This window comes from Pseudomonas quercus (assembly GCF_012033695.1).
Taxonomy (GTDB): domain Bacteria; phylum Pseudomonadota; class Gammaproteobacteria; order Pseudomonadales; family Pseudomonadaceae; genus Aquipseudomonas; species Aquipseudomonas quercus.
The window spans coordinates 169,899-225,945 of record NZ_JAAVJI010000001.1 but is presented as its reverse complement, the minus strand read 5'-3'; the positions used below and the strand labels follow the sequence as shown (position 1 = coordinate 225,945).

Genomic DNA, 56,047 nt, shown 5'->3' with positions numbered 1-56,047 from the left:
CGGTGGTAACAATACGAGCTACCAGCCCAGCTCGCTCGGCCTCCTCGGCCCCCATCAGGCGGCCGGTAAGGCACAGTTCCATGGCCTTGGCCTTACCGATGGCGCGGGTGAGGCGCTGGGTACCGCCCATGCCCGGGAGCACCCCCAGGTTGATTTCCGGCTGCCCAAAGCGGGCGTTGTCCGCCGCCAGAATGAAATCGCACATCATGGCCAGCTCGCAGCCGCCGCCTAACGCGTAACCCGCCACCGCAGCGATCAGGGGTTTACGGCGGGCAGCGATGCGGTCAGCTTCACGGAACAGGCCATCCACATAGATGCCTGGATACGTGAGCTCGGCCATTTCCTTGATATCCGCACCCGCGGCAAAGGCCTTTTCCGACCCAGTCAACACCACACACCCGATGCCAGGGTCTTGGTCAAAACGGTCTAGCGCCTGGTTCAACTCGTCTACCACTTGGGCATTCAAGGCATTGAGCGCCTGTGGGCGATTTAAAGTGAGCAGCCCCACACGGCCATGCACCGCCTGCACAATGGTTTCAAACTCGGACATCACATGCTCCTTTATTGAGGGTTAAGCCAGGCTTTCCACCGCCACGGCCGTGGCTTCACCACCACCAATGCAGATGGCAGCCACGCCGCGTTTCAGCCTGCGATGGCGCAGGGCTGCCACCAGCGTAACAAGAATGCGTGCGCCTGAGGCACCAATCGGGTGGCCCAAGGCGCAGGCCCCGCCCCGTACATTCACTTTTTCGTGGGGCAGCTCCAGCCGCTGCATGCACGCCAGCGCCACCACAGCGAAGGCTTCGTTGATCTCGAACAGGTCGACGTCTGCCAGCGACCACCCCGTACGTGTCATCAGGCGGTTGATGGCCCCGACCGGTGCAAGGGGAAACAACGCGGGCTCATCAGCGAAGGCCACGTGGCCTCGAATGACCGCCAGCGGCTCAAGCCCTTGCGCACGGGCGTGGCTTTGGCGCATCAGCACCAGCGCGGCAGCACCGTCAGAGATTGAACTGGCGTTGGCCGCCGTGACCGTGCCGCCTTCCCGGAAAGCCGGCTTCAAGGTAGGGATTTTCTCGGGCCTGGCCTTGGGGGGCTGCTCATCCTGGTCGACGAGCTGGGTCACCTTGCCTACCTGTACCGTCACCGGCACGGTTTCCATCGCAAACTCCCCCGCGTGCATGGCCTGCTGTGCACGCGCCAGTGAGGCCAAAGCGTAGGTATCCTGGGCCTGGCGACTGATGCCTTCGGCACTGGCACAGTCTTCGGCGAACGTGCCCATAAGACGGCCAGGCGTATAAGCGTCTTCCAAGCCGTCGAGGAACATATGGTCAAGGATGTTCCCATGCCCCATGCGGTAGCCCTGGCGTGCCTTGGCTAGCAGGTACGGCGCGTTGGACATGCTTTCCATGCCGCCGGCGACCACCGCGGTGGCGCTGCCTGCGATCAGTTGGTCGTGGCCAAGGATAACGGCCTGCATACCCGACCCACACATCTTGTTCAGCGTGGTGCAAGGCGTTGCCTTACCCAAGCCTGCGCCCAGCGCGGCCTGCCGTGCCGGTGCCTGGCCCAGGCCGGCGGACAGCACACAGCCCATCAGCACCTCGTCGACAGATTCAGGCGTTACCCCGGCTCGCTCCACGGCAGCGGCAATGGCTTCGCTACCCAGCTGAGTAGCGCTCAACCCGCTCAACACCCCTTGAAGCCCACCCATAGGGGTACGGGCAATACTAACGATCACAACCGGGTCATCATTCATCGTGTGGTACTCCTTCAGCGCGCGGCCATACGCAGCGCGCCGTCCAGGCGAATCACTTCGCCATTGAGCATGTCATTAGCGACAATCTGAAGGGCCAGAGCAGCGTACTCGGCCGGCTTGCCCAAGCGTGGTGGAAACGGCACAGCTGCGGCCAGCGACGCCCTTACGTCGTCAGTCATGCCAGCCATCATGGGCGTCTCGAACAGCCCCGGGGCAATGGTCATCACACGGATACCATGCCGTGCCAGCTCCCGTGCCGCCGGTAGCGTAAGGCTGGCCACAGCCCCTTTGGAGGCGGCGTAGGCGGCCTGGCCGATCTGCCCGTCGAAGGCCGCCACCGACGCCGTATTGATGATCACGCCCCGCCCACCATTAGCATCGGGCGTATTGTTCGCCATCGCCGCTGCAGCCAGGCGCAGCAGGTTGAAGCTGCCTATCAGGTTCACCTGTATTACTTTGGCAAATGCCTCCAGCCCATGAGGGGCGTCGCGCCCCAGTATGCGTTCGCCCAGCACGATGCCGGCACAGTTGACCAGCCCATGAACGGCCCCGAAGGCCTCCAGGGCTTTGTCCACGGCCGCCTGTGCTTGAACAGCATCCGTGATGTCCGCCGCTACATGGGGCATCCCCAGGGTGCTTGCCATCGCCGCGACAGCCGCCGCGTTCAGGTCGGCCAGTACAACCTTCCCTCCGGCTTCGACCAACGCCTGTGCAGTCGCGGCCCCCAACCCTGAGGCCGCCCCACTGACGATGAAGCTGTTGTTCCGAATATCCATGGAGCGCTCCGCCAGGTACGAGAGGCTTGATGCTCAGGCTAAACTCAGCCACGCACAATAGCCACGGCGCTCACCTGCCGTGAGCGGTTTGGCCAGTACCCTGGATCAGCGCCCGGTAGTGGCCAGGGTTGCAGCCGAACCACTGCCGGAAGGCCCGGTAAAACGAACTCTCATCGGCAAAGCCCAGCCGTTCGGCCACCTGCCCAATACTGCATCCCTCTTCCGCCAGCCAGGCCACGGCGCGCGCTTTGCGTACACTGGCCTTTACCCGTTGCAGGCTCTGCCCTTCCTGCGCAAGGCGCCGGCGCAACGTGGCTACCGACAGGCCGTAGCCGGCAGCCAACGCTGGAGCGTCTGGCCAATCAGCCGCTGCCGTAGCTTGCAAGCGCTCGCGTACGCGCTGTGCCAGCCCCCCGGTGTTTCGATACCTGACCAGCAAGTTGCCAGGTAACTGAGCGCAGAAACGGTCCAGGTCAGCGTCGGTGCGGCGTATCGGTTGATCGAGGCAGTCGGCAGAAAATACCAGCCGCGTGTGGGGTTGCCCGAAGCGCAGGTTGTCGCCGAAGAAGCGCCGGTAATCGTCGCAGCACTCAGGGGCCTGGGCTTGCAGGTCCACGGCGAGGATGGGCACCCGGCGCCCCGCCAGCCAACAGGTGAGGCCATGCACGATCATCCAGAAGGTGAAACAGGCGAACGGGCGCGCCGGTGCTGTGAACCCGCTAAAGCAAACCTGGGCCAGGTTGTGTTGCTGCTCAAGCACTGACGAAAGCCCCAGCATCAGGTGCAGGCCTTGAAGCGCCAGGGTCAGGCCTTGGGCCACGCTGCCCTGGCCCTGTGCAGCACGCCAGATAAAGGCCAGGCTGCCCACCGGCAGCGCCCGGGCACCCATGTTGAAGAACTCATCGTCGAGCCCTTCGGCCAACGCATGCCACAGTGAGGCATAGGTACTGACCGGCACCCTGGCCTGAGCGTTTCCCAGCCAGGCCATAGGGATCGCCGCCTGTGAAAGGGCCTGTGCGGCACGCGCTTCGGGGCTTGCCAGCAGTGCTTCGCGCACCAGAGCGATAGAGATGCTGTCCTTGCTCACAGGGGTATGCCTGAGCTGTAAAGCGTCCATGGTAGAGTGCGGCAGCCGGAAAGTCAGTGCTGAACCCTGAACCCGTTTCCTGGTCCTGCCTTGTATCCTCTGCCCAAGGAACGTTGCAATGCGCCTGCCCCTGATTGCCTATGCCCTCGCCGCGCTGTTCGCTTCCACTGCCCACGCGGCAGATACGCCCCCGGTCTACGGCGCCCAATTGGAAGGGTTCGAGTACCCCTACACCTTGCAGCATTACCGCTTCGAGTCTCAGGGTACGGAACTCCAGATGGGCTACATGGACGTGGCCGCCGCTGGCAAAGCCAACGGCCACACCATTGTGCTGCTGCACGGCAAAAACTTTTGCGCTGCGACCTGGGAGGCCACCATCAAGGTACTGACAGGCGCCGGTTACCGGGTCATCGCCCCAGACCAGATAGGCTTCTGTACGTCAAGCAAACCAGAGCATTACCAATACAGCTTCCAGCAACTGGCCAGCAATACCCACGCCTTGCTCAATGAACTGGGCATCAAGGACGCCGCTGTGCTGGGCCACTCCACCGGCGGCATGCTTGCCACTCGCTACGCCTTGCTGTACCCGGAAGACACCGAGCGCCTGATGCTGGTGAACCCTATCGGGCTTGAGGACTGGAAAGCACTGGGCGTGCCCTATCGCACCGTGGATGACTGGTTTGCCCGAGAAACCAGGCTGACGGCCGACAGCATCCGTGATTACGAGCGCAAGACGTATTACGGGGGCCGCTGGGCACCCGCCTACGAGCGTTGGGTAACCATGCTGGCGGGCCTAAACCAAGGCCCTGGCCATAACGTGGTGGCGTGGAACTCAGCGTTGATCTACGACATGATTTTCACCCAGCCGGTAGTCTATGAACTCGACCGCCTCAAGGTGCCGACGCTTCTGCTCATCGGCACCGCCGATACCACGGCCATCGGCAGCGACATCGCTCCCCCCGAGGTCAAGGCCAAGCTCGGGCACTATGACGTGCTGGGCAAACAAGCCAGCCAGCGCATTCCTGGGGCAACCCTGGTGGAGTTCCCAGGCTTAGGCCACGCCCCGCAAATGGAGCAGCCAGACCAGTTCCACAAGGCTATGCTGGCCTGGTTGGCCCAACCTGTTCCTGCCCTTGTCGATAACCAGGAGTAACCCGTGAGCGAACTGCGCATTGCAGTACTGGATGACTGGCAACGTGTGGCCCAAGGGGTGGTGGACTGGAGCCCCTTGGCGGCGGTAGGCCAAGTGGTGTTTGTCCACGATTACCCTGCCGATGCAGACACCCTGGCTGAACGGCTGGCGCCCTATGGGGTGATCTGTGTGATGCGTGAGCGCACGCTGTTCAATGCCGAGCTCATTCGCCGCCTGCCAAACCTCAAACTGCTGGTAACCGGAGGCATGCGCAACGCGGCCATCGACCTCAAGGCAGCAGCAGCGCAAGGCATTACAGTGTGTGGCGGAGACAGCTACCGTCAGGCGGCACCGGAGCTGACCTGGGCGCTGCTCATGGCACTTAGTCGCAACCTGGTGCAGGAGGCGCAGTCCGTGCGCACGGGCGGGTGGCAGACAAGCCTGGGCAGCGACTTGCACGGCAAAACGCTAGGCCTGCTGGGCCTTGGCAGCATAGGTGGCACCGTGGCCGGCTATGCCAAAGCCTTTGGCATGCGGGTGATCGCCTGGAGCGAAAACCTCACGGAGGAACGCGCGCAGGCGGTGGGTGTGCAGCGGGTCAGTAAGCAAGCCTTGTTTGAACAGGCCGATGCCGTAAGTATCCACCTGGTGCTTGGCGACCGTACCCGCCGCCTGGTCGATGCTCAGGCCTTGGCCTGGATGAAGCCAGGCGCGCTGCTCATTAACACGTCACGCGGGCCTATCGTGGATGAGCAAGCCCTGATCGCGGCGCTTGAAGCCGAACGCCTGGGCGGTGCAGCGCTGGATGTGTTCGATCAGGAGCCTTTGCCTGCCGACCACCCGTTCCGTCGGCTGCCTAACGTGCTGGCAACGCCCCATATCGGCTACGTCACCGAAAACAACTACAGGGCCTTCTTCACGGCCATGATCGAAGACATCATCGCCTGGCACAACGGCGACCCGGTACGGGTACTGAGCGCGAACTAGACATCGCCTAAGCGGCTTAACGTTGTTCGCTTGGCTGGCCAGGTGTCGAAGCGGGCGCGGGAAAGCGCTGCCCATTGCCGACACCTCCATTCTCCAGTGTGGGCGGCCGACCTTGGGAGGCCTCTGGGCGGGCCGGGTTGTTGGGTACTGTGCCCTGCCGGCTATTGGGGTTGATGCGCCGTATAGGGCTGCCCATCGGGTTGGCGTTGACCCCAGGCCGGGTTTGAGGCTGGCCTGGCGGTTGTACCGGTGCAGCATAAAGGGCTGGCACCACCAATACCCACGTCAAGGCGGCCAAGGTCAAGCGTGCACGTTTCATGTAGCTTCCTCGAATGGGTCGAACGCAGGGGCATTTGCCAAGGTCGCAGTAGCACTGTTTACGGAGGTGGCCATGAAAGCCCTACTGCTGTCACTGCTGTGTCTGAGCCTTGGTGCCTGCGCCTTGTTCCCGCCCAGGGACCCATTGGTCGTGCAGGTGGCAGGTATCAACCCTGCCACCGGCGCAGACCTCGAATGGCGCCTGCTGGTACAGCTGCGCGTCCAGAACCCAAACCGCGACCCCATCGATTATTCCGGGGTAGCCCTTGCACTGCAGGTGAACGGCCAGCCTCTGGCCAGCGGCGTCAGCCCGGCCCAAGGCACGCTGGCCGGGTATAGTGAAGCCTTGATAAGCGTACCGGTCACGGTGTCCGCTTTTTCCGTGCTGCGCCAGGCGGTTGGGCTGGCCAGCCTTCAGGTAGGGGAAGGTATGCCTTACCGAGTGGATGGCAAGCTGGATACACCTGGGTGGTCAGGCGCTGTGCGCTTTACCGACAGCGGTAAGCTGGACACGCGTCTGTTGTCGCCGCAAGGGCCGAAGCCCTGAACCTAGCGGGCCGCACTCATCAGTTTGTTGACTTCGGTGCGTACGAGGCTGGCATAGTCGGGTGGTGACATCTGGTCGAGTTCCGAGCGCACCCACTCTGCCCACTTTCCTTTACGGCGAGGTTTTTCACCAATCAGCCGTGCAGCCTCGGCCTTTGCACGGCCCAGGTTGGCTTTCCAGTTTTCAAAATGGCGAGCCTTTTCTGTCTCGATGGCCAAACGTTCATCGAATGACTTGTTGGCAAGATTCAAACTCATGCACCCTACCTCCTGGGATTGTTCGAAGCCGCGTAGTCTACACCCCTCTGCAACTTTCAGGGCTGCAGGCAATCCGATTGACCACAGCCGCAAACGAGGAAGCCGCCATGGCCCGTAAACCTTCTAACCCTTTGATGGATGAGCAAATCATGGACCAGGCGTTCAGTGAACTGGCGGCCTTGGTGAATGAATCCGAAGCCTTGCTTGAAGGCCGTTCCGGTTACCCGCGTGGCCGTGCAGCACGCCGACAACTGGACCAGGCAATGCAACAGGCCGCGGTACTGGTGCGCCAGCTAGGCGAGCGTGCGGCGCCTGCGCTGCAAGGTACAGAAGCCTATGTCAGGGCCAACCCGCTCAAAGCGCTGGGCATTGCCACAGCCGTGGGTGCCATGGCGGCGATGCTGATCAACCGCCGCGGCTGACCCTTTCACGCCCCCTGCTTACTGCGCCCATGCCTGCAACTGCGCCAGGCAGCCGGGCGCAAGCGTAATGCCCTCGCGCAGGGCTGCTTGCCGTTGGCGGTGGCGCCGATCACCGGCCAGGCGGTTTACACCCGCCTCGGTCATCTGCTGCACCAGGTCGCGTGCACGCGCTGCGAACCGGTTGCCTCCGGTTTTTGAAGGGTCGATTACGATCATCAACTGGCCCGTCCAAGGCGTTTTGGCGCCGGGGTGCTCTGCCCAGTCGAATTCGAACGAAAAATGGCCGCCGGTCAATGCAGCGGCCAGCAGTTCTACCATCATCGACAAGGCCGAACCCTTGTGCCCCCCGAATGGCAACAAGGCCCCACCGTCCAGGACCGCACGAGGGTCTTGCGTGGGCTGCCCGGAAGCGTCTACGCCGGCACCTTCCGGCAGGTCATGCCCTTCCCTGGCTGCAATCTGTACATCGCCATGGGCCAGCGCGCTGGTCGCCATGTCAAACACCAATGGCTCGCGCCCCTCACAGGGTGCTGCGAACGCAATAGGGTTGGTGCCAAAGACGGGGCGCACAGCACCGTGCGGCACCACGCAGGTCATGCTATTCACCACGCTCAAGGCTACCAGCCCCTCCTCAGCGAAAGGCTCCACGTCTGGCCATAATGCCGCGAAATGGTGGGAGTTGCGGATGGCAAGCACCGCAATGCCCGCGCTTCTAGCCTTATGAGTCAGTAGCGAGCGCGCAGCCGCCAATGCCGGCTGAGCAAAACCGTTACAGGCGTCCACTGCCACTACCCCCGGCGCCACGTCTTCTACCACCGGCACTGCGGCCGGGTTCACCCAGCCGCTTGCCAGGGTGGAGAGGTAACCCGCCATACGGAAGACGCCATGGCTCTCTGCGCCGTCGCGTTGGGCGCCAGCGCAGTTGGCAGCCAACACCGCCGCCACGGCAGGTGAGGCGCCATGCTTGCGGAAGATGGTTGCCAGCAACGACTCAAGTTCGCTGTAACTCAGGGTCTGTTCGTGCGACACGGCTTTTACCTCTGTTTACAGCGGCTTCATGTAATCCGCACGTTTAGGTTATCGGCGGACCTTGCGACGCATCACGCCATTGATGATAACGGCAACCACCGCCACCCCGATGGCCAAGTACTGAAACGTTTTCTCATCGATACGCCCCTGAACTTGCAACCAAGACAGGCCCAGCATGATGGCGACGATCACCAGAGACAGCAGTAAGGAGTATTTCAGGCGTTGCATGTTTGTCATAAGGCACTCTTGCTTGTATCCAGATACTTACCAAGTGGAAACCAACACCGGGCAATATTTCTACTGCACTGGCGTCATAGTACCGCGCCCGCTCATGCAGTGCGGGCTTTACATCAAGAGGGCTATGCAATGTTGCGTCCAATCAGCTGGCTGATTCCCGTGTTGTTGACCGCCAGCCTTAGTGGCTGCTGGTTGTTTATGCCACCAGGCGGTGGTGGTAGCGGTCATGGCGGTGGTGGTCACGGCGGTGGCCCTGACGGAGGCGGCCCTGGCTTCACACAGCCTCGTTGAAGGGTGTTACCCCACAGTTCCAGAACAATCTATTCCCGCTTACTACGCCATCCGTTGGAGTGCAGGCTCAGTGGCCCACTCTAAGGAGGGCCCTCTCCATGCGTACTTCTCTTCTCACTGCAGTATTGTTTGCAAGCGTTGCGGCACCTGCAGCGGCGCTGTCTGTTCACACCTTGACCGAGACCGAACTACGGGAGGCCAGTGCACGCCTGGCTGACCGCGCGGGCAGTTCACAATGGCAGCAACTGTGGTCCAGAACCCGTGCAGCGGGGCATTTCGAACCCACGGGTCGTCAGCCACGGTTCACCTTGCCCATGCGAGAGATACCCACAGCGGTGCGCCACACCCTCGTGGACCCTCATCAGGTGCAGGTAAAAGGGCAGACACGTGTGCACTTGCGTAGGGACTTTTCCCCTCAGGTCACAGGGACGGCAGATGGCCAAGTACTGACGGCGGTGTGCCTTACCATTGAATGGCGAGGTGCCCCAGACAGTACACGAAATGCCCGCCTTGAAGATGCGGGGCTTACCTTCGTCGGCCTGCACAGCACCCAACCCTGCGAATAAACATCTTCCTACGCAGCCAATGCTTGTTTCTGACACAGCGCGGAGCGCTTTCATGTGCATTGGGCGTACATCCTGACGCTGCGGGAGCTCAGGGGGCGTGCGCAAAATGCATCACGCCACAGGGCACTCACGGATCCCTTTGAAAGGACTTCATCATGGATACTGCTGAATTAAACCAGGTTGATACCACACGTCTACCGCTCTCTCTGCGCGCCTTGATCGACTGTGTGGGGGTGGAACATGCCTACCGCTTGACGCAGCTGTACGGTGGCCGGCCGCGCTACATTCCAAAAAACCCTGAACGCTCGGCCCTGGCCAACCTATTGCCGCCAGCCGCCCTTGCGGCCTTGACGGCGCGCTTTGCCGGGACCTCCCTAGAGATCCCCAAGGCTGACCATTTCGAACGCCAACTACGTGATCGTCGTATCGCGGAAGAAAGTACCCAGGGATGGTCACGTGCCGAACTGGCAAACCGCTACGGATTGAGCCTGCGGCAGATCGGCAACATCCGGCGCAGCCAGAGTGCAATGCCTGCGTAGGCCTTCCTTCTTTAACCTAGGCGTGAAGAGCCGCACTGTAGCCGTGCGGCCATAGGTCGCTACCTCTATTCATGGAAAGGAAATCCATAATGTCTACGATCGACAACGGGCTGATAGGCTCGGTAATCAACGCTTTGCCTCTGGACCGTATGATTGCAGGCCCACTGCAAGCCATGATCCAGGCTCAGACGGCCGCCAGTAAATCCTATGCGGACTTCCTCCTGGGCGTATGCATCAAGGATGGCAAGGCCGTAGCGGTCAAGTTCGACTACGACGAAACGATCACTGACGAAAACGGCACCTATAAAGGGACCGTTGCCAAGTCGATGCAGATACCGCTGCTGGCAGCGGTTACTCACCCCAATATCGCCATCAGCGAGGGTACGGTCGAGTTCGAGCTGACCATTAGCCAAGCAGCGGAAGAAGCCACCGAGACGCAGAAAGGTGGCGAAATGGCCGCTTCGCTAGGCTGGGGGCCGTTCAAAATGGCTGTTAAAGGCCAGATGAGTCACAAGAGCACACAAACGCGCAAGACGGATACGCGCGCCCGCTATGCGTTCAACACCAAAGTAGTTCGCCTGGACCCGCCTGAAGCCTTGATGAGGGTAATGGATGCCTTGACCGAAGCCGCAGCAAAGCCAGTTCGCCTGGGTACGTCGGCCCTTAACAGCGAGGAATCCAAGTATGGCAATACCGCCCTGGCGCTCCAGACTACCGAAGCCGAGAAAAACGCCGTATAGCGCAGGTAAATGACACGGCACTATAACGCCGCAGCCATTCTGCGTGATTTGGTAACGCCGCTACTGCGGCGTTACTCCTTGCCAAGGAGACTCCCTGATGGGATTGTTTTCCAGAAAAGAACCCATGGTCTCCAGCGACCTGCGCGACATTACCCGGGGCCTGCATGAGGCCGCCAGCAGTGCCAACTCCCTCATAGCTCAGCAGTACATCAAACTCTTTGATCAATTCTTCGACTACGACCCAGACGACCTCGGAACCCCTATGCGGGCCAAGATGGTAGAAGTCGCCCTGGATGCCCAGCATTACATGCAGGTACCGTTGATTACGCTAGTCGCACCCCGTGGCCTGGCCTTGGAAACGATGAATGTCGACCTGTCCGTCAAGGTCACCGGAACCGAAGCCGAGGCGGTCACCCATGCCTTGGAAAACGGCGAACTCAATTCCGAACGCTTCTATGTGACCCTGGGCGGGTTGCGCCGGGACCCGGCCCAGCGCAACCCCGATGAAGTACAGATCAGCCTGACCTTCAAAGCGTGTGATCCACCAGAGGCCGTGCAGCGACTGCTGGAGGAATATACCCAGCTCATCACCCCCCTGCGCAGATCAGCCCCCCAGGCCGCACCTTTGCCTGATGAGGCACAGGATGTAGAACATTCAGGGGATTAGAAATCCTTCTTGTAAAACAGGTCCAGTGAACTGGCCACGCCGCTGGCCGCTTCAAGGTATAACTGACGTGTAAGTGCATAGCGCAGTGCTACTGTACTGGCCGGTTCAAACACCCCTACGCCATAGCGCAGGGTCAATCGGTCAGTAAGGTTTCCGCTAGCCACCACACTGGTTGCATTGCCACTGCCTTGCGTATCCAGTTGGAAATCCTGGATGCCCAGGTTTTTTGCCAGCGTTCCTGCAGTAGACGCACTGCCCATCAGGCCTAGGCCAAGCGCGGCTTGGGCCAGTACATTATTGTCCCCACCGTCACTGTTGAGTGGGCGGCCAAGGATCAGCCAGGACAAGGCTTGCTCCTGGCTCATGGCAGGCTCGGCGAACACCTCGCTGGAGGGCTGCTGGACACTGCCACTCAAACGAATACCCGCCGTCACATCGTCCGTTTGGCGAACGGCTTCCACGTCCAAGTAGGGCTGGTCTACAGGTCCCGTAAAGAAAAGGCGTGCCCGGCGTATGGTGAGGCGTTGCCCGTACGCACGATAACGACCGTTACGCAGCTCCAAAGCACCTCGCGTGTCCAAGTCGTTGCCGATATGCAACCGCCCGGCGATGTCGGCCTGCAAGCCGAAGCCGCTGAACGCCAGCTTCTCTTCCCCTACGATCACATTGATGTCCATGGCCATGCCGGCCTGAACGGAGGCAGGTGCCTCACGCCCTACCACGATCGTGTCCTGAGATACTTTGACCGTAGAGGGCGGGAGCTGGCGTACCGTCACGGTACCCTTGGGAATGTTCACATCGCCGCTGACAGCCAGCTTCTGGTTCGCCATGACCAGCCGAAGGTCTGCACCTGCCTCCACTTGGGCATAAGGCGGCACATCCACCGGTAGCCGGCTGGCACGTACGCCCATGTCCAGGCGCAAGGCATCGCTCCAGTCCAGCTCGCCCGTAATGGTGCCCTGCCCCTGTGCACCACTGCGCCAGCCGCCCTTTAACTCCAGGTGGTCACCCCCCATACGCGCCTGAAGGTTCAAGGCCTCAATGCTTAGGGGCAGGCCAGGGCCCGATATCTGGCCATTGGCCAAGTTGAACAGGCCGTCCACACGGGGCGCCTGCAACGTGCCACCCAGTTGCCCATCACCGTCGAGGTGGCCTGCGACCTGGTCTGCCTGTTCAATCATAGGTTGCAATATTGCCAGGTCCAGGCCATTGAGATGGAAGCTCCCGCTCAGCGCCTTTTGTGGGCCAAAGGGGTCTACGCTGGCCTTCACATGCAGCTGCCCCAGCCTGCGACCCTCAAAATCAAGGACGTTGCCTACGTTGCGAGGCGTGATGTTGCTGACCAGCCGAAGCGTATCGTAGGGGAACCGTAACCGCTGTGTGCCCTGCTGGGCTGACAGCGTTCCGCCGCTGATATCGACAACCAGCTGGCCTTGGGGGCCAGCCTTGCCCATGTCCAGTTTCACGTCAGCATTGGCGCTGCCCTCCCAGCTCAGGGTGTCGGGCAACCAAGGCTGCAGGCTGGCCATGGGGAAATCCTTGAGGTGCAGGCGAATGCGTGGTTCAGGGGCCAGTTGCTGATTATCGGCACACAGGCTTGCAGGCCCTGAGCGCCAGCAATGGGCACCCACCGTCACCGTACCGTCTGCCAGGCGCTGCAGCAAGGCAGGCGACTGCAGCACCCAGGCTTGGCCATGGCTGGCCACCCGGCTGCTACCTAATTGCCCTTTCCATGCCCCATCAAGCCAACTACCTGCTGCGGTCAGCGCTAGCACCAGCTCAGGCCCCTCCAAGTGAGCTTGAAGCGAATGCCGTTTGGCATCCCCGTTGCCTTTGAGCGACAACGTCCCAAGGTTGGTCGCACCGGCACTTAGCCCTGTGCCCGTAAGGTTCAAGGCACCCTGCTGCTGGCCGTCAAGCTGGGCATCCAGCGACAAGCCACGAATGTGGTTCTCCTGCCAGGCCAACTGTTGCCCTTGCAACACCAGTTTGCCCAGGGGCCGTACAAGGCTGCCGGCCAGGTTCAGTTGGCCTTTGACGGCGCCTGCCAGGCCAGGCCAAAGCTGATCCAGGCGAGGTGCGGCGATGGCAAGCGTGCCCTCCAGGCGCTCACCGCTACGACCGGAGCCGGTCAGGTGATTCAGCCCCATGCTCACGTCCACGCCCGCTACCTGCCATTGGCTACCCTTGCCATTCACAGTGCCTTTGGCATTGGCAGGCTGCCCGCGCAACTGGCCGGTGAGCCCAAACTGGGCAGCCAGGTCGAGTACGTCGTTTTGCCAGCGGCCTTCACTCGTGAGGGTGCCGCCTAGCTTCCCAGGCATGGCGGCCACCCAATACGCAGGGTTCAGGTTGGAAAGGTTAAGGTTCGCGCCCCAGGATACACCCTCGGCGAACCCAAGCTTGAGCTGCCCCGCCAGCTGGCCTTGCCCCGCCATCAACTGCAACTGCGGTAACACCACGTGCTGCATGTCCCCACTGAACGGTGTTGTCAGCGTGAACGGCCCGGCAGGCCCCTGGAAGTCACCGGCCAGGTTGCCCAAATAGTTGCCGTGCCCATAGCGCACCATAGCCTTGACAGTGCGAGCGCTGACCGGGGGCGGCGAAGGCTGGGGGTAAAGGCTCGCCCAAGGGAAGTCGAGCCAGTCCAGGTTGGCCTCGGCCGCTAGCCCGTCCGCCCACGTGGCGTTACCTGTGATCTGCACGCGGTGGGTGGCGTCCTGAGCCAGGCTCAGCTCGTCCACCCTGGCATGTTCTGCACTGACGTTGCCTTTAAGTAGCAGCGTCACCACGCCTTGTTCGCCCGGTAGATGTGCATCGCCCTGGACGGCATACCCATCCTTGAGATTGCCTTTAGCCTTCAGCGCAATCTGTTGAAGCGTGAGGGTGGCAGGCAAGGACTGGTCGGCCGTGAAACGTTCGGAGGTCACAGACACCTGCGCCGGCAGATGGTCTGCCAGAGGCTGTACGGAAGCCGCCAGCGTAGCGTCCAGGTAACCGGTGCTTTTGGCTGCCAGTGCAAGCGTACCGGCAACCTCGCCTGTGAGCGTACCTTGCAATTGCCACGCTCGATCATCCACGGTAGGCAAAGCCAGGCTCAGCTGTGCATTCATTGGCCATTGGCCCTGGGGACGAAGGGTGCCCTCCAGGCCTAGCCGCATGTCTCCATACGTCAGTTGCAATTGGCCCAGTTGCAACCCTGCCGCGCCCCAGTCGGCCGCCAGGTTGACCTGGCTCAACAAGGGTTGCCCGGCGTAATTGACCTGGCCGATATGGACCTCGCCCAGCTCAAGGCTTACGGGCATATCCAGATCCGGCAGCTGGAATGGGCTGTTGTTATCTGGGGAGGCTGCGGGCGTGCCGGGCGCGACATTGACGTGTTCGGCCTGCAGATGATCGACACATAAGGTGAGCCGCCAAAGGCAGCCGGGTGTCCAGGTCACGCCCAGGTCGATGATTTCAGCCTTCAGCCCGTCTGCCCCCGCCCAGCTCAAGCGGTCGGCTTGCCAGTGGCCACCCAGCCGCCCTTCGAAGCCCTCGACCTCAAGGCCTGGCACCTTGCCCAGTATCCAGCGACTGCCCGCCTGGGTATTCAAAGCCGCTGTCACTACTGCTAGCAGCACCGTGAACAGGCCAATGATGGTTAACCCTCCTCCAAGGGCCCAGCGCCCGCGGCGCGTCATAGTTCAGGCCCCATGGAGAAGTGCAGGTGCACGCCCCCGTCGTCGTCCAGGCCTTGGGCTATGTCTACCCGTATAGGCCCCACAGGCGATACCCAACGTACCCCCACCCCTACCCCGGTTTTCAAACTGGGCAGGTCCAGGCTGTTGAATGAATTGCCTTGGTCGATAAAGGCTGCCATCCGCCATTTAGGCGCCACGCTGTATTGGTATTCAGCGGTTCCTGCCACCATGTAGCGGCCACCGATCTTGTCGCCATCGCTATTTTCCGGGGACAGGCTCTGGTAGTCATACCCACGCACGGTCTGGTCGCCACCGGCGAAGAAGCGCAGGGAGGGTGGAATGGCCTTGTAACCGTTCGTGGCGCTCCCGCCCACCTGCAGCCGGCCGAGGAAACGGTGTTTTTCGAACACGGTGGTCAACCCTCGCCACTGGACATTGCCGTGGAGCAGGTTGGCATCGGAGAGCATACCCTCCTTGGCCACCTGGGCATCGAATTCCAGGCGGTAGCCATGGCTGGGGTCCACTTTATTGTCACTGTGCAGGTAGCTATAGCTGATGCCGGGCATGACCAGGTTGCTCAAACCCGTGTCGTCACCCAGGCGGTACTGTTCGCGCTGCCACTTCAAGGAGATTACCCGCTGCCATCCACTGTCTAGCTGGGTATGCCATTCAGGGCCCACGGTCAGCAGCTTGCTCAGGCTGTCGGTATCGGCGATTTCTTCATACTGGTAGCCGGCGGCGTAGCGCAGCTTGTCCGTCAGGGGGGAGGCCAAGGGTACGTCATACCACAGGCCTACGTTCTGTCGAGGCGCGGACAACTCCGCCTCGGCACCGTAGCTGTGGCCCTGCGGGTTGACCCAGTGGCGTGTCCAGTTAGCCCTCAGCCGCGGGCCCACGTCAGTAGAGAACCCACCCCCCAGGCCCAGCGTGCGCGGGGCTCGGGCTGTGAGCGCCACGTTTACCGGCACCACGTGCCCCTGAGCCTTCTGAGGCGAAGCGTCCACGGCGACACCTTGGAAGTAGCCACTTGTTTGAAGGTCTCGGTTGAGCTGCGCAACCAGGTCTGCGTTGTAGGGGGCTCCTGCATGAAACGGCACCAGGCGCTGCAGCAGGCCGGGGTCTATGATCGAGTCTCCGCTGTAACGCACGTCGCCGAACCGATAACGAGGCCCGCTCTGGTATTGCAGGGCAATGTCCGCCACGCCGGCCTCGGGATCGACCCGTAGTTGCTGCTGCTCGAAGTGACCGTCGAAGAAGCCAAACCGTGAAGCCTGGGTCTGGATCAGCCGCTTGGCATCCTCATAGTGCCCGTGATTAAGCGTCGCACCGGGCGCCAAGGCATAGCTATCAGGTACTTTGAATTCAGGCAAGGCCGACGCGGGCCCTTGCACCACGATGAGAACATCTCGCAGGTGAACGGGTGTTCCTGGCTTTACCCGCACGTGGAGGGTTGGCTTCTGGCCCACCGTCACTTCGGTATCGACCTGGGCCTGATAATAACCCAGTGCTTCTGAGGCACTGTGGGCCTGGGCTTCGACGGTTCGGCGCATCTGCTGCAAGGCAGGTGCATCACGGTCCGCGACACTGCCGATATACGCCTCGATATTGGCCCGCAACGCAGCATCGGGCGGGGTCACGTCCACCTGAAGGCGGCTTTCAGCCGCGGCGTTTGCTGCCAGGCAGGCAAGTATCACACTGCCGCCTGTTCGTCCTGGATACCTCATGGGCGCGATCCTATCACGGATCCGCGTGCTGGCTTGAGCACGTCGGCTCCGTTAGCATCTGCGTTTTTCTTGCAAGGTGGTCGCGTCATGAAAATCGTCTCGTTCAATATCAATGGCCTTCGCGCGCGACCGCACCAATTGGCTGCCTTGATCGAAAAGCACCGCCCCGATGTGATCGGGCTACAAGAGACCAAGGTGGCTGACGATCAGTTTCCTGTAGAAAGCATCCGCGACCTTGGGTATCACGTTCATATCCATGGCCAGAAGGGCCACTATGGCGTAGCGCTCCTGTCGCTCAAGCCCCCGTTGGCTCTAGAGAAGGGGTTTGAAGGGGATGACGAAACCGCACAACGCCGGTTTATCCAGGGCCAGTATGAAGACCACAATGGCAACGCCATCACGGTCATGAACGGCTATTTTCCTCAAGGGGAAAGCCGTGATCACCCTACCAAGTTCCCCGCGAAGTCTAAGTTCTATGCCGACCTGCAACGGCTGCTGGAGAATCGCTACCAGCCATCGCAACCGGTAGTGGTGATGGGGGATATGAACATTTCACCCGAAGACGGCGATATAGGTATTGGTCCGGAAAACATCAAGCGCTGGTTGCGCACGGGCAAATGCAGCTTTTTGCCAGAAGAGCGTGAATGGCTTGGGCGGCTAAGGCAGTGGGGCCTGGTGGATACCTGGCGCCACCTGAACCCTGACGTCAGCGACCTCTACAGCTGGTTCGATTACCGCAGCCGTGGCTTCGAGGACGTTCCAAAACGCGGCCTGAGAATTGACCTGATACTGGCCTCCACCGGGCTATTGCCTCGTGTAAAAGGCACCGGGATCGACCATGAGTTGCGAGGCATGGACAAGCCGTCCGACCACGCCCCCATATGGCTGGAGCTAGCATAAGGGCGGATCAGCAGTCACGGCTAATACCCGCATGCCGGTGGCCGCCGGGCTGCCCTTGGTTTCAACCGGCAGGGCGATAACGCTCCAATTCATGCCGGGCGATAGCGGCACGGTGTACTTCGTCAGGGCCGTCGGCCAGGCGCAGGCTGCGCTGCATGGCATACATATAGGCCAAGGGCGTGTCACCGCCTACCCCTGCAGCGCCGTGCAGCTGGATAGCCCGGTCGATCACGCGGAGTGCAACATTAGGGGCTACTACCTTTATCTGGGCAATTTCACTGCGTGCCACCTTGTTGCCGACCGTGTCCATCATGTAGGCGGCGCGCAACGTGAGCAGGCGTGCCATATCAATTTCCACGCGCGACTCGGCAATCAGGTCGCCGTTGCCCCCCAGCATTGCCAAGGGTTTTCCAAACGCCTCACGTGAAAGGCCACGCTGGCACGCCAGCTCCAGCGCTCGCTCGGCCATGCCCAGCGAGCGCATGCAGTGGTGAATCCGGCCTGGGCCTAACCGGCCCTGGGCAATCTCGAACCCCCTTCCCGGCCCTAGTATCACGTTGTTCAGCGGCACTTTGACCTGCTCGAACAGGACTTCAGCATGCCCGTGGGGCGCATCGTCGTAACCGAATACCGACAATGGCCGGACCACCCGCAGCCCCGGCGTATCCATGGGTACGAGCACCATGGAATGCTGGCAATGACGCGGCGCACCAGGGTAAGTAAGGCCCATGAAAATGATCACGCGGCACCGAGGATCACAGGCGCCGGAGGTCCACCACTTACGTCCGTTCAATACCCAATGGCTCCCCTCCTGGATCGCGGTAGCACGCATATTGGTAGCGTCGCACGAGGCAACATCCGGCTCGCTCATGGCGAAAGCCGAACGGATGTCTCCACTCAACAGAGGCTCCAGCCACTGTCGCTTCTGCTCGGCCGTTCCGTAGCGCACCAGTACTTCCATATTGCCCGTATCGGGCGCTGAGCAATTGAAAGGCTCAGAGCCCAACACCGAGCGCCCCATCAGTTCCGCGAGCGGGGCATATTCCAGGTTGGTCAAGCCTGCCCCAAACTCGGACTTGGGAAGAAAGAGGTTCCACAACCCCTCATCACGCGCCTGGCGCTTGAGTGCCTCCATGGTCGCCGTAGGTTGCCACCGGTTACCTTGGGCCAGCTCTTGAAGAAAACAGGCCTCTGCCGGTACGACATGCGTGGCCATGAAACGCGCAACCTGCGCGCGCAGTGCTTGAACCCGAGGGGAATACGCGAAGTCCATGTAACGCTCGCCTAAAACACAACTGTTGGCCGGAGCGAATGATCCTAGGGCGCACTCGTATCATTTGGCGAGCCTATTATCCTGGTATATAAACATTCATAAGTAACATCAAGCCCATCAGGGACAACAGTGAGCCGAGCATGAACCTGAGCAAGATCGACCTGAACCTGTTCGTCGTCTTTGATGCGATCTACACCGAAGCCAACCTTACCCGCGCCGGTCAGATTGTAGGCATCACCCAACCTGCGGTCTCCAATGCACTGGCGCGGTTGCGGGAAACCTTCAACGATCCGCTGTTCGTGCGCACAGCTCAAGGCATGGTGCCGACGCCCATGGCGCAGAACATTGTTGGGGATGTCCGAAACGCGTTGTCCCTGCTGCGCGTGTCTGTTCAGGAAAGCCGAGTATTCAACCCAGCCGATGCCGGCAAGACCTTTCGCATCAGCATGGCTGACCTCATAGAAGCCGTGGTGTTACCGCCCCTGATGCGCCGGCTTCGCCGCCACGCGCCGGCGCTGGTGATTGAAAGTTTCCTGTGCAAGCGGCGAGATACCACCAAGGAGCTGGCCGCAGGCCGGTTGGACTTTGCTGTAGATGCGCCGTTGAATACCGACCCGCAGGTCAGGCACGTGAAGCTGACAGAAGACCGCTATGTCTGTGCAATGCGCCGGGGCCACCCCCTGGAGGGCAAACCACTTACCCTTGAGGGATACCTGGCCCAAGGGCACATTCATATCTCCAGCCGCCGAAACGGGCTAGGTGAAGTAGACCTGGCACTAGGCAAGATGGGCCGGCAGCGCAAGATCACTTTGCGCTCCCAGCACTACATGATGGCGGCCCAGGTGCTGCAGCAGACCGACATGGTCATTACAGTGCCTGAGCGTTTTGCCAGGCGGCATGACTTGCCTTTCACCCCATTGCCTCTGCCAAGCGTAAATACCATAGAAACCCATTTGTACTGGCACGAAAGTACCGACCAGGACCCTGCCAACAGGTGGATGCGCGAGCAGCTTATCGAGCTGTGCGCTGACATCATGGCACCTGAACAGAGGGCCGCCAGCCCTGCCCCGGTGGTTGGGTGAAACAAGTGTTACCTGTGGTCCGCCAACAGGACTTGGAACGGGTAACCTGGAAACACCTGGCACCTGCACAGGACCAAGGCGCAACCTGAGGCTGTGGGCAACCTATTGAATTCATTGACTTTCAGTAAGTTGGCACGCCACCTGCTATATCTCTGGCACAACAACAAGAAAAACCCTGTACCCATAATAAAAACAACACGAACGGCTCTGGCATAACAAGAACAACCGCGGCAGAGACGAAGCCAGCAGATTTTTTTGAGGAGGATGTGTTTTCCAAGGCTTTGCCCACCACTGACCACACAAGAATAAAACTGCCCTGAGGCAGCCGGTGCGAAGTTGGACTTGAGGTGAAGGCGGATCAGCGCTCAAAAAAATACGTTTGCTATTAGGCCTGACTGGGGCCTGCGATACCTGCACGGGCTCGCCACTCAAAAACAATAACAGGCAGCCTGAAAACAATAAGAACAGCGATCGCGACACACCTTGAGGGGAGCTTCGGCTCCCCTCTCTGCATTCGATCAAGCCAGTACCAGCATCGCTCTTACCACTGTGCCCTTCACCTGCCAACCGTCTTCCCAGCTCAGCACTGGCCAGGTTGGGTTCAACGCACGCAGGTAACGGCGCCCACCCTCTTCCCTGAGCTCACGAAAAACAGCTTGTTGCTGGTTCGGTACGCTTACCAGTACTAGGTGGCCGACTTCAGGGCTCATGAAAGGGTCAACCAGAATCAACGAGCCTGCGGGTACGCTTCTGCCATGGGCTGCGCTCATGCTTTCTCCAGTGACTTCCAGCCAGAACGCTGGCCCGGCCGCCTGGTAGTCCGACAGGTAGCTAAGGCCAGTGCTGTAGGCCGCAATAGAAGGCTTGTCGTCCGCAGCCGCCGCCCATTTCAGCAAGGGATAGCGAAAGCCCGGCTGAGTGAGCACCCCGGGTGGCATGCCCTCAGAAGCCCCAAGGTCGTAGCGGCCAGACTGTTCATTCACGCGCAGCACCTGAACGACTTCCAGGTCTTTCTCGCCCAGCTCTCTGAGAATGCGGTTCATGGTATCCAGGTCTGGCTTGCGCCTGCCACTGAGCCAGTGGTTGATCGCGCCTTGGGAGCAATTGACACGTTCTGCCAGCTGTTCCTGTGTCAGGCGCCGCTGGCGCATTCTGTCTTTGACTATATCGATCCAAGTGTCCATGGCGCGTACCTTACTGGCCGAAATGCCAAGAGCCATACATCCTCTGTAATAGATTATCGGCTCGATCACTACTGTCCGTAATTTATACTGCGACCTGCCTGTTTCGCCTACTGCCTATGGAGCCTCTATGCCGGCCATGCCTACACATCCAACGTTCGAGGCTTCATCCCTCGCTGCCTCGCTGCCACTGTCCGAGGTGCTTGCTCACGCTGACGCTTTGTTACATTGTGCCTCTGCCGTGGCCTATGAAAGTGCTGACCAGCAACATGGGCAAGCTCGGCACCTGGCACTGAGTGTGGTGCATTTGGTGGACATGGCCAGGGCACTCGTGGTGCGCAGCCTGGAACAGCCTGCCGATGGGAACGATGCACCACCCACCCCGGCCAGCGAGTAATGGGTGAAGGGGTGAGCCAAGGCAAGTAGCAGGTGTACACTTCGATTTTGTTCTCGAGCGAAAACCCCCATGCATGCCACGGCTACCCGTATCGATATTCACGCGAATTTTGACACCGGAAACATTCAGGTACTGGACACTACCGACCCGGCCAACCTCCGCCTGGCCATCCGCCCGGACGGCCAGAGCGCGCACCTGCAATGGTTTCACTTCCGTGCCGAGGGGCTTACCCTCGGCCAGCAATATACCTTCGTGCTTGGCAACGCCAGCCAGTCCTCCTACCCCAATGCCTGGTCAGGCTACCAGGCTGTTGCCTCGGTCGACGGCGAGCAGTGGTTCAGGGTACCGACCCACTACGATGGGCAATCCCTGAAATTCAGCACCGAAGCACAAGGCACGGCTATGTCGTTCGCCTACTTCGAGCCCTACCGTGAAGCGCGCCATCAGGCCTTGCTGGAGCGCGCTCGTCAGGTAGTGGGCATGGAGCAATTGGCGGTCGGCCATTCGCTTGAGGGCCGAGTGTTACCGCTTTTCCGGATGGGAAACGGGGCCGCACACAAGCGCAAGGTATGGCTGATCGCACAGCAGCACCCTGGGGAGCACATGGCCGAATGGTTTATGGAAGGCATTGTCACCGCATTGGAGCGTGCCGAACCGTGGATGCAGACGCTGTTGCAACAGGTGGAGCTCTACCTGATCCTGAACATGAACCCTGATGGCGCGTTCCATGGCCACTTGCGCACCAATGCGGCTGGGAGGGACCTCAACCGTGCCTGGCAGAACGCAACGCCTGAGGAAACGCCTGAAGTCCACTTTGCGTTGCAGCATATGGTGCACTACGGGGTCGATCTGTTCATTGACGCCCATGGCGACGAAGAGATTCCCCACGTGTTTACCGCCGCCTGCGAAGGCAACCCTGGGTATACCCCACGTATCGCCCGCCTGGAAGCCCGGTTTCGCCAAGCGCTGTGCGAGCAGACTCCCGATTTCCAGCAGGTGCATGGCTATACACGAGATGAGCCAGGCCAGGCCAACATGACACTGGCCTGCAATGCTATAGGTCAACGTTTTGATTGCCTGTCGATGACCCTGGAAATGCCTTTCAAGGATCACCTGGACGCGCCCAATACCCAGACGGGTTGGTCAGGCGCGCGCTCGGCGCAATTGGCGCAAGACATGCTCAAGGTCATCAGCACCCTCGCCCCTATGCTTCGCGACTGATCAACAGCGCAGGCGGGAATAAACCGGCCAAAGGGGCGTCTAGCTGATTCGCCCCGCTATGCGTGATGCCATGAACGACCTTGAGGATTCACTTCGTGAGCTGTTGCCTCGGCTGCGGCGCTTCGCACTGTCGCTAACCCGCAACAGCCACGACGCTGAGGACTTGGTGCAGGCTACATTGGAGCGTGCGCTCACGCGGTGGAAAGGCAAGCGCGCAGACGGTGACCTTCGGGCGTGGCTGTTTTCGATCCTTTACCGTCGGTTCGTAGACAGCCATCGCAGCGCCAAGCGCTATGCCAGCATGCTGGCGCTGTTTAGCCAACGTGATGATGCTCTGCCATCCGCTGAACGCACCGTCGTGGCCCAGGCAGCACTGGGCGCCTTCAATCAGTTGAAGCCAGAGCAGCGAGCACTGCTGTTCGCCATCACGGTAGAAGGGCTTTCCTACCAACAGGCCGCCGTGATGCTGGAACTGCCCCTGGGCACCGTCATGTCGCGGCTTTCCCGTGCCCGCAAAGCGCTACACAAACTCACTGACGGTGATATCACCTCACCTGCCCTGCGGATTTACAAATGATCGCCCTGCCCCCTAGCGAACATGACCTTCATGCCTACGTTGATCAGCACTTAAGTGCAGCGGACCGCCAGCGGCTGGAGGCTTGGCTGGCCGAACACCCCGAAACAGCCAAGGAGGTGCAAGCGTGGCAACGTGATGCCAACCGCCTGCGGGCTGCGTGGAGCGGCCCTCTTCAAAGCCTGATAGACAGCCCTCTGGACCCTGCGATTCTCAAGCGCCGGGTGTGGCAGCGACGCTCCCGTCGACTGGCACAGGCCGCCGTGCTGGTGATCGCTATAGGCGCCGGCGCTGTAGGCGGGTGGCAAGCACGTGGCCCTGACAGCACGCGGCTGGCTGCGGCGCCAATGACCGATGCCCTTCAAGCGTATCGCCTGTTTGCCGTGCAAGGCGTGTTGCCCGCCGATTACACCACACAGCAGCGTCACGACCTCCAGGCCTGGCTTGACCGGTATTTCAACCACGCGCAGCGCTTGCCGGACCTGTCCGCGGCCGGGTTCGAGCCTGGAAGCGCACGCCTTCTCAACACCGACCAAGGGCCTGCTGTCATGGTGATGTATACCAACGCCCGTGGCGAGCATGCCAGTTTCTATGTCAGGCCACCGGGGCCGGGTTATCACAGGCTGCCGCGTGGTACGCGCAGGGATGGCGAACTGCAGGCCGATTATTGGTCAGACCGCACCTACAACTACGCCATGGTCAGCAGCGTAGGGCTATCGACCCGTCAGGCACTCGAACAGGCCATGGGTGAAGGCATCTAGGGTTTGTACGAAAAGTCGGCGAGCGAAGGCCAAGCAAGGAAAAAGCCAGCGAGGAAGCGGAGTTTACTGGCTGTAAATGAGCATTCCGAGCTGGCTTTTGACACAGCATGGGCGAGCGCAGCCACTTTTCGTACAAAGCCCAGCTTATAATCGGCGCCCTCAACGTTATACCGAGACAGCGCCGATGACAGCCCTGGCCATCCACCTCTTCACGATCCACCCTCAAGATAAGGGCCACATAGCGAGCCGCAGCTCTCTGGGCCAAGGGCCTCGCAGGCCTGTAACAGCATGACCGCACTCGAACGCTTGCGCGCCGGCGCGATGGCCGGTGCCACCCGGCTGGACCTTCAATTGGGGTTGGCAGAAGTACCCCACGACGTACTGGGCCTGGCCGATACGCTGGAAGTACTCAACCTTAGCGGTAATCGCCTGACTACCTTGCCTGCGTGGCTGCCTCAGTTGAAGCGGTTGAAAGTGATTTTCTGTTCGGGCAACCCTTTCAAGCGGCTGCCCGAAGTGCTGGGCTTGTGCCCGGCCTTGGAGATGATTGGGTTCAAAGGGTGCGAGCTGGTCGACATACCCGCAGCCTCACTACCTGGCACGCTCCGTTGGCTGATCCTGACGGACAACCATATTACGCATTTGCCCGACGTGTTCGATCGCTGCCCTGGCTTGCAAAAACTGATGCTGGCCGGTAACCGGCTAACTGCGTTGGCCCCTACCCTGGAAACCTGCGGCCAACTGGAATTGTTGCGCATCGCCTGTAATCAGTTAGAGCGCCTGCCGGCCGAACTGCTCACGCTGCCCAGGTTGGCGTGGCTGGCCTGTGCGGGTAACCGTTTTTCCAATGTGCCGGCGTTCGAGCGTGATGGCGCTCCGGTGCTTTGGAACACGTTAACGCTGCAACATACCCTTGGCGAAGGCGCGTCAGGAACGGTGTACCGTGCTTTGCTGCCTACAGGGGCGCCGGTAGCTGTGAAGTGTTTCAAGGGGCACCGCACCAGTGACGGCTCACCAGAAGATGAACTGGCAGCCTGCTTGCACGCTGGCAATCACCCCAGCCTGGTGCCTTTGCGAGGCCGGCTGGAGGGGCATCCTACGGGGTTGCCTGGGCTTGTAATGGACCTGATCGACCCGGCCTACCGCGTGTTGGCAGGGCCACCTAGCCTGAGCAGCTGTACCCGCGATAGCTACACACCAGGCTTGCACCTCGAACGCGCCACGGCCCACGCCCTGCTCACCAGCATCGCAGGCGCTGCACGCCATCTCCATGCACGGGGTGTGATGCATGGCGACCTGTACGGGCACAACGTGCTGTATAGAGAGGATGGTCACGCGCTGCTGGGGGACTTCGGTGCTGCTTGCCGGTATGTACCCGACGCAGGCCCGTTCGCACGGGGCCTGGAGGCTTTGGAAGTACGAGCATTCGGGATACTGCTGGAGGAAGTGGCCATGCGATGCGCGGAGGCACCGGCCGACTGGACCGCATTGAGCGTTGCCTGCCAACAACCGGACCCTACAGCCCGGCCGCTATTTAACGACGTGGAGCACCGGTTGCTCGCAGGCTAAAGGTTGTAAGCCGCTGACAGTGCCACCAACAGCGGGCGCTTGCCTGCGAATGCACTTGTTAACCGGCCAAGCCTACGTAAACGTTCTGGACGTCGTCGTGGCCATCGATCGCGTCCAGGAACGCCTCGACATCGGCCAATTGAGCTTCATCCGACAGCGCGACCGGGTTCTTGGCAACGTAGCCGATCTTGGCAGACAGCACCGTAAAGCCTTGCTCCGGCAGGGCCTTCTGGACCGCATCCACATCCGTGGCTTCAGTCAGGAACAAGGTAGCGCCCTCTTCGGCTGGCTCGAAATCCTGGGCACCGGCCTCGATTGCGGCCAGTTCGGGATCGGCGTCGGCTGTGTGAGGCGCCGCCTCGATCATGCCTAGGTGGCTGAAATCCCACGATACAGAGCCTTCAGCACCCAGCTGGCCTTTGCGGAACAGTACACGGATTTCCGCCACAGTACGCTTTACGTTGTCAGTCAGGCATTCCACGATCACAGGCACCTGGTGAGGGGCAAACCCTTCGTATTTCACCAAGGTGTACTGAACGGCTTCGCCACTGAGGCCTGCCCCTTTATTGATGGCACGCTCAAGGGTGTCACGGGGCATGGAAGCTTTTTTAGCCTGCTCCACTGCCAAGCGCAGGCGCGGGTTCATGTCAGGGTCTGCACCAGCACGGGCAGCAATCTGGATTTCCTTGGCCAGCTTGCCAAAAATACGCCCTTTGGCGTTGGCTGCTGCTTCTCTGTGTTTTGCTTTCCACTGTGCGCCCATGGCTCATCTCTTTGTTCGTGTTTCAGGTACTGGCCTGAGTAGCCAATGCCGGGGATCGTCAGTCTATACGATTGCGCAGCCTGGAAAAAACAAAGGCCACCCGAAGGTGGCCTCTGCCTGCAGCGAGCGGTGAATTACTTCACAGCCCAGCCTGTCAGTTCGGCCAAGGCCTTACCGATGTCCGCCAGCGAACGCACGGTTTTAACGCCAGCGTCCTGCAAGGCAGCAAACTTCTCGTCTGCAGTGCCTTTACCGCCGGAGATGATTGCGCCAGCGTGGCCCATACGCTTGCCAGGCGGTGCAGTAACACCGGCAATGTACGAAACAACAGGCTTGGTTACGTTAGCCTTGATGAAGGCAGCGGCTTCTTCTTCAGCCGAACCACCGATTTCGCCGATCATCACGATCGCCTCGGTTTTCGGGTCTTCCTGGAACAGCTTCAGGATGTCGATGAAGGTAGAGCCTGGGATCGGGTCGCCACCGATACCTACGCAGGTGGACTGACCGAAACCGGCGTCAGTGGTCTGCTTGACCGCTTCGTAGGTCAGGGTGCCGGAGCGGGAAACGATACCCACTTTGCCTGGCAAGTGAATGTGACCTGGCATGATGCCGATCTTGCATTCGCCTGGGGTGATGACACCTGGGCAGTTCGGGCCGATCAGGCGTACGCCCAGCTCGTCGCACTTCACCTTGGCGTCCAGCATGTCCAGGGTAGGAATGCCTTCGGTAATGCAGACGATCAGCTTGATGCCGCCGAACGCCGCTTCAAGGATGGAATCCTTGCAGAACGGAGCCGGTACGTAGATGACCGAAGCCTCAGCGCCGGTGACTTCTACCGCTTCCTTGACCGTGTTGAACACGGGCAGGTTAAGGTGGGTAGTGCCGCCCTTGCCTGGGGTCACGCCGCCAACCATCTTGGTGCCGTAGGCGATGGCTTGTTCGGAGTGGAAGGTACCCTGCGAGCCGGTGAAGCCCTGGCAGATGACTTTGGTGTCTTTATTGATCAGGACGCTCATTACTTGCCCTCCGCGGCTTTGACGACTTGTTGAGCAGCGTCGGTCAGGCTGGTAGCCGCGATAATGTTCAAACCACTTTCTGCGAGCACCTTGGCGCCCAGTTCAGCGTTGTTGCCTTCAAGGCGAACCACTACCGGGATTTTCACGCCGACTTCTTTCACCGCGCCGATGATGCCTTCGGCAATCATGTCGCAACGAACGATACCGCCGAAGATGTTAACCAGTACTGCAGCGACGTTGGCGTCGGACAGAATGATCTTGAACGCTTCGGTCACACGTTCCTTGGTGGCGCCACCGCCTACGTCGAGGAAGTTGGCTGGCTTGCCGCCATGCAGGTTGACGATGTCCATGGTGCCCATGGCCAGGCCAGCGCCGTTGACCATGCAGCCGATGTTGCCTTCCAGGGCAACGTAGTTCAGTTCGAACTTGGCAGCGTGGGCTTCGCGCGGGTCGTCCTGGGACGGGTCATGGAACGTCTTGAGCTTTGGCTGACGGTACATGGCGTTGGCGTCGATGTTGATCTTGGCATCCAGGCAGTGCAGGTCGCCGTCAGCCTTGATCACCAGCGGGTTCACTTCCAGCAGGGCCAGGTCGTGGTCCTTGAACAGCTTGGCCAGGCCAGTGAAGATCTTGGCGAACTGAGCAACTTGCTTGCCTTCCAGGCCCAGCTGGAAAGCCAGGTCACGGCCCTGGAACGGCTGAGCGCCTACCAATGGGTCGACCGTAGCCTTGAGGATTTTTTCCGGCGTGTCGTGGGCGATCTTCTCGATGTCCACACCACCTTCGGTGGACGCCATGAATACGATGCGACGGCTCGCACGGTCAACAACAGCGCCCAGGTACAGTTCCTTGGCGATGTCGGTGCACGACTCGACCAGGATCTTGGTCACTGGCTGGCCATTGGCATCAGTTTGATAGGTGACCAGGCGCTTGCCCAGCCACTGCGCTGCGAACGCCTTGGCGTCTTCGCGGCTTTTGACCAGCTTGACGCCGCCGGCCTTGCCACGGCCACCGGCGTGGACCTGTGCCTTGACAACCCACTCGGTGCCGCCAATCTTGTCGCACGCTTCGGCTGCCGCTTCCGGGGTGTCTACTGCGAAACCTGTGGATACTGGCAGGCCGTATTCAGCGAACAGCTGCTTACCCTGATACTCGTGAAGGTTCATGCTTATTACCGTCTTCGTTAGGTACTGCGCTTTCGGCGCTGCACTCATGGGAGTGCCGCACCACCTGTGACTGCTGCCCGCGGCCATTACCTGGGATGCATAGCAAGCTTTGCATCCCAGGCTGTCGCGGGGTGAGTCCAGCGTGCGTTCCGCGGTGCGCCATAAGTGGCGTACGACGGGCAGCACACTGTGGTTTCTTGTTGTTTAACGCTTCTTGCGGTTGGCAATGTGAATGGCACCGCCATTCACGGCCAAGGCTGCTTCATGCAGCGCTTCGGACAAGGTAGGGTGGGAGAACACCATCATGCCGAGGTCTTCTGCACTGGTGCCGAATTCCATGCCGATAGCGCCTTGCTGTACCAGCTCGGCTGCGCTCGGGCCAATCACGTGAACGCCCAGCACGCGGTCAGTTTTCGCGTCGGCGATCACCTTGACGAAACCACCGGTGTCATTGGCCGCCATGGCACGGCCACTGGCCGCGAATGGGAAGGTCCCGACGTTGATTTCCACGCCTTCGGCTTTCAAGGTTTGCTCGGTCTTGCCTACCCATGCCACCTCTGGGTGGGTGTAGATAACCGATGGGATCAGGTCGTAGCTCATCGTGGCTTTGTGGCCCTTGATACGTTCTACCACCATGATGCCCTCCTCCGACGCCTTGTGCGCCAGCATCAGGCCGCGTACCACGTCACCGATGGCATATACGCCAGGCACGCTGGTAGCGCAGTAATCATCGACAAAGATGAAACCGCGCTCATCGATGTCCACGCCGCTGTCCGAAGCCAGCAGGTCAGTGGTCACCGGGCGACGGCCCACAGCGACGATCAGCTTATCGAAGACGATTTTCTGTTCGCCGTTGGCATCGGTGTAGGTCACTTCAACTTCTTCGCCCGTGACCTTGGAACCGGTGACGCGCGCGCCCAGCTTGATGTTCAAGCCTTGCTTGGTGAACGTCTTGAAGGCTTCCTTGGACACCGCTTCGTCAGCGGCTGGCAGGAATTTCTCCAAGGCCTCCAGCACGGTGACTTCAGCACCCAGGCGAGCCCAGACGGAACCCAGCTCCAGGCCGATAACACCGGCACCGATCACACCCAAGCGCTTGGGCACGGTCTGGAATTCCAAGGCGCCCGTGGAGTCCACGATGACGTTCTGATCCACCGGGGCGGGTGGAATGTCGATCGGGCGAGAACCGGATGCCAGGATCACATTGTCCGCTTCCACCACTTCAACGGTGCCATCTTTGCCCGTGACTTCAACCTTCTTGCCAGCAATCAGCTTGCCGTGGCCTTCCAGCAGGGTCACGCCGTTGGCTTTGAACAAGGTCGCCACGCCGCCGGTGAGGTTCTTCACGATCTGGGACTTGCGCCCGACCATTGCCGGCACGTCCATGCTCATGCCCGCATGGTTGATGCCATGGGCCTTGAAACCATGCTCGGCCTCGTGGAACTTCCAGGAACTGTCCAGCAGTGCCTTGGAGGGAATGCAGCCCACGTTCAGGCAAGTACCGCCTAGTGCGGTTTTGCCTTCCTTGTCCTGATATTTCTCGATACAGGCGGTTTTCAGGCCAAGCTGAGCCGCCTTGATGGCCGCTACGTAGCCACCAGGGCCGGCACCAATCACAACGACGTCGAATTTCTGGGTCATATGGGTTCCTTAGCGCTACAGGTTTCGAGCTACAAGCCTCAAGCTTCAAGCGACAAGTCAACGCGGGTGAAACATGCAACATGGCAAGTCGCACCACCGCTATCAACTTGCTGCTTGCCGCTTGCAACTTGCCACTCGCAGCTTGCAGCTGCGATTTAGATGTCGAGCAGCAGACGAGCTGGGTCTTCCAGCAGGTTCTTGATGGTAACGAGGAAGGTTACCGCTTCCTTGCCATCAATCAAACGGTGATCGTAAGACAGGGCCAGATACATCATCGGCCGAATGACCACTTGGCCATTGATGGCCATAGGGCGCTGCAGGATGTTGTGCATGCCCAGAATCGCCGCTTGGGGCGGGTTGACGATAGGCGTGGACATCATTGAGCCGAACGTGCCGCCATTGGTGATGGTAAAGGTCCCGCCGGTCATCTCCTCGATGGACAGCTTGCCATCACGGGCCTTTTTACCAAAGGTGGCGATGCCGTTTTCAATTTCAGCCAGGCTCATCTGCTCAGCATTGCGCAGCACGGGTACGACCAAACCACGGTCGCTGGAAACTGCAACACCGACGTCTGCATAGCCATGGTAAACAATGTCTGAACCGTCAATGGAAGCGTTGACAGCCGGGAAGCGCTTGAGGGCCTCGGTAGCAGCCTTCACAAAGAAGGACATGAAGCCCAGGCGCACGCCATTGTGGGACTTCTCGAACAGGTCCTTGTACTTCGAACGCAGTGCCATGACTTCGGTCATGTCCACTTCGTTGAACGTAGTGAGCATGGCCATGTTCGATTGTGCTTCGACCAGGCGTTCCGCCACCTTGGCACGCAGGCGGGTCATTGGGACGCGTTTTTCGGTACGGTCACCGGCAGCAGCCGTAATCGGGGCAGCAGCAGCGGCTGGCTTGGCAGCAGGTGCCTGAGCGGGCGCATTCTTCTTCGCTTCAACCGCAGCGACAACGTCTTCCTTGGTGATACGGCCGTCCTTGCCGGTGCCTTTGATGCTGTTCAAGGCCAGGCCATTTTCTTCAGCCAGCTTACGGGCAGCCGGGCCGCCCATGGCGTCGTCATCAGCGCTTGCAGGCGCTGCAGCAGCAGCCGACACGGTAGCCTCGGCCGAAGCAGAGGCCGGCGCAGCAGCAGGCGCTGCGGCGGCACCGCCCGCTTCAATGGAGCCCAGCAGCTCATCGGAAAGCACGGTATCGCCTTCGTTCTTGACGATAGCACCCAGCACGCCGTCGGCCGTTGCAAGCACCTCCAGCACAACCTTGTCGGTTTCGATGTCGACGATCAACTCGTCACGCTTGACGGCGTCCCCTGGCTTCTTGTGCCAGGTGGCTACGGTACCGTCGGCGACCGATTCCGGGAAAGTAGGGGCTTTGATCTCGATAGCCATTATCAGTGGTTCCTTAATTCGGTTTCAGTGCGCGTGGCGTTAGACGGAGAAAGCATCGTTGAGCAGTTTTTCCTGCTGCTCCACGTGCATCGAGGCGTAACCGACCGCAGGCGCTGCCGAAGCATCGCGGCCCGCGTATTCAAGCACCAGCGCCTTGTTGTGGTTGCCGATGATACGGCGCATGTGATGCTGGCTGCTGTACCACGCGCCCTGGTTCATCGGCTCTTCCTGGCACCATACGACGTTCTGCAGGTTGGTGTAGGGTGCGAGGATGTCCGCCAGGTCGTTGTCCGGGAACGGATAGAGCTGTTCCAGGCGCAGAATGATGGTGTCTTCACGCCCATCGGCACGGCGTTTTTCCAGCAAGTCGTAGTACACCTTGCCACTGCACAGCACCAGCCGCGTGACCTTCGCCGGGTCCAGAGTGTCGACTTCCGGAATGACGGTCTGGAAGGAACCCTGAGCCAAATCTTCCAGGGTCGATACCGCCAGCTTGTGACGCAGCAGCGACTTGGGCGTGAGCACGATCAACGGCTTGCGCAGAGGGCGGATCACCTGACGACGCAACAGGTGGTAGATCTGGGCCGGGGTGGTCGGCACGCACACCTGGATGTTGTGCTCGGCGCACAGCTGCAGGTAACGCTCAAGGCGCGCAGAGGAGTGCTCAGGACCTTGGCCTTCATAACCGTGCGGCAGCAGCATGGTCAGGCCACACAGCCGGCCCCACTTGTTCTCGCCACTGGTGATGAACTGGTCGATTACCACTTGAGCGCCGTTGGCAAAGTCACCGAACTGCGCTTCCCAGATCACCAGTGAGTTGGGCGACGTGGTTGCATAGCCGTATTCGAAGCCCAGTACGGCTTCCTCGGACAACAGCGAGTCGTATAGCTCAAAGCTTGGCTGGCCTGCGAACAGATGACGCATAGGGGTGTAGGCGCTGCCATCCTTCTGGTTGTGCAGCACGGCATGCCGGTGCGAGAAGGTACCGCGGCCTACGTCCTGGCCGGTGAGCCGCACTGGATGGCCTTCGAACAGCAGGGTGGCGTACGCCATGGTTTCGGCGTAACCCCAGTTGATAGGCAAGCCACCGGCCTGCATCTTCTGGCGGTCTTCGTAGATTTTCGCCACTTGGCGCTGAACGACCAGGCCGTCCGGCACTTCCAGCAACTTGGAGGACAGCTGCTGCAGCGTCTTGAGGTCGAAGCTGGTGTCATGGCGTGCGGTCCAGGCATGGCCCAGGTAAGGACGCCAGTCAACGAACAGTTCCTTGTTGGGCTCCTTGACCAGGCTTTTCACCACATGAAGGCCGTTGTCCAGGGCGCTGCGGTACTCATCCACTTGGGACTGAGCCACGTCGGCGGTCAGGGCATTGCTCTGCACCAGGCGCTCGGCGTACAGCTCACGGGTAGTGCGCTGCTTGGCGATCTGCTGGTACATCAGTGGCTGGGTGCCGCTAGGTTCGTCAGCCTCGTTATGGCCACGACGGCGGTAGCACACCAGGTCGATCACTACATCGCGCTTGTACTGCATGCGGTAGTCGATGGCAAGCTGGGTCACGAACAGCACGGCTTCCGGGTCGTCGCCGTTCACGTGCAGGATCGGAGCCTGGATCATCTTGGCAACGTCGGTGCAATACTCAGTGGAGCGAGAATCGCGCGGGTTGCTGATGGTGAAGCCAACCTGGTTGTTGATCACGATATGCACAGTGCCGCCGGTCTTGAAACCGCGGGTTTGTGACATCTGGAAGGTTTCGAGCACCACGCCCTGGCCAGCGAAGGCCGCATCCCCGTGAATCGAGACGGGGACTACCTTGTCACCCACCGCATCGTTGCGGCGATCCTGACGGGCGCGCACAGACCCTTCGACCACAGGGGACACGATCTCAAGGTGAGACGGGTTGAATGCAAGCGCCAGGTGCACTTCGCCACCCGACGTCATCACGTTGGACGAGAAGCCTTGGTGATATTTCACGTCACCGGAACCCAGTTCAACCTTCTTCTTGCCTTCGAACTCATCGAAGAGGTCGCGAGGGTTCTTGCCAAATGTATTGACCAGCACATTGAGCCGGCCCCGGTGGGCCATGCCGATGACGAGTTCTTTGGTGCCGTAGGAGCCGGACCGCTGAATGATCTCGTCCAGCATGGGAATAAGGCTTTCGCCCCCTTCCAGGCCGAAGCGCTTGGTGCCAGGGTATTTGGTGCCCAGGTACTTTTCCAGGCCCTCGGCAGCGGTCACCCGCTCCAGCACATGGGTTTGCACTTCAGGCGAGTACTGAGGCCGGCCGCGGACGCTTTCCAGGCGCTGCTGGAACCAGGCGCGCTGTTCGGAATCGACGATGTGAGTGAACTCAGCGCCAATGGTGCGGCAATATGTCAGCTGTAAGGCTTCCTGGATCTCGCGTAGGCTCGCCTCCTCCTTACCGATGAACAGGTCGCCGGTACGGAAGGTCGTGTCAAGATCGGCATTGGTCAAGCCGTAATGATTGATTGAAAGGTCTGCCGGAGCGGGCCGTTGCCACAAACCCAGCGGGTCCAGCTGGGCGGCCTGGTGGCCCTGCATCCGGTACGCATGAATCATGCGCAGCACTTCCACCTGCTTTTTCTCGTGCTCACTGCTCACGCTCCCGGCGGAAACCGGCTGAGCGCGCCGCTGGTTCTTGGCCAGGAGCACGAAATGGTCGCGAATGGTGGAATGCGAAACATCGGGGGCGGTGCTGCCTTCGGCGGGCAACTTCTGAAAGTAGGTGCGCCACTCTTCTGGCACAGCGTTAGGGTCGTGCAGGTAAAGCTCATAGAGCTCTTCCACATAGGCAGCGTTACCACCTGAAAGGTGGGCGCTATCCCACATGCGCTGCATCACGCTTTCTTGCATGCTTGGTCACCCTCGGTTAGGGGCCACCATCGGCGCGAACACGGCGTGCCTGAACAAGTCTGGTGCAGCGACTCGAACACGGCCACCAAGGTCTCGCAGATAGTCCGGGTACCAGCCCGGATGCCCCTGCTGGTCTATTTCTTCAAGTAAGAGCAGTGGTACAAGCCCACCGCTCAAGTCGTAGCCGTAGCCGGGCTCACACGCCCGGGCATGGCGTTTTCGGGTGCAACGGGTGTATCAGATACCGCTTTGCAGCAGCATGTTCCGCACGTGGCCGATAGCTTTGGTAGGGTTCAGGCCCTTGGGGCACACGCTCACACAGTTCATGATCCCGCGGCAACGAAACACACTGAACGGGTCGTCCATGGCAGCCAGGCGCTCATCGGTACGGGTATCACGGCTGTCGGCCAGGAAACGGTAGGCCTGGAGCAGTGCAGCGGGGCCCAGGAACTTGTCCGGGTTCCACCAGAACGATGGGCATGACGTGGAGCAACAGGCGCACAGAATGCACTCGTACAGGCCGTCCAGCTTTTCACGGTCTTCAGGGGACTGAAGGCGTTCGATGGCCGGCGCAGGTGTGTCGTTCTGCAGGTAAGGCTTCACCTTCTCGTACTGCTTGTAGAAGATGCTCATGTCGACGACCAGGTCACGAATGACTGGCAAGCCCGGCAGCGGCCGCAAGACCAGCTTGTTGCCTTTGACCACCGCCGAGAGCGGCGTAATGCAAGCCAGGCCATTCTTGCCGTTGATGTTCATGCCATCGGAACCGCACACGCCCTCACGGCACGAGCGACGGTACGAAAAGCCTTCGTCTTGTTCCTTGATAAGGGCCAGTACGTCCAGCACCATCAAGTCCTTGCCGCCGGTGTCGACCTGGAAGTCGACCATTTTCGGCGCGGCGTCCTGGTCCGGGTTGTAACGATAAACACTGACTTGCAACATAGCGGTCATCACCCTTAGTAGGTCCGGATTTTAGGTTCGAAAGCCGGCACGGTTTTCGGCGCGAAGTTCACGGCACGCTTGGCGACTCGCTTCTCACCCGGGAAGTACAGGGTGTGGCACAGCCAGTTCTCATCGTCACGGTCTTCGTAGTCTTCGCGTGCATGGGCACCGCGCGACTCCTTTCGCTCCTCGGCCGCAATAGCGGTGGCCTCGGCGACTTCCAGCAGGTTCTGCAGCTCCAGCGCCTCGATGCGGGCGGTGTTGAACCCCTGGCTCTTGTCGTTGATCTTCACATTGGCGATTCGTTCACGCAGCGTGGCCAACTGGGCAATGCCCTGCTGCATGTATTCGCCGGTACGGAACACCCCAAAGAAGTTCTGCATGCAGCTCTGCAATTCGCGGCGCAGCGTGGCCACGTCTTCGCCTGTGCTGCGCTCGTTCAAGCCACTCAAGCGTGCCAGGGCTACGTCCACATCCGTTGCGCTGGCATCGCGGTATTCGATACCGTCGCTCAGCGCCTTTTCCAGGTGGAGGCCAGCAGCGCGGCCGAATACAACCAGGTCCAGCAAGGAGTTGCCGCCGAGGCGGTTGGCGCCGTGAACCGACACGCACGCCACTTCACCCACTGCAAACAGACCAGGAATGATAACGTCCTTGCCTTCGGCATCCAGGGTCATGGCCTGGCCGTGAATGTTGGTGGCAACGCCGCCCATCATGTAGTGGCAGGTAGGAACAACCGGCACAGGCGCTACTACAGGGTCAACGTGCGCGAAGGTTTTGGACAGCTCGCAGATGCCTGGCAAGCGGCTGTGCAGCACTTCCTCGCCCAGGTGGTCGAGCTTGAGCATCACATGGTCGCCGTTGGGACCACAGCCATTACCGGCAATGATTTCCTTGACCATGGAGCGGGCCACTACGTCACGGCCCGCGAGGTCCTTGGCGTTGGGCGCATAACGCTCCATGAAACGCTCGCCGTGCTTGTTGATGAGGTAACCCCCTTCACCACGGCAGCCTTCGGTGACCAGTACACCTGCGCCGGCAATGCCGGTTGGGTGGAACTGCCACATTTCGATGTCCTGCACCGGCACGCCAGCACGCAACGCCATGCCTACGCCGTCACCGGTGTTGATCAGGGCATTGGTGGTAGATGCATAGATGCGGCCTGCCCCACCTGTAGCCAGTACCGTGGCCTTGGCACGGATATAGACCGTTTCGCCGGTCTCGATGCAGATAGCGATCACACCAACAAAGGCGCCGTCCTGGTTCTTGACCAGGTCCACGGCATACCACTCGTTCAGGAAGGTGGTACCCGCTTTCAGGTTGCCCTGGTACAGCGTGTGCAGCAGTGCATGACCGGTACGGTCCGAAGCAGCACAGGTGCGAGCAGCCTGGCCACCCTTGCCGAAGTCCTTGGACTGGCCACCGAACGGGCGCTGGTAGATGCGGCCGGTTTCAGTACGGGAGAACGGCAGGCCCATGTGGTCCAGCTCGAAAACGGCTGCCGGGCCTTCCTGACACATGTACTCGATCGCGTCCTGGTCACCGATGTAGTCCGACCCTTTCACGGTGTCGTACATGTGCCAGCGCCAGTCATCGTTCGGGTCCGCCGAGGCGATCGCACAGGTGATGCCGCCTTGGGCAGAAACGGTGTGCGAACGGGTTGGGAATACCTTAGTGACTACGGCAGTCTTGTGGCCGCCTTGGGCCAGCTGCAGCGCGGCACGCATGCCGGCGCCGCCACCACCGATGATGATGGCGTCATAATTGAGCGTACGGATGTTGGACATGGATCAAATACCCCAGAGAATCTGCACACCCCAGACGAAGTAGGCGAACATTGCTACGCCACATACCGCCTGGAACAGGAACCGCACGACAGTGGCCGACTTGCCCAGCGCCATGGGCGTGAGGTAGTCGGTGGAGATGGTCCACATGCCGACCCACGCATGGGCGCTGAGGGCCACCAGGGCCAACAGGCTGAAGATGCGCATCCAGTTGTTGGAGAACAGGGCGTGCCACTGAGCGAAATCCAGGCCCGGGTGCACTACCAGGTAGCCGATCAGGAAAATGAAGTAAACCGCGAGAACGACAGCCGAAACCCGCTGCGCCATCCAGTCGTAAAGGCCCGAACGGGACAGGTTAGTGACATTGGTTACCATATCCAGACTCCTGCCAGAACGATCAGCACTACAGAAACGACGATGACGATCATGGAGCCGAGCTTGCCGCCCTCGAGCGTCTCGCCCACGCCGGTATCCATGATCAGGTGGCGAACACCGGCCACCAGATGGTAAAGCAGAGCGGAGAGCAGGCCCCACATCACGAGCTTGGCCAGCGGACTGGTCAGATACGCCTTCACCTCGCCAAAGCCTTCCTCGGAGCCCAGCGACTTGCCCAACGCGTAGAGCGCGATGGCAATGCCGACAAAGAGGATGACACCGGAAACGCGATGGAGAATGGACGTGTAAGCAGTGACAGGGAGTTTGATGGTCCTTAGGTCTAGGTTTACAGGTCGTTGGCTATTCACGGCTTTTTTCACACTGAAGAGCCCCTAGCAAGCAGGGCAAAGTTGTAGGGAAGTGTACTGGTCAGGTACCCACCACCCGGGGAGTGACGACGCCAGCGGAAACGGGCCAAAAGCCCCTGACGGTCGGACGCCGAGTATAGACAGTTAGGATACTAATGACAACGTAAAGGACTGTTCCTGAAACCGCGTTGCGGCGGCACTACAAAAAGCGTAAATGAATGTGCGAGAGGCCTCGAAAGCTGCTGCCACGGGGCTTGCAGGGTGGGGGGTGCGGCAAATTGACTTTAGTATTTATCCCACTATAGTGGTGCGGGCCCTGCGTGGGGGGCCTGTCAGATGATTCGAAGCATTAACAGGAGGCCACATGGCTGACAAGAAAGCGCAGTTGATCATCGAGGGCGCCGCCCCCGTTGACCTGCCGATTTTAACCGGCACCGTTGGTCCCGAAGTCATAGACGTGCGAACCCTGACCGCCTCAGGTCACTTCACGTTCGACCCAGGCTTCATGTCCACCGCTTCGTGCGAGTCGAAAATCACCTACATCGACGGTGACCAAGGCATCCTGCTGCACCGCGGCTACCCCATCGAGCAATTGGCCGAACATTCGGACTACCTGGAAACCTGCTACCTGCTGCTCAACGGCGAACTGCCCAATGCCGAGCAGAAGGCGAGTTTCGTTAGCAATGTAAAGAACCACACCATGGTGCACGAGCAGTTGAAGACGTTCTTCAACGGCTTCCGTCGCGACGCACACCCCATGGCGATCATGTGCGGCGTCGTAGGCGCGCTGTCGGCGTTCTACCACGACTCCCTGGATATCAATAATCCCCAGCATCGGGAAATCTCGGCCATTCGCCTGGTAGCGAAAATGCCAACCCTGGCAGCGATGGTGTACAAGTACTCCATGGGCCAGCCCATGATGTACCCGCGCAACGACCTGTCGTATGCCGAAAACTTCCTGCACATGATGTTCAACACCCCGTGCGAGATCAAACCGATCAGCCCGGTGCTCGCCCGCGCCATGGACCGGATTTTCATTCTGCACGCTGACCATGAGCAGAACGCGTCCACGTCCACCGTGCGCCTCGCCGGTTCGTCCGGCGCCAACCCGTTCGCCTGTATCGCTGCGGGTATCGCCGCGCTCTGGGGCCCTGCACACGGGGGTGCAAACGAAGCCGTGCTGGCCATGCTGGACGAAATCGGAGATGTGTCCAACATTGACACCTACATCGCGAAGGCCAAGGACAAGAACGACCCGTTCAAGCTCATGGGCTTCGGGCACCGGGTGTACAAAAACTTCGATCCGCGCGCCAAGGTCATGAAACAGACGTGCGATGAAGTGCTGGCCGAACTGGGTATCAAGAACGACCCGCAGCTGGAACTGGCCATGCGCTTGGACGAAATTGCGCGCAACGACCCTTATTTCAAGGAGCGCAATCTCTACCCGAACGTAGACTTCTACTCGGGTATTATCTTGAAGGCGATTGGCATTCCAACCAGCATGTTCACCGTGATCTTCGCACTGGCGCGGACAGTCGGCTGGATTTCGCACTGGAAGGAAATGCTATCCAGCCCTTACAAGATCGGTCGCCCGCGCCAGCTGTATACCGGCGAAACGCAGCGCGATCTGCAAAAGCTCGAAGACCGCAAGTAAGTCATGACCAAACTTCGCCAGCCCTCTCGAGCTGGCGAATTTACAACACCGTTCTTCACCGCCTACATCACACCTCAACAATGCCCAAGTAACATCAGTGACACCCGGCACCGCTATTGTGGCGCCAGGCCTCACATTTGAATGATTAGGGCTGTTCGGCTCGAGCCTTCAGGTTCTTCAGTGTATTGAAGGGTGCGTCCACCACGAACTTGTTCGCAATCATGGACGGGACACTGCCTCCCGGCTCGGTATGTACCTGGTAAGTGACAATCGTGTCTGCCCCCTTGGGCTCCATCTTCCAGAAACCCTCTACCTGTGTAACACGCACAAAGCCCTTTTCTTCCGGCAGATAGGTCGGCACGCCTTTGAGCGTCCGCGTCACGCTGCCATCGGCACCCTCGCTGGTAGTCACCTGCAACACCGAGTCGCGTGGCGTCACAGGCCACGGCGTATTGAATTGGGTGTAGGTCCAGGTCTGGTCACCGTCATGTTTGAGCAGCTTCTGGAACTTGCACTCGTGAATCCAGGCACAAGCGCCGCTGGCGTCCTCTTGCAAGGCACGTAACCGGGCAATGCTGGCGTGAATGATGGCGGTGCCTTTATAGGCCTTGTAGTCCGATCCAGGAACGCTACTCAAGGCCACAGTGATACCGCCCTCGTCCTTGACCACCTGCCATGCCTCGGCATGAGCCTGCATGGCCATCCAGGGCAATACACACAGGGCGGCCATTCGATACATTGCTCTCATCGTTCTTTTCCTTTTTGTTCACGAGATGCTGTTCACTACCCTCGCCTGGGCCGTTGCGCCCTCTAGCCATCCAAGGATCCGTATGGCGTCGTTGCTATCGACACCGCAAAAAGCCGCATCCGCCTGGAATGCGGCGCATACCTTGGGTCGCTCGGGCAGGCCGAAGATACGGCACAGATTGTTTGCACCCAATTGGATGCAACGCTCGCCTGCGGGCTTACCTTGCGGCATGCCAGGTATGGGAGAAGAGATGGAAGGAGCGATACAGCAGGCTCCGCAGCCGATACGGCACAACATGGGCAAGCGACTCCAGGCGAGGCAAAGGGTCCACACTCGGCGATAGTAACCGCCTAAACACCTGTTTGAAACCTCTGTTCTACCTTGCTCTGTTACTGCTTGAATTTGAAATCGAGCGCCGCACCCTCGACATCCCGGCGCTCATTGCGCAGCTGGAGGTCCATTTCATTGGTCAGTAGCCGACCATTGAGCTCGAAGGGCTCGGCACTGCTTTTGTCGTTGAACAGGGAAGGCAACAGGGGCTTGCCGTCTACCGAGGCCTGAGCGGGCTTCGCAGCAGTAGGTTTTCCAGGCGGTTGGAGCTGATTGACCATGTCCTTAGGCAAGGTGAGGTCGATTTTGGCCGGAGGAATGTCAGAAGCAATCGCGTCGGAAGACTTGCGCGACCGACTTTTGGCAGCCACTCGACCAGTGCGTTTGGACGCTTTGGCGGCAGCTTTGCTCGCTTTTTTGGGTGAGGCCTTGGCAGCGGCTTTTAGCGTTGCGCCTGGGCGCTTGGCCCCTGTTTTCGGAGCCGCCGGGATCGTCGCTGGCAAGGGCACAGGCGCCCCTAGTACAAAGGGTTCCGGCGTGGCAGCAGGGGCCGGCCCCGCGATTAGCGAGGTCACCAGCACACAACTCAGGCCAAGCAAACACTTAAAGTGATTCATGCGTACGACCAGCCACCTTCGTATACCTTTTATGCTCACCCTTGCCCGGGTAAATGGCAATAGGCGAACAACCCGTAACTGCGACCGTTCAGTACCATGTACCGTTCCCCGTATCCTCGCAGAGCTGCGTGGCCAGTACCCCTAACGTCATCAGTGCTCGCTCAGCCTCACGGTTCCAAGGAACCCCGCAATTGAGGCGAATGCAGTGGTTGAACTGCTCGGTGTTACTGAAAATAAGCCCAGGCGCAATGCTGATGCCCTGCTCCAAGGCACGCACATGCAACTCTTGGGTATTCACACGGCCAGGGAGGCTGACCCAGAGAATGAAACCGCCCAAGGGCCGTGTCATCTGAGTGCCTGCAGGAAAGTGCTGTTGCACCGCCAGTTGGCAGGCGGTCAGGTTCTTGCGGTACTCCTGCCGAACGTGCCGCAGGTGGCGGTCATAGCCTGCGTTTTCCAGGTAGCTGGCAATCGCCATCTGAGTCACGCTGCAGGCCGAATGAGTACTGAAGGTTTGCAGCCGTTGAATCTCCTCCTGGTGCCGGCCTGCCAGCATCCAGCCGATCCGCACACCAGGGGACAGTGTTTTGGAAAAGCTTGAGCAGTACACCACATGGCCCTGACGGTCATAGGCTTTCAAAGCTTTGTAACGGCCCGGCTCGAACATCAATTCGCCGTGAATATCGTCCTCGACAATCTGCATGTTGAATTCCGCCGCCAGCCTCAAAAGCTGCTTCTGCCGTTCCTCGGGCACTACCCCGCCCAGGGGGTTGCTTAGACGGGACGTCATCAGCACAACCTTGATCGACCATTGATTGGCTGCCAGCTGTAGCGCTTCCAGGCTGATGCCTGCCGTGGGATCGCTGGGAATCTCGATGACCTTCAAGCCCAGCAGGTCTGCCAACTGCAACAAGCCGTAGTACGTGGGGGATTCGGCAGCGATCAGGTCCCCCGGCCGAGTGAGTACCCTCAACGCCATTTGCAGCGCATCGACGCAGCCGTGGGTGATTACGACTTCGGAAGGGTCTACCACCACACCTGCATCGCGCATGCGAATTGCAATCTGCCGGCGCAGCGGCTCGTAGCCTGGGCTGAACATGTAGCTGAACGCACGTGGGCTATGGAAGCGAGTCACTTTGGCGAGCTGCTGGTGCAGCGCCCGGACGGGCAGGTAGTCCACGTGAGGCACCGCTGTACCCAGTGCAAACACCCCTTCGCGCCGGGACTCGTCCAGCACCTGCTGAATGATGCTGCTGCGCGTGACCAGGCCTGGGCGTTCCACGCGAGCAATATCAGGCGTAGGGGCTGTGAGTGCAGGGGTTTGATGCACGTAGTAACCCGACTGCGGACGTGCCCGGATAAGCCCCTGGTCCTCCAGGTTGGCATAAGCCTGAAGCACGGTGGCATGGCTTACGTTCAACTGTGCGCTCATCTTGCGCACCGAAGGCACACGTTCACCGGGCTGATAGACGCCCTTGCGAATATCCTCAGCCAATTGCTGAGCAATGCGCTGGTAGAGCAGAAGGTTCGTCATGGGCAAGCGTCTCTGACCCTGAAGCACCAGAACAGTAGAGAACTGTACGGGAACAGTTTTCCAGCCAGAGGAGAGAATACCGCCAGTGCACCCTCAGTGCGAGGGGCACTGTGCGGCAAACGCCTATCGTTTTGCGCCTAAAGCACCTAGCTTGTCCGAGATCACGATTTCAACGCGGCGGTTGAGCGCCCTGCCCCGTTCCGTGGCATTGGCTTCCACCGGGTACTGGTCGCCGTACCCTTCAACGGCAATACGCTTTTCCTCGACACCTAGGTCTACCAGCATGTCCGCTACGGATTGCGCACGGTCGCGTGACAGGCTCAGGTTTTCATCGGCTGCCCCGGTACTGTCCGTGTAACCCTCGATGCGTATGGTGCGCCGCAGGTTCATTTGAAGAAACTGCGCCAGCTTGAGGAGTGTTCGGTTGGCCGACGGTTTAAGGTCCGCTGCGCCTGTGTCGAACAACACATCTCCCAAAGTGAGTACCAGGCCGCGATCAGCGTCCGTAGTGGTCAAAGCCAGCAGTTGGTCTTCGAGCCATTGCCCCTGACGCTGCACGCTGGCTAGCCGGGATTCCCGCAGCGCCAGCTGCAGGCGTTCCCGCTCCAGCTCACGCCGTTGCAGCTGCTCAAGGTTGCCCGCTGCTTCGCTATGGGCCAGCGCCATTTCACTGTAGCGGGTACTCAGGTAGGCATAATGACGGACGTCGTCGGCAGCGCCCCAGTAGCTGGACAAGCGCTCGGCACGGGCCAGGGACTCACCCGCACGGATCACATCCTTGGGTGCGTAGCGAAGTACCTCTGCGTTGTCCCGTATCCCTTGGAAACGGGCAGTGGCCTGGTCAAGGGCCTGATCGGCTGAGTGCGTTGCACAACCGCCCAGGGCTGCCAGCAGGCACAAGGCCAAGGGAACACGTATCGCGGTCATGGCGCCTCTCCCAACTGCTTGCGCAACCGCTGGATACGCAGGTTTACCTGAGCCAATTGGGCAGCGCTTTTACGGGTCAGCTCATGCGCCTCAGCCAAACGGGCATCCAGCTCGGCCTGCTCCAGGGCCATGCGGGCGACCTTGTTGTGACCACTGGCCATGTCGGCGCGCGCCTGGGCGGCCTTGCTCAGTGCGGTGGCCAAGGGCTCACTGTCTTCGGCCGCGCCGACTGCACGGGCCTGCTCGATGGACTGCTCGGTAAGGCGAAGTTGTTCGTCGGGTACAGGGTCGGTGGCACAGCCGGCAAGGGCCAGCACTGCCCCCGCCCAGATCAATCGTTTGTTCACAGCATGTCCTATGGTTTGGCGGCCTCGGGCATTGCCTGTTGCTGGAGTTTCCAACGTTCGGCATTACGCTGCAGGATCGACTGGACCCCGCCAGAGGCGGCCAATTCTGTCATCTTTTTAGCCAGCTGTCCGCGTAGCCAGCCATCGTTGCAGGCGGAGTCCTGCGCAATAGCCACGTAGATACCTGGGCGGTCCACGACCACGTCCTGTGCCACCAGCCCTACCGTTGGGCCCAATGTGGCCACAGCGGCCGCACCGGCATACCGTGGCGCGATGGCATAGTCTGCCTGGCCCATCGCCACGGATTGAAGTGTGCGAGTGAGGTTTTGCGAAGGCACAAGGTTCAAATGCTGCGCAGCGAAGCTGCTGAACATTGGTGTGAGGCGCGCCTTGGCTGAAACAGCACCCCGCTGCCCGGCCAGGTCGGCCAACGTGGCGTAGCTGGCGGCTGAATGTTGCCGTGTCCATACCAGGTAATCGTTGAACGCCAGCGGTGGATAAACGTAATCCAGGTGTTCGAGGTCAGCCGTCGTCAAAACTGCATCTGCCAGCAGGTCCATACGCCCGGTACGCACCTCATCCAGCGCCTGGGAGCGCCGACCTGCATACAGCACCTCGATCTCGATCCCCAACTGGGCAGCGATGCCTGTGAGCACATCCACGCTGGCACCGATAAGCTTGCGAGGGTCTGCAGGGTCGCGCCAGGCATAGGGCGGTGCATCCGGGCTGGCCGTGGCTACCAGGCGTTCGCAGCTACCTGCTGCACTGCCTAAGGAGGGGAGCAGGGCCAGTGTCGCCAACCCGTACAGGGCTATTCGCATGAGGGGCTATACCTTCGCCTAGGGGCCGTTCAGCCTATGAAAAAACCCAGGCAATGCCTGGGTTTCCTGAGGTTGCGCGCTATTAGAAGCTGTTTACACCAGCTTTTCGAGCTCCGGGATAACCTCGAACAGGTCACCCACCAGGCCATAGTCTGCCACCTGGAAGATGGGCGCTTCTTCATCCTTGTTGATCGCAACGATCACCTTGGAATCCTTCATGCCCGCCAGGTGCTGGATCGCACCGGAAATACCTACGGCAATATACAGCTGGGGGGCAACGATCTTGCCGGTCTGGCCAACCTGCATGTCGTTGGGTACGAACCCTGCGTCTACCGCCGCGCGCGAGGCACCTACGGCAGCGCCCAGTTTGTCGGCCAAGGCATAGAGGTGCTTGAAGTTGTCACCGTTCTGCATGCCACGGCCACCGGAAACCACGACCTTGGCGGCCGTGAGCTCCGGGCGGTCCGATTTGGCCAGCTCTTCACCTACGAACGCCGAAACCCCGGCATCCTTCACGTCTGCAACCGTTTCCACGGAGGCTGAACCACCCTCGGCAGCGACCGGGTCGAAGCCGGTGGTGCGCACGGTGATGACTTTCACGGCGGCACTGGACTGCACGGTCGCAATGGCGTTGCCTGCGTAGATCGGGCGTGTGAAAGTATCAGGGCTTTCAACGCTGATGATTTCCGAGAGCTGGTCTACGTCCAGCATAGCGGCCACACGCGGCAGGAAGTTCTTGCCGTTGGTGGTCGCCGGTGCAAGCACGTGGCTGTAGCCAGAGGCCAGGGAAACGATCAGCGGGGCCACGTTCTCAGGCAACTGGTGGGCATAGGCGGCGTTGTCGGCTAGCAGCACCTTGCTTACACCGGCAACCTTGGCCGCTGCGTCCGCAACGGACGAGACGCCCTGCCCTGCAACCAGCACATGAACCTCACCACCGATTTTTACGGCGGCGGCGACAGTATTGAGGGTAGCGCCTGCCAGTGCGCCGTTTTCGTGTTCAGCGATTACCAGGATAGGCATCAGATTACCTTCGCTTCGTTTTTCAGTTTGTCGACCAGTTCAGCAACGGACTTCACCTTGACACCAGCGCTGCGGGTCGCCGGCGCCTGCACCTTGATGGTTTTGCTGGTAGACGCCGTGGACACGCCCAAGGCATCGGGTGTGAAGCTTTCCAGCGGCTTTTTCTTGGCCTTCATGATGTTGGGGAGCGAGGCGTAACGCGGTTCGTTAAGGCGCAGGTCAGTGGTTACGATGGCCGGCAGGGTCAGCGCAACGGTTTGCAGGCCGCCATCGATTTCACGGGTCACGTTGAGCGTGTCGCCGGCCAGTTCCACCTTCGAAGCGAACGTGCCCTGGGCATAACCGGTTAGCGCGGCCAGCATTTGGCCGGTCTGGTTGTTGTCGCTGTCGATGGCCTGCTTGCCCAGGATCACCAGTTGCGGCTGCTCCTTGTCCACTACCGCCTTCAACAGCTTGGCAATGGCAAGTGAGCCAAGCTCTTCGGCGCTTTCGATCAGTACGGCACGGTCGGCACCCAGGGCCAGCGCGGTGCGCAGCTGCTCCTGGGCAGTCGCCGGCCCGACGGTGACCACGATCACCTCAGTGGCTACGCCCTTTTCCTTGAGGCGTACCGCTTCTTCCACGGCGATTTCGCAGAAGGGGTTCATGGACATCTTGACGTTGGCCAGATCCACCCCGGAGTTGTCCGCCTTGACGCGAACCTTGACGTTGTAATCGACCACTCGTTTGACAGCTACAAGAACCTTCATGGATTCCTCGTTACGCTCCGGTGAATAGAATGTCGCAGGGCGGGCCTTGCGATCGCTTGTACAGGGCTCGCCGCCTGTGCGTGCGAGACCATGATCGCCCGCCCCTAAGCCCTGGGCCCGGAAGCCACCACACGGCGCGAGGCCAGCGGGCGTGAGCAACAGCTGACATGAAACCGCTCGTATCTTGACCGCACCGCAATGGCTGGTCAATACGCGGAACCCGCCAGTCACGCGGCCGCACCCAGCGAATTCATTGACACTGACAGGATTCAAACAAACGTTTGATTTGGACCACCACACTGGTGTAGATATAATGCCCAATCAACGGTGAAGGGTCCCAACCGCCCTTGTCAGAAAAAACCGTACCCGCCTGTGTTAGGAGAGAACCTGTGGAACGCGAATACATGGAATTCGACGTGGTCATCGTCGGGGCCGGCCCCGCTGGCCTGTCCGCCGCCTGCCGCATCAAGCAGAAGGCCGCCGAAGCCGGTAAGGAAGTGAGCGTCTGCGTGGTAGAAAAAGGTGCCGAGGTTGGCGCCCACATTCTCTCCGGCGCCGTGTTCGAACCCCGTGCGCTGAACGAACTGTTCCCGGATTGGAAAAACCTGGGCGCCCCGCTGAACACGCCCGTGACGCGCGATGACATCTATGTGCTCAAGGACGCCCAGGGTGCTCGTAAAATCCCTGGAGCCTTGGTACCCAAGACCATGCACAACGAGGGCAACTACATTATCTCCCTGGGCAACCTCTGCCGCTGGCTGGGCCAGCAAGCCGAGAACCTGGGCGTAGAGGTGTACCCAGGCTTCGCTGCCCAGGAAGCGCTGATCGACGAGCACGGCGTGGTGCGCGGCATTCTGACCGGCGACATGGGCGTGGACCGCGAAGGCCAGCCCAAGGGCGGCATGTATACCCCGGGCATGGAGTTGCGCGGCAAGTACACTTTATTTGCCGAAGGCTGCCGCGGGCACATCGGAAAGCAGTTGATCAAACGCTTCAACCTGGACAGCGACGCCGACCCGCAGCACTACGCCATCGGCTTGAAGGAAATCTGGGACATCGACCCCGCCCGGCACGAGCCTGGGCTGGTGGTACACACCGCAGGCTGGCCTCTGGATGACGCCAACCCGGGTGGGTCGTTCCTGTACCACCTGGAAAACCATCAGGTGGTCGTCGGCCTGATCGTGGACCTGTCCTACAGCAACCCTTACCTGTCCCCCTTCGACGAGTTCCAGCGCTACAAGCACCATCCGGTGGTCAAGCAGTACCTGGAAGGCGGCAAACGGGTGTCCTATGGCGCCCGAGCTATCGTCAAAGGTGGCCTCAACTCCCTGCCCAAAATGGTGTTTGCCGGTGGTGCACTGATTGGCTGCGACCTTGGCACCCTGAACTTCGCCAAGATCAAGGGCAGCCACACGGCCATGAAGTCCGGCATGCTGGCGGCGGATGCCGTGGTGGATCGCCTGCTGGCAGGCAGCGAAGGGGGGGACCTGTTAACGGCCTACCCGGAAAGCTTCAAGGCCAGCTGGTTGTACGACGAACTGTTCTGTAGCCGCAATTTCGGTGCCGCCATCCACAAATGGGGCGCCATCAAAGGCAACGCTTTCAACTTCATCGACCAGAACCTGTTCGGCGGGAAAATTCCGTTTACCCTTCGCGACACCACACCCGACTACGCGACCCTCAAGCTGGCCGCAGACTCGAAGAAAATCGACTACCCCAAGCCCGACGGCCTGCTGAGTTTCGACAAGCTCAGCTCGGTATTCCTCTCCGGCACCAACCATGAAGAGGAACAGCCCTGCCACTTGAAGCTCAAGGATCCGAGCATTCCGATTGCCAAGAACCTGCCGCTGTACGATGAGCCCGCGCAGCGCTATTGCCCCGCCGGCGTGTATGAGGTGGTGACACAGGAGAGCGGCGAAAAGCGGTTCCAGATCAACGCGCAAAACTGCGTGCATTGCAAAACGTGCGACATCAAGGACCCGTCCCAGAACATCGTGTGGGTAGCCCCTGAAGGCGCTGGCGGGCCCATGTACCCCAATATGTAAGGGCGCGCCCGCTGCGAGCTGCCCTTACCGGCGCCGATCCCGGCTCTGTACGGTCAGCTCCAGCGCTTTTTGCATATCTAGCCGTGCGGAGCGGCCTACGTCTGGGTGGTTAAGGTCAAAGTTGCGCTCGGACGGCAGGATAGGTGCCGTCAGGTCTTCCCCATCGGCCGGTTCGAAATCGCCATCGGCGCCGATAGGCATGGCGCTGCGGCGCAACAGCAAGCGCAGTTGCGCGGGCGTAAGCTGGGGGTTGATGGATAACATGGCGGCCACCGTGCCGGTCACCAAAGGGGTCGCGAAGGAGGTCCCACAGTGGGTGGTCACCTGCGGGTCTACGCCTGGCGCGCAGGCTGCGGCTGAAATATCCACTCGGCTGTCCAGGTTGGAAGAGCCCCGGCGTACCGCATAATCGGCACTCCCAAGGGGCGCGGCGCTGGCTTCACTTCGCTCATGCCCCCCTACCACCAGCAACTGGTCCGTTACGAACGATGACGGCAGCCTGTAGTCGTCCTGCCCCGCATACGAAGCTCCGTTGCCCGCCGAATTGATCACCACCACATTGGGGTGCTTGGCCTTCAGCCAACGGAAAAATTCTTCGAGCAGCTCTTCGTACCCGGCCATGGCCACACCAGAGCGCACCTGGGTGTCGATATCACCGCCCTGGACCTTCTGAGCCCCTACCCGGTGCAACCCCCAACTCCAGTTAAGCACCCTGGCACCGTCTTCTACCAGGTTGACGGACGCCGCCACGTTGGCCGTGATACCTGCATCGGAATCACGCTCCACGATAATCTCGAACCCCCTGCTAACGCCCTCCAGGCCGCGCAGGAAACCGGTATTGCCCGCTTTAAGCCAATGGGCCGCCAATACTCCCGTCACGCTTGACCCATGTGCCTTAGGGCTGCGTGCGTCCCTTGCGTACACACACAGGCGAGGCGATTGGCAGGGACCCACGTATTCGGCGAAATCTTCAGAATCAAAATCCACATTGCGTTCAATGACCCCGATCCGTACAGGGGCCGTGTCAATGGGCGACCCTCGCGCGGCGATTCGGCGGCGGTAATAGTTCACGGCATCCACGAAGCGGTTGGCTGCCCACTCTTCCTGAACCTGGCCAGGGGGTGGCACCTCGCGCTCCGCTTCCTCGGCCGAGGACTCTTCAATCACAACCGCATCCACGCTTACCTCATGGCCAAGCCGGAGGATCAATGCATCGCGCTCAGTGAGGGTATTGACCGGTAGGCGCAACTGCCAGGTGTTCAGGGCGGGGATGGCGCCTACCAGCGTAGCGCCGTATTGCTGGGCCAATTTCCGAACCTGCTCAAGGCCGTTGTAACGCTCCTCGATCACCACGCTCACCAGGTTCAGGTACGTGGTCAGGCCTTCGGCGTTAACTGCCGTCTCATTGGGTTTTGCTGCCAGCACGTGGTTACCGGCCATACTCAGCCACACACTGTTACTGGCACGCCCCTCCTGCTCAAGGAGTAAGGGGCCGCTTGGGTCCTTGCCGGTTTCGAGTGTAAGCCGAAGGTGGTTGCCTTCCCGCTCGTTCGCTTTTTCAACCGCACCTAGCCATGTTTTGACAGGGCCTGGCCCTAATCCGTCAGCCTTCAGGCAAAACACCTGGCGCCGGGTGTCCAGCAGGTCCGCGCAGCGCTCCAGCGTCTCCAGGCGAAGGGGCGGCTCTGCCCGGGCGCCTGTAGCCAACCCCCATACCAACAGTACAACCAGCCAGCGTCGTTCCATGAAAGGCCTTCTGTTCGGGCATTTTGCAGCTGTGACTGCCTGCGTTACAGCTTGGTTCAGCCGCCCAGCTCGCGACTCAGCGATAACGCTGCCGCCTGCACCGAGGGGACCAGCGCCTCCATACGTTCCAGCGACAGGTAGGGCACGGTACTGGCTACGCTGATCGCCGCGACAATCCGCCGGCTGGCATCACGCACCGGTGCGGCCACACAACGAATGGAGGGCTCGTTGTCCTCCAGGTCAAAGGCGTACTGGCCTTCCACATACGCCTGCATACGGGCTACGAAAGCGTCCCAGCCCGGTTCCTCGCGCGGGCCCCACACGGCAGCCGGCGCAGGCTGGGCCTCGAACAAGCGGCGCCATTCATCAGGCGGGCTGTCCAATAGCAGCGCCTTGCCAATACCGGTCCGGGTCAAGGGCATGCGTAACCCTACACGCGAGCGCATTTCTGGCCCATTGCGCCCTGGGTTCTTGTGTAGGTAAAGCACTTGATCCCCGTCCCGCACCGCCAAGTGAACGGTATCACCCGTGGCCGCGCCCAAGGCATCGAGCACGGGTGCGGCCAATTGCGCCAAGGGGAATTCGTCCCTGGCCTGAAACCCCAGCTCGATCAGCCGAGGGCCCAGGCCGTAGCCGTTATTGGGGAGCAACCGCAAGTAACGTTCATCCACCAGCGCACTGGCCAGCCGGTGTGTGGTGCTGCGGGTGGTGCCAAGGGTGGCGGCAATGGCTTTAAGGTCGCGTGCACCGCCGGCCACGGCCTGGATCACCGCCAACCCCCGCAGGAGGGTTTGAGTCCCTGCCGGGGCAGGTGTCTCCATGGCTGTCATAGGTTGAACCCCGTCGTGAAGATGCAGCCGCCATTATCGACGGCAGGCGCCCTGCCCGTCACCCTTCCACCAGTTCGATGCGCTCGACCTTGCCCACCAGCACGATGTAACTGAGCGCGCCCACCAGCGCCGTGACCGCCACATATGTAATAGCCGGCGCAAAAGAATCCCCGGTGGCCAGCAGCCCTATCACGATAGGTGTGACAATGGCCGCCAGGTTGCCGATGAAATTGAACATGCCGCCTGTCAAGCCCAGCAGGCGGGCTGGCGCCAGGGTAGACACCAGCGACCAGGTGATGGACGCCAACCCGTTACCGAAGAATGCCAAGGCCAGGCAGGCGATCACCACCGGTGTGGAGTCGAACCAGTTGGCGCCGATGATGCAGGTGGAAATCAGGAGCCCGCCGATGATGGGCACCTTGCGTGCGACGCCGATGCTGGTACCGCGCCGGATCAGCCAGTCCGAGAACAACCCGGAGCACAACACGCCCACGAAGGCGGCCAGAAACGGCACTGCGCCCAGCAGGCCGGACTTGATAAAGTCCATGCCCCGGTACTTCACCAGGTAAGTAGGGAACCAGGTCAGGAAGAACCACAAGGTGGAGTTGAGGCAGAACTGACCAATGTAGATGCCCCACAACTTGCGCTGGCTCAGGATAACCTTCAGGTCTGCCAGGTTCAGCCGCTGTGCCTTGGGCTTGCGGTCGATGTCCACCAGGCCGCCGCCTGCTTGAATGAGTGCGATCTCCGCGTCGTTCGCACCGGAGAAATCCCGAGGCTCACGGTAAACCGCGTACCAGATCACCGCCCACAGCACGCCGATCAGCCCCGTGATCACGAACACCATGTGCCAGCCATAGGTTTGCTGAAACCATGCCAGCACTGGGGTCAGGAACGCCAACCCAACGAACTGCCCGGAGGTGTAGACACCAATGGCGGTGGCACGCTCGCGCTCAGGGAACCACGTGGTCACGACTCGGCTATTGATGGGGTAGGCAGGCGCCTCCAGCGCACCCACGGCCATGCGCAACACGAACAGCGCCACAAAGCTGCCCGCAAACCCCAGAGCCACCGTCGCCACCGACCACAGCACCAGCGCTGCGGTGTACAGAACACGCGGGGGCACCCGGTCGACCAACCAGCCCCCGGGAATCTGCATGGCAGCGTACGTCCAGCCAAAGGCCGAGAACACCAGGCCGATCTGCGCAGGCGCCAGCCCTAGCTCCGACGTAAGGGCTGGGGCGGCAATGGACAGGTTGGCACGGTCCAGGTAGTTGATCACCACCGTAATGAACAACAGCACCATGATGAAGAACCGCTTGCGGCTCGGCGTGGCCAGGGCGGCGTGCGCCGTGGCTGAATGTGCAGTCTGGGTTTGCATGTTGGGTCTCTTGTGATTATGTCCCAATCGGCGAGTGTGACGCTGGCCTTACAAGGCCAGCTGGCCGGTTACCATTCGGCAAAGCTGCCATCGGCATGGCGCCAGATGGGGTTGCGCCAGCGATGGCCAATGGCAGCGCGCTCGCGCACGTACTCCTCGTTGATCTCGATGCCCAGGCCAGGGCCTTTGGGGATGGTCACAAACCCGTCGTTGTAGTCGAACACCTCTGGCTGGCGAATGTAGTCCAGCAGGTCATTGCTTTCGTTGTAATGGATACCCAGGCTTTGCTCCTGGATGAAGGCGTTGTAGCAGGCGGCGTCCAGCTGCAGGCAAGCGGCCAGCGCGATGGGCCCCAACGGGCAATGCAGGGCCAGCGCCACGTCATAGGCTTCGGCCATGGCCGCGATCTTGCGGGTTTCGGTGATGCCACCGGCATGGGAGGCATCGGGCTGAATGATGTCCACATAGCCCTCGCTGAGCACCCGCTTGAAGTCCCAACGTGAGAACAGCCGCTCACCCAGGGCAATGGGGGTACTGGTGAGCGGCGCCAGTTCCTTGAGCGCTTCATAGTTTTCACTCAGCACGGGCTCTTCGATGAACATGAGCTTGAACGGGTCCAGCTCTTTCATCAGCACCTTGGCCATGGGTTTGTGCACCCGGCCATGGAAATCCACACCAATGCCTACGTTTGGCCCTACGGCGTCACGCACAGCGGCCACGCTGGCCAGGCAGCGGTCCACCTTGTCGAAACTGTCCACGAATTGCATTTCTTCGGTGCCGTTCATTTTCACGGCGGTAAAGCCACGGTCCACGGCCTCTTTCGCCGCCTTGGCGGTTTCGGAGGGGCGGTCCCCACCAATCCACGAATACACACGAATACGCTCGCGTACCTGGCCACCCAACAGGTCACTCACGGACACGCCCAAGGCCTTGCCTTTGATGTCCCACAGCGCCTGGTCGATACCGGCCAGGGCGCTCATGTGGATCGCCCCACCCCGGTAGAAACCGCCCCGATACAGCACTTGCCAGTGGTCTTCGATATTGCGTGGGTCCTTGCCGATCAGGTAGTCGCTCAGTTCGTCCACGGCTGCGGCCACTGTATGGGCGCGGCCCTCAACCACCGGTTCGCCCCAGCCGCAGATGCCTTCGTCGGTTTCGATCTTCAGGAAGCACCAGCGTGGAGGAACAATGAAGGTGCTCAGTCGGGTAATTTTCATCGCTTGTCTCTTTTATCGATGGAAGAGGTATTCAACGGGCCTGCTGCCAGCCCAAGGCATAGGCATCGGCGCGCTCACGCACCTGCGCGGCGGTAAGCCCGGGCTTGAACAAACCCGAGCCCAGGCCGAAACCGGCAACGCCCGCCTCCAGGAAGGGCCCCATATTGGTAGGGGTGATACCGCCTACTGGCACCAGGGGCGTGCCCTTGGGCAATACTGCGAGCAAGGCACGGACCACGGCGGGCGTGAGCGCTTCGGCGGGGAACAGTTTCAAGGCGTCAGCACCCTCGTCGAGCGCGGCAAAGGCTTCAGTTGGTGTGACCACGCCTGGAGCCAACTGCAGGCCGGCTGCCTTGGCAGCACGCAGCACCTTGGGATCACTGTGGGGCATCACGATCAGTTCGCCGCCGGCGTCCTGGACCTCCAGCACCGCACGTTCGCTGAGCACCGTGCCGGCACCGATCAGGCAGTCGGCGGGCAGGCCATCACGCAGGGTGCGAATGCTGCGCAGTGGGTCCGGGGAGTTGAGCGGCACTTCGATAATGCGAAACCCCGCAGCGTACAACTGCTGGCCAACCTCCAGTACTTCATGAGGGGTGACCCCGCGCAGGATCGCGATCAGGCCATTGATGGCCATGGCATCGTTGAGCAACATGAAAAGCTCCTTGGGAATCAGGGGTGAACCAGGCCAGCGGCCAGGGCCAATAACCATAGGCCCCGCTCGGTGGCTTGGTGGGCGGTCTGTATGCGGCTCACGCCAGCCCGTTCGAGGGCGCGCTGGTAGCGCTGGCACAGCGCACCATTGCCTACCAGTACAATGCTGGAAGGTGCACGAATGGCCCTGAGCGCGGCGACTTCATGGCCGATCATCAGGCCAGAGAGGTAGTCGGGTTGTTCATCGGCGCGCAGTGCACCGGTCAGGCCCAGCGTTCGCGTGCTGAATACCGTGGCCAAGGGGCCGAGCGCGCCCTCGCTGGAAAGGGCAACGTCCAGGCCCCGGTCAAAGGCAGCGGCTTGAAACTGGTCAGACGGCTGTTGGGTGCGCCCCAAAATCGTATGGGCGCAGGCGGCGGCGTACAGCTCACCGGTCATGAAGGTGTCGAAGTGGCGAATACACCCCTCTTCCACCCTTACCCACTTGCTGTGGGTGCCTGGCAGCCCGATCAGCACGGGTTGCACTGGCGCCAGGGTATCCAGCACACCGACCACTTGGGTTTCCTCGCCGCGCATCACGTTGGGCAGGCGACCGTTCTGTAGCACACCGGGGATGATCTGCAGGCGGTTGCCGTTGGCCAGTGGCACCGTCACCAGATGGCGAGCGATGTCCTGCTGCGTGGCCGGTGCCGGGCAGTAAGGGGCTTCACGCCACCCCTGGGCACTACCCACCATGCCGCAAGCGATCAGTGGCACGTCTGGCTGGGCGGTGCGCCAGTCGCCACAGGCTGTATCCAGTGCCTGCTCGAACCGCTGATCGGCCACCTGCATGATGCCCAACGGCAACTCGCGGGCCTCAAGCACTTCGCCGTTATCCCCGATACGGTATGCCCGCAGGGTGGATGTTCCCCAGTCCAGCCCGATCAAACGTGCCTGCATCGCCTCACCTGTTTGTTATTGGTGTGAGTAGTAGAGGCGACGACTATAGCGCCAGAAGACGGCATATCTCAATATGTAATTTAACGTCCCAATATGTGGGATTTTAGCGTATCCGGTTTACTAAGAAAGCCACGCCGACCTTGCAGCCCTCCGGTATGCACAAACACCAGCCGTGTGCCGGCCTTGAAATAACCAGCCGCCACCTTGGCCTGCAACGCCAGCAGGGCCTTGGCGGTGTACACCGGCTCCAGGGGGATACCGCTATAGGCTTCGGTTTCGTGAAGGAACTGGAGCAGCACGGGGTCTACCTTGGCAAACCCGCCCCGGCTGGCGTCGTGCCATTCCACACCGCCTTGCCCAACGAGGCTTTCTACGGTGCGTTCAGCACCTTGCCCCGGTGGTACGGCCAAGGCGCCGTGCACACGGCGCTGCCCGCCTTCTGCTCTCAC

The 56,047-nt window shown here is 60.6% G+C and carries 55 protein-coding genes (2 of these 55 only partly in view); 17 read left to right on the top strand and 38 right to left on the bottom strand.

The features are described from left to right. From HBH25_RS00980 to HBH25_RS00965, 4 genes are all read right to left on the bottom strand, one after another. On the bottom strand, positions 1–550 hold the 5' portion of the coding sequence (locus HBH25_RS00980; RefSeq protein WP_168080605.1) for an enoyl-CoA hydratase. Its footprint begins 227 nt before the window's first position; 550 of the gene's 777 nt are visible here — the first part of the coding sequence; it begins with the start codon at positions 548–550; the stop codon falls past the left edge of the window. A gap of 21 nt (positions 551–571) precedes the next feature. Continuing rightward, on the bottom strand, positions 572–1,759 hold the full coding sequence (locus tag HBH25_RS00975; RefSeq protein ID WP_168080603.1) for an acetyl-CoA C-acyltransferase: 1,188 nt from the start codon (positions 1,757–1,759) through the stop codon (positions 572–574). A 14-nt stretch (positions 1,760–1,773) separates the two neighbouring features. Further along, positions 1,774–2,535, bottom strand: coding sequence for an SDR family NAD(P)-dependent oxidoreductase (locus HBH25_RS00970; RefSeq protein ID WP_168080601.1), 762 nt, complete (start codon positions 2,533–2,535; stop codon positions 1,774–1,776). A gap of 70 nt (positions 2,536–2,605) precedes the next feature. Further along, on the bottom strand, positions 2,606–3,652 hold the full coding sequence (locus HBH25_RS00965) for an AraC family transcriptional regulator (protein ID WP_168080599.1): 1,047 nt from the start codon (positions 3,650–3,652) through the stop codon (positions 2,606–2,608). A gap of 88 nt (positions 3,653–3,740) precedes the next feature. On the opposite strand from HBH25_RS00965, the gene HBH25_RS00960 reads away from it, so the two are divergent. Both HBH25_RS00960 and HBH25_RS00955 read left to right on the top strand, forming a co-directional pair. After that, positions 3,741–4,775 (top strand): alpha/beta fold hydrolase, encoded by a 1,035-nt coding sequence (locus HBH25_RS00960; protein WP_168080597.1) that lies wholly within the window; start codon positions 3,741–3,743, stop codon positions 4,773–4,775. A gap of 12 nt (positions 4,776–4,787) precedes the next feature. Next, a complete protein-coding gene (locus HBH25_RS00955) occupies positions 4,788–5,741 on the top strand; it encodes a D-2-hydroxyacid dehydrogenase family protein (protein ID WP_168081419.1) in 954 nt (317 codons plus the stop codon). Positions 5,742–5,757: 16 nt separating this feature from the next. On the opposite strand, the gene HBH25_RS00950 is transcribed toward HBH25_RS00955, so the two are convergent. Continuing rightward, positions 5,758–6,060: a hypothetical protein gene (locus HBH25_RS00950; protein ID WP_168080595.1), complete on the bottom strand. Its 303-nt coding sequence runs from the start codon at positions 6,058–6,060 to the stop codon at positions 5,758–5,760. 72 nt (positions 6,061–6,132) lie between these two features. On the opposite strand from HBH25_RS00950, the gene HBH25_RS00945 reads away from it, so the two are divergent. Continuing rightward, positions 6,133–6,606: an LEA/WHy family protein gene (locus tag HBH25_RS00945; RefSeq protein ID WP_168080593.1), complete on the top strand. Its 474-nt coding sequence runs from the start codon at positions 6,133–6,135 to the stop codon at positions 6,604–6,606. Between the two features lie 2 nt (positions 6,607–6,608). Here HBH25_RS00945 and HBH25_RS00940 read toward each other — a convergent pair whose 3' ends face one another. Further along, positions 6,609–6,863, bottom strand: coding sequence for a hypothetical protein (locus HBH25_RS00940; RefSeq protein WP_168080591.1), 255 nt, complete (start codon positions 6,861–6,863; stop codon positions 6,609–6,611). A 107-nt stretch (positions 6,864–6,970) separates the two neighbouring features. On the opposite strand from HBH25_RS00940, the gene HBH25_RS00935 reads away from it, so the two are divergent. After that, positions 6,971–7,285 (top strand): ElaB/YgaM/YqjD family protein, encoded by a 315-nt coding sequence (locus HBH25_RS00935; RefSeq protein ID WP_168080589.1) that lies wholly within the window; start codon positions 6,971–6,973, stop codon positions 7,283–7,285. A gap of 18 nt (positions 7,286–7,303) precedes the next feature. On the opposite strand, the gene HBH25_RS00930 is transcribed toward HBH25_RS00935, so the two are convergent. Both HBH25_RS00930 and HBH25_RS00925 read right to left on the bottom strand, forming a co-directional pair. Continuing rightward, positions 7,304–8,314 (bottom strand): Ldh family oxidoreductase, encoded by a 1,011-nt coding sequence (locus HBH25_RS00930; RefSeq protein ID WP_168080587.1) that lies wholly within the window; start codon positions 8,312–8,314, stop codon positions 7,304–7,306. A gap of 48 nt (positions 8,315–8,362) precedes the next feature. Next, a complete protein-coding gene (locus tag HBH25_RS00925; RefSeq protein WP_168080585.1) occupies positions 8,363–8,551 on the bottom strand; it encodes a hypothetical protein in 189 nt (62 codons plus the stop codon). Between the two features lie 389 nt (positions 8,552–8,940). Here HBH25_RS00925 and HBH25_RS00920 point away from each other — a divergent pair, with 389 nt between their 5' ends. The 4 genes from HBH25_RS00920 (at position 8,941) to HBH25_RS00905 (ending at position 11,354) form a co-directional block, all read left to right on the top strand. After that, on the top strand, positions 8,941–9,408 hold the full coding sequence (locus tag HBH25_RS00920; protein WP_168080584.1) for a hypothetical protein: 468 nt from the start codon (positions 8,941–8,943) through the stop codon (positions 9,406–9,408). A gap of 155 nt (positions 9,409–9,563) precedes the next feature. Then, positions 9,564–9,947 (top strand): Mor transcription activator family protein, encoded by a 384-nt coding sequence (locus HBH25_RS00915; protein WP_168080582.1) that lies wholly within the window; start codon positions 9,564–9,566, stop codon positions 9,945–9,947. 89 nt (positions 9,948–10,036) lie between these two features. After that, a complete protein-coding gene (locus HBH25_RS00910) occupies positions 10,037–10,687 on the top strand; it encodes a DUF2589 domain-containing protein (RefSeq protein WP_168080580.1) in 651 nt (216 codons plus the stop codon). A gap of 97 nt (positions 10,688–10,784) precedes the next feature. Continuing rightward, entirely contained in the window at positions 10,785–11,354 is a 570-nt protein-coding gene (locus tag HBH25_RS00905) for a DUF2589 domain-containing protein (RefSeq protein WP_168080578.1), read from the top strand. On the opposite strand, the gene HBH25_RS00900 is transcribed toward HBH25_RS00905, so the two are convergent. After that, entirely contained in the window at positions 11,351–15,037 is a 3,687-nt protein-coding gene (locus tag HBH25_RS00900; RefSeq protein ID WP_168080576.1) for a translocation/assembly module TamB domain-containing protein, read from the bottom strand. The two genes, HBH25_RS00905 and HBH25_RS00900, sit on opposite strands and share 4 nt — an antisense overlap. After that, on the bottom strand, positions 15,034–16,761 hold the full coding sequence (locus HBH25_RS00895; RefSeq protein ID WP_168080574.1) for an autotransporter assembly complex protein TamA: 1,728 nt from the start codon (positions 16,759–16,761) through the stop codon (positions 15,034–15,036). Before HBH25_RS00895 ends, HBH25_RS00900 begins: the two co-directional genes overlap by 4 nt. A gap of 87 nt (positions 16,762–16,848) precedes the next feature. On the opposite strand from HBH25_RS00895, the gene xthA reads away from it, so the two are divergent. Beyond that, the gene (gene xthA, locus HBH25_RS00890) at positions 16,849–17,661 is read left to right on the top strand and encodes an exodeoxyribonuclease III (RefSeq protein ID WP_168080572.1); all 813 of its coding nucleotides are present in this window, start codon (positions 16,849–16,851) and stop codon (positions 17,659–17,661) included. 61 nt (positions 17,662–17,722) lie between these two features. On the opposite strand, the gene HBH25_RS00885 is transcribed toward xthA, so the two are convergent. Next, complete coding sequence (locus HBH25_RS00885; protein WP_168080570.1) at positions 17,723–18,934, bottom strand: acyl-CoA dehydrogenase family protein; 1,212 nt, start codon at positions 18,932–18,934, stop codon at positions 17,723–17,725. A gap of 140 nt (positions 18,935–19,074) precedes the next feature. Between HBH25_RS00885 and HBH25_RS00880 the strand changes: the two genes are divergently transcribed. After that, a complete protein-coding gene (locus HBH25_RS00880; RefSeq protein WP_168080568.1) occupies positions 19,075–20,016 on the top strand; it encodes a LysR family transcriptional regulator in 942 nt (313 codons plus the stop codon). Between the two features lie 518 nt (positions 20,017–20,534). Here HBH25_RS00880 and HBH25_RS00875 read toward each other — a convergent pair. Then, positions 20,535–21,200 (bottom strand): LexA family protein, encoded by a 666-nt coding sequence (locus HBH25_RS00875; protein ID WP_168080566.1) that lies wholly within the window; start codon positions 21,198–21,200, stop codon positions 20,535–20,537. Positions 21,201–21,327: 127 nt separating this feature from the next. Here HBH25_RS00875 and HBH25_RS00870 point away from each other — a divergent pair, with 127 nt between their 5' ends. The 5 genes from HBH25_RS00870 to HBH25_RS00850 all read left to right on the top strand — a co-directional run bounded on the left by HBH25_RS00870 (position 21,328) and on the right by HBH25_RS00850 (position 25,719). Continuing rightward, positions 21,328–21,594, top strand: a complete 267-nt coding sequence (locus tag HBH25_RS00870) for a DUF6124 family protein (protein ID WP_168080564.1) — start codon at positions 21,328–21,330, stop codon at positions 21,592–21,594. Positions 21,595–21,663: 69 nt separating this feature from the next. Further along, positions 21,664–22,815 carry a M14 family metallopeptidase gene (locus HBH25_RS00865; protein WP_168080562.1) on the top strand — a complete coding sequence of 384 codons (1,152 nt, stop codon included), beginning with the start codon at positions 21,664–21,666 and terminating at the stop codon, positions 22,813–22,815. Between the two features lie 70 nt (positions 22,816–22,885). Beyond that, positions 22,886–23,392, top strand: coding sequence for a sigma-70 family RNA polymerase sigma factor (locus HBH25_RS00860; protein ID WP_168080560.1), 507 nt, complete (start codon positions 22,886–22,888; stop codon positions 23,390–23,392). Then, positions 23,389–24,150 carry an anti-sigma factor family protein gene (locus HBH25_RS00855; RefSeq protein WP_168080558.1) on the top strand — a complete coding sequence of 254 codons (762 nt, stop codon included), beginning with the start codon at positions 23,389–23,391 and terminating at the stop codon, positions 24,148–24,150. The genes HBH25_RS00860 and HBH25_RS00855 overlap by 4 nt, the downstream gene beginning before the upstream one ends. 288 nt (positions 24,151–24,438) lie before the next feature. Then, on the top strand, positions 24,439–25,719 hold the full coding sequence (locus HBH25_RS00850; RefSeq protein ID WP_168080556.1) for a leucine-rich repeat-containing protein kinase family protein: 1,281 nt from the start codon (positions 24,439–24,441) through the stop codon (positions 25,717–25,719). Positions 25,720–25,777: 58 nt separating this feature from the next. On the opposite strand, the gene HBH25_RS00845 is transcribed toward HBH25_RS00850, so the two are convergent. The 10 genes from HBH25_RS00845 to sdhC form a co-directional block, all read right to left on the bottom strand. Beyond that, the gene (locus tag HBH25_RS00845) at positions 25,778–26,482 is read right to left on the bottom strand and encodes a YebC/PmpR family DNA-binding transcriptional regulator (protein WP_168080554.1); all 705 of its coding nucleotides are present in this window, start codon (positions 26,480–26,482) and stop codon (positions 25,778–25,780) included. Positions 26,483–26,616: 134 nt separating this feature from the next. Further along, positions 26,617–27,498, bottom strand: coding sequence for a succinate--CoA ligase subunit alpha (sucD, locus tag HBH25_RS00840; protein WP_168080552.1), 882 nt, complete (start codon positions 27,496–27,498; stop codon positions 26,617–26,619). Next, positions 27,498–28,664: an ADP-forming succinate--CoA ligase subunit beta gene (sucC, locus tag HBH25_RS00835; RefSeq protein ID WP_168080550.1), complete on the bottom strand. Its 1,167-nt coding sequence runs from the start codon at positions 28,662–28,664 to the stop codon at positions 27,498–27,500. Before sucC ends, sucD begins: the two co-directional genes overlap by 1 nt. Positions 28,665–28,868: 204 nt before the next feature. Continuing rightward, positions 28,869–30,305 (bottom strand): dihydrolipoyl dehydrogenase, encoded by a 1,437-nt coding sequence (gene lpdA / locus HBH25_RS00830; RefSeq protein ID WP_168080548.1) that lies wholly within the window; start codon positions 30,303–30,305, stop codon positions 28,869–28,871. 155 nt (positions 30,306–30,460) lie between these two features. After that, on the bottom strand, positions 30,461–31,696 hold the full coding sequence (odhB, locus tag HBH25_RS00825) for a 2-oxoglutarate dehydrogenase complex dihydrolipoyllysine-residue succinyltransferase (protein ID WP_168080546.1): 1,236 nt from the start codon (positions 31,694–31,696) through the stop codon (positions 30,461–30,463). A 39-nt stretch (positions 31,697–31,735) separates the two neighbouring features. After that, entirely contained in the window at positions 31,736–34,567 is a 2,832-nt protein-coding gene (locus HBH25_RS00820; RefSeq protein ID WP_168080544.1) for a 2-oxoglutarate dehydrogenase E1 component, read from the bottom strand. 237 nt (positions 34,568–34,804) lie between these two features. Beyond that, a complete protein-coding gene (locus tag HBH25_RS00815; RefSeq protein WP_168081417.1) occupies positions 34,805–35,509 on the bottom strand; it encodes a succinate dehydrogenase iron-sulfur subunit in 705 nt (234 codons plus the stop codon). 14 nt (positions 35,510–35,523) lie between these two features. Continuing rightward, the gene (gene sdhA, locus HBH25_RS00810) at positions 35,524–37,296 is read right to left on the bottom strand and encodes a succinate dehydrogenase flavoprotein subunit (RefSeq protein WP_168080542.1); all 1,773 of its coding nucleotides are present in this window, start codon (positions 37,294–37,296) and stop codon (positions 35,524–35,526) included. Positions 37,297–37,299: 3 nt separating this feature from the next. Beyond that, entirely contained in the window at positions 37,300–37,668 is a 369-nt protein-coding gene (sdhD, locus tag HBH25_RS00805; protein WP_168080540.1) for a succinate dehydrogenase, hydrophobic membrane anchor protein, read from the bottom strand. After that, positions 37,662–38,048: a succinate dehydrogenase, cytochrome b556 subunit gene (gene sdhC, locus HBH25_RS00800; RefSeq protein ID WP_195755870.1), complete on the bottom strand. Its 387-nt coding sequence runs from the start codon at positions 38,046–38,048 to the stop codon at positions 37,662–37,664. The genes sdhD and sdhC overlap by 7 nt, the downstream gene beginning before the upstream one ends. 352 nt (positions 38,049–38,400) lie before the next feature. Here sdhC and gltA point away from each other — a divergent pair, with 352 nt between their 5' ends. Then, a complete protein-coding gene (gltA, locus tag HBH25_RS00795) occupies positions 38,401–39,690 on the top strand; it encodes a citrate synthase (protein WP_168080538.1) in 1,290 nt (429 codons plus the stop codon). Positions 39,691–39,835: 145 nt separating this feature from the next. On the opposite strand, the gene HBH25_RS00790 is transcribed toward gltA, so the two are convergent. The 9 genes from HBH25_RS00790 to HBH25_RS00750 all read right to left on the bottom strand — a co-directional run bounded on the left by HBH25_RS00790 (position 39,836) and on the right by HBH25_RS00750 (position 46,786). Further along, positions 39,836–40,438: an START domain-containing protein gene (locus HBH25_RS00790; RefSeq protein WP_168080536.1), complete on the bottom strand. Its 603-nt coding sequence runs from the start codon at positions 40,436–40,438 to the stop codon at positions 39,836–39,838. Positions 40,439–40,456: 18 nt separating this feature from the next. Further along, entirely contained in the window at positions 40,457–40,735 is a 279-nt protein-coding gene (locus HBH25_RS00785; RefSeq protein ID WP_168080534.1) for a YkgJ family cysteine cluster protein, read from the bottom strand. 92 nt (positions 40,736–40,827) lie between these two features. Next, complete coding sequence (locus HBH25_RS00780) at positions 40,828–41,385, bottom strand: translation initiation factor 2 (RefSeq protein ID WP_168080532.1); 558 nt, start codon at positions 41,383–41,385, stop codon at positions 40,828–40,830. 88 nt (positions 41,386–41,473) lie between these two features. Then, positions 41,474–42,919 (bottom strand): aminotransferase-like domain-containing protein, encoded by a 1,446-nt coding sequence (locus HBH25_RS00775; RefSeq protein WP_168080530.1) that lies wholly within the window; start codon positions 42,917–42,919, stop codon positions 41,474–41,476. Between the two features lie 123 nt (positions 42,920–43,042). Beyond that, positions 43,043–43,846: an OmpA family protein gene (locus HBH25_RS00770; RefSeq protein ID WP_168080528.1), complete on the bottom strand. Its 804-nt coding sequence runs from the start codon at positions 43,844–43,846 to the stop codon at positions 43,043–43,045. After that, positions 43,843–44,193, bottom strand: coding sequence for a DUF4398 domain-containing protein (locus tag HBH25_RS00765; RefSeq protein ID WP_168080526.1), 351 nt, complete (start codon positions 44,191–44,193; stop codon positions 43,843–43,845). Before HBH25_RS00765 ends, HBH25_RS00770 begins: the two co-directional genes overlap by 4 nt. Before the next feature lie 8 nt (positions 44,194–44,201). After that, positions 44,202–45,014, bottom strand: coding sequence for a substrate-binding periplasmic protein (locus HBH25_RS00760; RefSeq protein WP_168080524.1), 813 nt, complete (start codon positions 45,012–45,014; stop codon positions 44,202–44,204). A gap of 93 nt (positions 45,015–45,107) precedes the next feature. Next, on the bottom strand, positions 45,108–46,037 hold the full coding sequence (locus HBH25_RS00755) for an electron transfer flavoprotein subunit alpha/FixB family protein (protein WP_168080522.1): 930 nt from the start codon (positions 46,035–46,037) through the stop codon (positions 45,108–45,110). After that, positions 46,037–46,786 (bottom strand): electron transfer flavoprotein subunit beta/FixA family protein, encoded by a 750-nt coding sequence (locus tag HBH25_RS00750; protein ID WP_168080520.1) that lies wholly within the window; start codon positions 46,784–46,786, stop codon positions 46,037–46,039. Before HBH25_RS00750 ends, HBH25_RS00755 begins: the two co-directional genes overlap by 1 nt. A 389-nt stretch (positions 46,787–47,175) precedes the next feature. Here HBH25_RS00750 and HBH25_RS00745 point away from each other — a divergent pair, with 389 nt between their 5' ends. Further along, the gene (locus HBH25_RS00745; RefSeq protein WP_168080518.1) at positions 47,176–48,831 is read left to right on the top strand and encodes an electron transfer flavoprotein-ubiquinone oxidoreductase; all 1,656 of its coding nucleotides are present in this window, start codon (positions 47,176–47,178) and stop codon (positions 48,829–48,831) included. Between the two features lie 24 nt (positions 48,832–48,855). Here HBH25_RS00745 and HBH25_RS00740 read toward each other — a convergent pair whose 3' ends face one another. The 7 genes from HBH25_RS00740 to HBH25_RS00710 all read right to left on the bottom strand — a co-directional run. Beyond that, complete coding sequence (locus HBH25_RS00740; protein WP_168080516.1) at positions 48,856–50,577, bottom strand: S8 family peptidase; 1,722 nt, start codon at positions 50,575–50,577, stop codon at positions 48,856–48,858. Between the two features lie 56 nt (positions 50,578–50,633). Continuing rightward, positions 50,634–51,407 carry an IclR family transcriptional regulator gene (locus tag HBH25_RS00735; protein ID WP_168080514.1) on the bottom strand — a complete coding sequence of 258 codons (774 nt, stop codon included), beginning with the start codon at positions 51,405–51,407 and terminating at the stop codon, positions 50,634–50,636. Positions 51,408–51,465: 58 nt separating this feature from the next. Beyond that, positions 51,466–52,788 (bottom strand): MFS transporter, encoded by a 1,323-nt coding sequence (locus HBH25_RS00730; protein ID WP_168080512.1) that lies wholly within the window; start codon positions 52,786–52,788, stop codon positions 51,466–51,468. Positions 52,789–52,856: 68 nt separating this feature from the next. Beyond that, positions 52,857–54,005 (bottom strand): galactonate dehydratase, encoded by a 1,149-nt coding sequence (gene dgoD, locus HBH25_RS00725; RefSeq protein ID WP_168080510.1) that lies wholly within the window; start codon positions 54,003–54,005, stop codon positions 52,857–52,859. A 31-nt stretch (positions 54,006–54,036) separates the two neighbouring features. Then, on the bottom strand, positions 54,037–54,657 hold the full coding sequence (locus tag HBH25_RS00720) for a 2-dehydro-3-deoxy-6-phosphogalactonate aldolase (protein ID WP_168081413.1): 621 nt from the start codon (positions 54,655–54,657) through the stop codon (positions 54,037–54,039). Between the two features lie 20 nt (positions 54,658–54,677). After that, entirely contained in the window at positions 54,678–55,598 is a 921-nt protein-coding gene (locus HBH25_RS00715) for a 2-dehydro-3-deoxygalactonokinase (RefSeq protein ID WP_168080508.1), read from the bottom strand. An 80-nt stretch (positions 55,599–55,678) separates the two neighbouring features. Then, positions 55,679–56,047, bottom strand: the final stretch of a protein-coding gene (locus tag HBH25_RS00710; RefSeq protein ID WP_168080506.1) for a 1-aminocyclopropane-1-carboxylate deaminase/D-cysteine desulfhydrase. It continues 564 nt past the right edge of the window; 369 of the gene's 933 nt are visible here — the last part of the coding sequence; the start codon falls outside the window, past its right edge — the gene reads right to left on this strand; its stop codon occupies positions 55,679–55,681.

Bases quoted from the DNA above. Each gene is read 5' to 3' on its own strand.
- HBH25_RS00860 (WP_168080560.1), top strand. From the start codon at position 22,886: ATGAACGACCTTGAGGATTCACTTCGTGAGCTGTTGCCTCGGCTGCGG.
- dgoD (WP_168080510.1), bottom strand. From the start codon at position 54,005: ATGAAAATTACCCGACTGAGCACCTTCATTGTTCCTCCACGCTGGTGC.
- HBH25_RS00910 (WP_168080580.1), top strand. From the start codon at position 10,037: ATGTCTACGATCGACAACGGGCTGATAGGCTCGGTAATCAACGCTTTG.
- sucD (WP_168080552.1), bottom strand. From the start codon at position 27,498: ATGAGCGTCCTGATCAATAAAGACACCAAAGTCATCTGCCAGGGCTTC.
- gltA (WP_168080538.1), top strand. From the start codon at position 38,401: ATGGCTGACAAGAAAGCGCAGTTGATCATCGAGGGCGCCGCCCCCGTT.
- HBH25_RS00715 (WP_168080508.1), bottom strand. From the start codon at position 55,598: ATGCAGGCACGTTTGATCGGGCTGGACTGGGGAACATCCACCCTGCGG.
- sdhA (WP_168080542.1), bottom strand. From the start codon at position 37,296: ATGTCCAACATCCGTACGCTCAATTATGACGCCATCATCATCGGTGGT.
- HBH25_RS00735 (WP_168080514.1), bottom strand. From the start codon at position 51,407: ATGACAGCCATGGAGACACCTGCCCCGGCAGGGACTCAAACCCTCCTG.
- HBH25_RS00940 (WP_168080591.1), bottom strand. From the start codon at position 6,863: ATGAGTTTGAATCTTGCCAACAAGTCATTCGATGAACGTTTGGCCATC.
- HBH25_RS00790 (WP_168080536.1), bottom strand. From the start codon at position 40,438: ATGAGAGCAATGTATCGAATGGCCGCCCTGTGTGTATTGCCCTGGATG.
- HBH25_RS00935 (WP_168080589.1), top strand. From the start codon at position 6,971: ATGGCCCGTAAACCTTCTAACCCTTTGATGGATGAGCAAATCATGGAC.
- HBH25_RS00905 (WP_168080578.1), top strand. From the start codon at position 10,785: ATGGGATTGTTTTCCAGAAAAGAACCCATGGTCTCCAGCGACCTGCGC.
- HBH25_RS00920 (WP_168080584.1), top strand. From the start codon at position 8,941: ATGCGTACTTCTCTTCTCACTGCAGTATTGTTTGCAAGCGTTGCGGCA.
- sucC (WP_168080550.1), bottom strand. From the start codon at position 28,664: ATGAACCTTCACGAGTATCAGGGTAAGCAGCTGTTCGCTGAATACGGC.
- HBH25_RS00775 (WP_168080530.1), bottom strand. From the start codon at position 42,919: ATGACGAACCTTCTGCTCTACCAGCGCATTGCTCAGCAATTGGCTGAG.
- HBH25_RS00820 (WP_168080544.1), bottom strand. From the start codon at position 34,567: ATGCAAGAAAGCGTGATGCAGCGCATGTGGGATAGCGCCCACCTTTCA.
- HBH25_RS00960 (WP_168080597.1), top strand. From the start codon at position 3,741: ATGCGCCTGCCCCTGATTGCCTATGCCCTCGCCGCGCTGTTCGCTTCC.
- xthA (WP_168080572.1), top strand. From the start codon at position 16,849: ATGAAAATCGTCTCGTTCAATATCAATGGCCTTCGCGCGCGACCGCAC.
- HBH25_RS00780 (WP_168080532.1), bottom strand. From the start codon at position 41,385: ATGAATCACTTTAAGTGTTTGCTTGGCCTGAGTTGTGTGCTGGTGACC.
- odhB (WP_168080546.1), bottom strand. From the start codon at position 31,696: ATGGCTATCGAGATCAAAGCCCCTACTTTCCCGGAATCGGTCGCCGAC.
- HBH25_RS00865 (WP_168080562.1), top strand. From the start codon at position 21,664: ATGCATGCCACGGCTACCCGTATCGATATTCACGCGAATTTTGACACC.
- HBH25_RS00730 (WP_168080512.1), bottom strand. From the start codon at position 52,788: ATGCAAACCCAGACTGCACATTCAGCCACGGCGCACGCCGCCCTGGCC.
- HBH25_RS00880 (WP_168080568.1), top strand. From the start codon at position 19,075: ATGAACCTGAGCAAGATCGACCTGAACCTGTTCGTCGTCTTTGATGCG.
- HBH25_RS00945 (WP_168080593.1), top strand. From the start codon at position 6,133: ATGAAAGCCCTACTGCTGTCACTGCTGTGTCTGAGCCTTGGTGCCTGC.
- HBH25_RS00875 (WP_168080566.1), bottom strand. From the start codon at position 21,200: ATGGACACTTGGATCGATATAGTCAAAGACAGAATGCGCCAGCGGCGC.
- HBH25_RS00755 (WP_168080522.1), bottom strand. From the start codon at position 46,037: ATGCCTATCCTGGTAATCGCTGAACACGAAAACGGCGCACTGGCAGGC.
- HBH25_RS00900 (WP_168080576.1), bottom strand. From the start codon at position 15,037: ATGACGCGCCGCGGGCGCTGGGCCCTTGGAGGAGGGTTAACCATCATT.
- HBH25_RS00815 (WP_168081417.1), bottom strand. From the start codon at position 35,509: ATGTTGCAAGTCAGTGTTTATCGTTACAACCCGGACCAGGACGCCGCG.
- HBH25_RS00740 (WP_168080516.1), bottom strand. From the start codon at position 50,577: ATGGAACGACGCTGGCTGGTTGTACTGTTGGTATGGGGGTTGGCTACA.
- sdhD (WP_168080540.1), bottom strand. From the start codon at position 37,668: ATGGTAACCAATGTCACTAACCTGTCCCGTTCGGGCCTTTACGACTGG.
- HBH25_RS00965 (WP_168080599.1), bottom strand. From the start codon at position 3,652: ATGGACGCTTTACAGCTCAGGCATACCCCTGTGAGCAAGGACAGCATC.
- HBH25_RS00975 (WP_168080603.1), bottom strand. From the start codon at position 1,759: ATGAATGATGACCCGGTTGTGATCGTTAGTATTGCCCGTACCCCTATG.
- HBH25_RS00855 (WP_168080558.1), top strand. From the start codon at position 23,389: ATGATCGCCCTGCCCCCTAGCGAACATGACCTTCATGCCTACGTTGAT.
- HBH25_RS00915 (WP_168080582.1), top strand. From the start codon at position 9,564: ATGGATACTGCTGAATTAAACCAGGTTGATACCACACGTCTACCGCTC.
- HBH25_RS00750 (WP_168080520.1), bottom strand. From the start codon at position 46,786: ATGAAGGTTCTTGTAGCTGTCAAACGAGTGGTCGATTACAACGTCAAG.
- HBH25_RS00760 (WP_168080524.1), bottom strand. From the start codon at position 45,014: ATGCGAATAGCCCTGTACGGGTTGGCGACACTGGCCCTGCTCCCCTCC.
- lpdA (WP_168080548.1), bottom strand. From the start codon at position 30,305: ATGACCCAGAAATTCGACGTCGTTGTGATTGGTGCCGGCCCTGGTGGC.
- HBH25_RS00845 (WP_168080554.1), bottom strand. From the start codon at position 26,482: ATGGGCGCACAGTGGAAAGCAAAACACAGAGAAGCAGCAGCCAACGCC.
- HBH25_RS00950 (WP_168080595.1), bottom strand. From the start codon at position 6,060: ATGAAACGTGCACGCTTGACCTTGGCCGCCTTGACGTGGGTATTGGTG.
- HBH25_RS00885 (WP_168080570.1), bottom strand. From the start codon at position 18,934: ATGGACTTCGCGTATTCCCCTCGGGTTCAAGCACTGCGCGCGCAGGTT.
- HBH25_RS00785 (WP_168080534.1), bottom strand. From the start codon at position 40,735: ATGTTGTGCCGTATCGGCTGCGGAGCCTGCTGTATCGCTCCTTCCATC.
- HBH25_RS00770 (WP_168080528.1), bottom strand. From the start codon at position 43,846: ATGACCGCGATACGTGTTCCCTTGGCCTTGTGCCTGCTGGCAGCCCTG.
- HBH25_RS00925 (WP_168080585.1), bottom strand. From the start codon at position 8,551: ATGACAAACATGCAACGCCTGAAATACTCCTTACTGCTGTCTCTGGTG.
- HBH25_RS00895 (WP_168080574.1), bottom strand. From the start codon at position 16,761: ATGAGGTATCCAGGACGAACAGGCGGCAGTGTGATACTTGCCTGCCTG.
- HBH25_RS00870 (WP_168080564.1), top strand. From the start codon at position 21,328: ATGCCGGCCATGCCTACACATCCAACGTTCGAGGCTTCATCCCTCGCT.
- HBH25_RS00970 (WP_168080601.1), bottom strand. From the start codon at position 2,535: ATGGATATTCGGAACAACAGCTTCATCGTCAGTGGGGCGGCCTCAGGG.
- HBH25_RS00850 (WP_168080556.1), top strand. From the start codon at position 24,439: ATGACCGCACTCGAACGCTTGCGCGCCGGCGCGATGGCCGGTGCCACC.